Genomic DNA, 57,671 nt, shown 5'->3' with positions numbered 1-57,671 from the left:
ATTTAGTTTTAAAAGATATTTATGGCGAGCGTAAACTTATAAAAAATGGCATTATACCACCGGAAGTCATTTATGCACACCGTGGATTTTTAAGACAATGCGACCAAATTCAATACAAAACAGCAAAGAATTTATTAATACATTCGGCAGATTTAGCTCGTGGTCCAGACGGCCAGCTTTGGGTGGTTAATGATAGGGCTCAGGCTCCTTCCGGAATGGGTTATGCCCTAGAAAATCGATTTTCAATAGGTAGGATATTGCCTGATATTTTTAAGGACATTAATGTTAAACAACCTTCAAATTTCTTTTTCGATTTTAACCAAATGCTGGTTGAAGCGGCTCCTCAAAACAAAGAAAATCCTAACATCGTAATTCTTACTCCGGGACCACTAAACGAAACCTATTTTGAACATGCTTATATGTCATCTTTCTTAGGCTACCCGTTGGTTACTGGTAACGACTTGGTTGTGAGAAGCGGTAAAATTTGGATGAAATCCCTTAAAGAACTAAAACAGGTTGATGTTATTTACAGACGGGTTGACGACGTATTTATGGACCCCTTAGAACTGCGTGAAGACTCCTATTTGGGTGTAGCAGGTTTGTTAGATGTTGTTCGTGAGCAAAACGTTACCATAGTAAACCCAATTGGTAGCGGTGTTATAGAAAACTCAGGTTTAATACCTTTTATGAATGCTATTTGTAAATACTTTTTTAATGAAGAGTTAATTTTACCGCAAATTGCATCTTGGTGGTGTGGACAAGAAAAAGAACGTAATTACGTTCTAAACAATTTACCTAATTTAGTAGTAAAACGTATTGATAGATCAAATAGAGAAAATATCTTTTTCTGTGAATTTTTGAAACCTGATCAACTTGAAAAGTTAAAAAATGAAATTTTATCTAATCCGTTTGTTTTTGTTGCACAAGACCGTATAACGTTTTCAACAGCCCCCGATTTTGTTAATGGTAAATTAGAGCCAAGAAAAGTGCTATGTCGCATTTTCTCAGTAGCTAAAAAAAATAGCTATGAGGTAATGCCGGGTGGCTTAGTGCGTGTGGCAGCAGAGCGCGAAAACTTATTTGTTTCTAACCAGCGTGGAGGTGTAAGTAAAGATTTTTGGGTGGTTAGTGATGAACCCCAAACCAGTATTCAAAATTATGCATGGGATAATACCACAAAAAATTCAATTTCCGGAATCAACGACTTACCAAGTAATACTGCTGAAAACTTATATTGGTCTGGTAGGTATTTGGGTAGAGCTTTAGTTACGGCTCGTTTTTTAAGGACGGTTCTTAATAAAATGAGTACCGAACAGTATAATCAAAAAAAGCCGCAATCCGAAAGTTTACTACTTTTGTTGCAATCTGTAACTAATATTACTTCTACCTTTCCAGGATTTGTTGGAAAAGAAGCCGAAATTGCTTTAAATAATCCTCTTCAGGAAATTGTATCTTTAATGTTAGATAAGGATAGATCGGGTGGTTTTGCTCAAACATTATCTAGTTTTAATAATTCATATTACACACTCCGAAATTTATGGTCCAAAGATATGTGGCGTGTATTTGATGGTATTCAAAAAATATGGAAACGTTTTGAAGAAGATGATGATAAAACCTCCATTCCAGCACTTACTAAAGTATTAGATCGGATTATAACAAGACTCATCGCTTTTATGGGGCTTATTGAAGAAAGTATATTGGTAGAGCAAGGATTACTATTGTATTTTATAGGTTTACAAACCGAACAAGCCATGATGAACATTGCAAAATGCCGTTCACTTCTGGTTGTAAATTACAAACAACAGCCTCAATATGAAATATTAGAATCCTTATTAACCAGCCATGAAAGTTTAAATATTTACCGTTACAGTTATCGTTCATATTTAAGTATTGAAAATGTTATTCACCTGATACTATTAGATACGGAATATCCAAAATCGTTAACTTATCAACTTCGTCGCATACAAAAAGATATTGATAGACTACCGCATTCCGAAATTAATGGTAAGGCTACACTTTGTCAAAAATTCATTTCAGTAGCTAATACCAAAATTAGAAGTTTAAATATTGAATCGCTTTTGGAATTAGATAATGATGATATTTTAAGACAAAATTTAGATGATGAACTCGCTGAATTGAGTGATTTACTACATGAAACTTCATTAGCTATTTCCGATACCTATTTTAACCATTCGTATCAACAAAAACAGTTGGTGAATCAAAATTTCCCGTTATAATTATGGATTTTAAAGTATCACATACAACACATTATTATTACGAAAGTGGGGTAACCTTTTGCCATAATATTGCTACCTTAAAGCCTAAAAACATGGTAGGGCAAACTTTATTGGAGTATGACTTAGAAATTAGCCCAGAACCTGCAGAAATTACCGAACGATTGGATTTTTTTGGAAACACTATAACCAGATTTTCTATTCAAAAACACCATACCGAATTAATTGTAACAGCAAAAAGTAAAATAGCTCGAGATTATACATTGCAACCAGATATTGAAAATTCAGAAACTGGAAAAGCGATAACTTTAAAAGAGGCTCTAGCTATTTTAAAAACAAATACCGCAGAAACAATTGAAGTGAAGCAATACATTTTGGAATCTATATTCATTGCTAAAATTTCAGATGAAATTAAAAATTATGCGGAAAAATCTTTTAAACCAAATCGGTCTATTTTTGAAGCATCGTATGAGTTGATGCAACGAATTTATACTGAGTTTGATTTCGATTCAGAATTTAGTACCATTGCAACACCAATCCAAGAAGTTATAAAAGAGAAAAAAGGTGTTTGCCAAGATTTTGCGCAAATAGCTATTGCCTGTGTACGTTCTATGGGACTACCTGCACGGTACGTAAGCGGATATATTGAAACTTTACCGCCTCCAGGAAAAGAAAAACTTATTGGTACTGATGCATCCCATGCATGGTTTTCGGTTTATATCCCTACGTTTGGTTGGGTGGATTTTGACCCCACAAACAATCAAATTCCGAAAAACCAACATATAACAGTATCTTGGGGTCGCGACTATTATGATGTACCTCCTCTGAAAGGTGTTATTTATAGTGCAGGAAAAAATAAAATGAGCGTAGCAGTTGATATTAGGCCTGCAGTTTAACATGCTTCTAATTTTAGTCTTTTTTTAAGATAATACGTAACAATTGTACTTTCTAAAATTATTAATTTCGCTATATTCTAAAATAGTAAATCAATAAAATTCATTCAAAAATAGTATATGAAAACTTTACAAAATAAAAAAGCACTTATAACCGGTGGCAGCAGAGGTTTAGGAAAGGCAACAGCTATAGCATTTGCAAAAGAAGGTATTGATGTGGCTATAACTGGGAGAAATGAGGCCAACTTAAAAGAAACAGTTGCTGAATTGGAAGCATTTGGTATTACTGCCACTTACGCCGCATTTGATGTAGCGAATTATAACGAGGTTAAAACAGGTATTAACAATATCATACAATCATTTAACACCATTGATATTTTAGTAAACAATGCTGGAATTGCCGCTTTTGGAACTTTAAACGATATGGACGTAAACTTGTGGAGTAATATAATTCAAACCAACCTTATGGGAATGTATTATGTAACTAAAGAGGTGTTACCGTATATGATTAAGCAAAATGAGGGGGATATTATAAATGTATCATCTACAGCAGGTTTAAGTGGTAATGCAACAACATCGGCTTATTCTGCATCTAAATTTGCAGTAATAGGTATGTCGGAATCATTAATGAAAGAAGTTCGTAAAAACAACATTCGCGTGTGCACTTTAACGCCTAGTACCATTGCCTCAGATATGTCTATTGAACTAGGTATTGCAACAAAAGATTCAGAGGATAGTGTTTTACAACCAGAAGATTTCGCAGAATTAATTGTAGCCGGATTGAAATTACCACGAAGAGCAATGCTTAAAGGAGCTTCTTTATGGTCAACAAACCCATAAAGTTAATTCTTTTCAAAAAAAAAAATTAAAAACAGCTAGTTAAATTAATCTTAGGATAGTTTCTGGCTGTTTTTTTGTATTCTATAACAAAGGAATTTTATAACAGATAATACGTTTTTATTGTTTTTTAAAGTTTAGTCATTTACTCCGTTAATATCTTTATTTTGGATTTTACATCTTTAATAGTACTCATATTATTTTCAATGTTCTTCATTGCGATTTCGATAAAACCTAAATGCGTATCACAATAAAAGTTGTGACCAGGTTCATTCTTTTTTTCTTCTAAATGTAATTCCGATTTTTCTAGATAATCTTTATAAATCCAAAATGGACCATTACTCTGTATAAATTCAATTGATTTATAAACATCAACTAAATCTGCTAATTTTTTATTGAATATTAAGTGAAGTTCATTTTTCGGAACACTTTGATAAATATCTAATTGTAAAGTATGAAACACACTTGAAGTAAATTGGTAGGCTTCTCTTTGTTTGAATAATTCTTGTAATTCAAGATGCTTTTCGGATAGCAAATCAAGAGTTTTATTTTGGTTATTCAAGTCATTAACAATCATTTGTTTTTTTCTCGACAAATCAATTTTTTGCTTTATCCAACTAACTAGTAAAATTAAAGTTTGTCCAATCAATGCACCAATCAATGCAATCAAAAGTGTTTTCTGAAAAGAAAAAGGTTCTTGGCTTAACAATATTCCCATTGAATAGTTTTAAATTATTTATAACCTATAATAAGCTAACCCTTATTAATCATACCATACAAAATGGTTTGGAAATCACGACTTTCGGTTCTCCATTAACCTATAAATATAAATTAATTATGTAAATAAATTCATGAATTAAATTAAAAAAAATATTACTAAATAATTTCTTGTTTTCCGGTAGAACCAGATAAATTAGGAATTAATTTATAAATAAAACTTGGGTTTAAACCAGCTTCTTTTCTGTGAGACACATACAAAATAGCAGTATCCGTTTCATTAGCTATTTTATTAATAAGTTCGGAGAATAATTGAGCGTCAAAATCGTCGAGTCCATTAGTAGGTTCATCCAAAATAAGTAATGGTGGATGTTTAACCATGGCTCTTGCAATTAATACTAACCGCTGATGACCTTTTGATAATTCTAAAAAGTTTTGTTTTCGAATATCATACATTTTTAAAACATGTAACCATTGCTCGGTGATTTTAATTTGCTCCTTAGTAGGTTCCTTATAAAGTCCGACAGAATCAAAAAAACCAGAAACAATCATATTCCCAATAGCATCTAATCGTTTAAACCCACGTAACATCTCTGATGAAAAATAACCAATTTTCTTTTTAAGATCCCAAACACTTTCACCACTCCCCTTTTTCACCCCAAAAAGGGTAATATCTTGTCCATAAGCTTTGGGGTTATCTCCATAAATCATACTTAATATGGTACTTTTCCCAGAACCATTTGCTCCAATTAGTTGCCAAAATTCACCTCGTTTAATTTCCCAAGAAATATTGTTTAAAATAGGACGATCGTTATACTTTACAGATACATTATTGAACTTTACTAAAGGGTTTATGTTTTCTGAAAAGGAACGATATGGTTGTGGTAAAGCCTCCACAAAACTTGATGAGCGCTTTTCGTGGTTTAATTCTTCTATATTATATACCACAAGTGTTTCCCCTTCTAGTTTATATGTGTTCTTTATAAATGGTAAAATTTCTTCTTTTCTATTGGTAATTTGAATAATGAGGGTTTCATAACTTAATTCAGTGAAGGTTTGTTCGATAATACCTTGTTTTTCAATATCTAAATTTCCGAAAATATTGTCTGCTATAATACAATCAGGATTTTGGGAAATAATATGATTCAATAATGCCTTTTTACGTTCGCCTTCCGACGAATTCAACAAACTATTTTTTGTATCGGTTACCACATTATATTGACCATGCAAAATTTCCTCTTCAATAAATTTGTTTAAAGTGATTTCTGAAAAAAGCGCATGTTTTAACAGACTTAATTCTTCAAAAATAAGACCTAAACAAATGTCATTAATAAGCTTAGGTTTATCATCAGTATTGGAAATATAAATGGCTCTATGTGTTTTCAAGTCTATTTTAATTAGGTAACCTAAACTAATTAATTATTTTTTAAATTGGTTATATATTAAAAAAGACCTCACTGATTAAAAAAATCGGCGAGGTCTTTTCTATTACATAAAAACTTTAGCTTATAAAGTTAATGTATGTAAAGGCTATTGTAAGCTTTTAGTATGAAATGCTACCAACCCTTCAATAGGTCTGCGTTCAAAATTACCTACGGTAAAGCCCATTTCTTCTGCTACTTCTCTAATTTGGTCTTGCGCAAAGTATGCTACCGATCCTGCAAAATGTACGGGAACTGTTTTAAGTTCTTCTTTATATTGCATGATATAATTAGAAACAAAAATGCGGATTCCCTTTTTTATTAGGTTTATTATGTATTCTGAATCTTTGTTTAAAAACATAAACTCTGCAAAATTTGCTAAATAAGCATTAGGATTCGGTTGTTTGTAAATGTTATACTTTACATAATCGGCTTCCATATTGTATTTACTACCAAAAGCTATTTTAATGTTTTCTGGCATTAAATTGAAATAATAATCTCTTATTAATTCTTTTCCATAATAATTTCCAGAAGCATCATCCATTAAAATATATCCTAAGGATTGTACTTTTTGGTGTAATTTGGTACCATCAAAATAACTACAGTTAGAACCTGTTCCCAAAATACATACCACTGCGGCTTCTGTATCGTGACTAATAGTTCCATAAACAGCAGCCAAAGTATCTTCTTCTACTTTAACAACGGCATTTGGAAAAAATTCCACCAAAGCAGTATTCACAATTTCTTTACCACGGTCTGTGCCACAGCCAGCTCCATAAAAAAACACGTGAGTTACTTCCTTACGGTGGGCTTTTAATTCTGGGTTCTTTTTAATTAGTTTTTTTAGTTTATCTCCTTTTAAAATTTCAGGATTCAGTCCTTTTGTACGTAACTTCTCTAAAAGTTGTTTGCCTGTATTATCTACTGCAATCCAATCACTTTTTGTAGAGCCACTATCAACAATTAAAATCATGTGCTTTTAAATAAAAAAACTCCACAGACTTTGTACTAATACAATAAATCTGTGGAGTTCATATTAATATTATTTTCTTAAATTATACTTTACTAATGTATTGAGCAAGATCAACTAATTTAGTTGAATAACCAAATTCATTATCGTACCAAGATACTAATTTAAAGAAGTTATCATTAAGTGCTATACTTGCATCAGCATCAAATACACTTGTCATAGATTCTGAAACGAAATCTTGAGAAACAACCGCTTCTTCTGTATATCCTAAAACACCTTTTAAATCACCTGATTCAGACGCTTTTTTGATAACTGCTTTAACTTCATCCCAAGATGCCGCTTTTTCAGTTCTTACAGTTAAATCAACTACAGATACGTCTGGAGTTGGTACTCTGAAAGCCATACCAGTAAGTTTACCATTTAATTCAGGAATTACTTTTCCTACTGCTTTTGCAGCTCCAGTTGAAGAAGGAATGATATTAGCTAAAGCACTACGACCACCTCTCCAGTCTTTCTTAGAAGGACCATCAACAGTTAACTGTGTAGCAGTTGTAGCGTGAACTGTAGTCATTAAACCTTCAATGATTCCGAAGTTATCATTAATAACTTTAGCGATAGGCGCTAAACAGTTTGTTGTACAAGATGCGTTAGATACAATAGTATCTTTAGCAGTAATTTTACTGTTGTTTACACCCATTACAAACATTGGTGCATCAGCAGAAGGAGCAGAAATAGCTACTTTCTTAGCACCTGCTGTAATGTGTTTTCCAGCACCTTCTAAAGTTGTAAAAATACCAGTACAATCTAATACCACTTCAGCACCTACAGCATCCCATTTTAAATCTTCAGGGTTACGTTCTGCTGTAATTCTAATTTCTTTACCGTTTACAACTAAGTTACCATCTTTAACTTCTACAGTTCCGTTAAAACGACCGTGTACTGAGTCATATTTTAATAAATAAGCTAAATGTTCTACATCTAGTAAGTCGTTAATTCCTACGATTTCAATTTCTGGTCTGCTTGCAGCAACTCTGAAAGCAATTCTACCTATTCTACCAAATCCGTTAATTCCTAATTTTAATTTTGACATGTTCTTGTTTATAAATGTTAAGTGCTCATGATTTCTGAGACACGCAATAATTCTAAATTTATTTTCGTTTTTCCTTTAATGGCGCGATCTAATGGTGTTAATTCCATATTACCATTTAGTAAACCTACCATATAGTTAGTTTTACCTTCTAGTAAAGATTCCACGGCTTTTACACCCATTCTACTTGCTAATACACGATCAAAACACGATGGCGCACCACCACGTTGCATATGACCAAGTACTGACACTCGCACATCATAACCTTCTAAGTTTTCATCAACAAAATCTTTAAGTTCAAAAATATTCTTACCTATTTTATCCCCTTCTGCAACAACTACGATACTAGAAGATTTACCTGATATTCTACTTTTATTTAAAGATTCTACAAGACGCTCCATTCCTAAATCTTCTTCAGGAATTAAAATCTCTTCTGCTCCACCAGCAATACCAGCGTTTAAGGCTATATGACCAACGTCTCTACCCATAACTTCCACAAAGAAAAGTCGGTTGTGTGAACTTGCTGTATCTCTAATTTTATCAATGGCATCCACTACCGTGTTTAAGGCAGTATCAAATCCTAAAGTATGAGAGGTTCCAAAAATATCATTATCAATAGTTCCTGGTATTCCAATTACTGGAAATCCGAATTCCTGATTAAATATCATGGCTCCTGTAAAGGTACCGTCTCCACCAATAGCTACTAAACCATCAATTTCAGCTTCTTGTAATTTTTGAAAGGCTTTTTTTCTACCTTCTTCTGTTCTAAAGTTTTTTGAACGTGCAGATTTTAAAAATGTACCACCTTTATTTATTATTCCACGTACGCTTCTTGCATCCATCGATTCAAAGTCACCGTCAATTAATCCTTCATAACCACGATAAACCCCGAAGCATTCTATATTATGATAAGCACAAGCTCTGACTACAGCACGTATGGCTGCATTCATTCCAGGAGAATCTCCTCCTGAAGTTAAAACTGCTAATTTTTTTATTGTTTTTGGCATTAATTCTTCTATTTTTCAAAGGTAAAATTAGTAAACAAAAACCACATATTAATAGAATTTCACTATTAAAATTCGACTTATTACACTATAACGTTTTAGTTAAGGACAATAATAGTAGTCAACTTTTGGTTTGTATAACTTTACTAAAATAAGTAATTTTTTATTATCCGTAGTGGACTTTATTTTAATAAATTAGGGAATTATATTTTTGCTATTATTATCTTCATTTTCTATTGTGATTTCTTCTTCTTTTTTAGCACTTTTAAATAAGTTATAAAGTAATTCTTTAAAAGTATCAAAATCTACATTATAAGACAAACCAATACCTTGTGTATAACCAACAGCCTCCCCAAAATTTCGGATGGAGTTCTCTCGGTTAAAAACATTGGCTGTTAACGTACCTTCATCATTCAATAGAAAGTTTATTTCCACATCACCAGCAATTACTGTTTCACTTGCTCCTGCACCACCAACGGGCACCCCAACCTTACCATTTATAAGTACACGGTCGCTTATTTGGGTTTGTAACGTAAAGCCGAACCTATCATCCGTTTGGTAATCTGGACGGTTTTCCCCAGCCTCGTAATTTAAACCAATATTAAGTTTACTATCGGTAGTTGTAAAAATTCCATTAATTATCCCATTAAGACGTTCTGCAATGGTGCCTGAAAAATTCAATTCACTTAAACCCCTCGAAAAAGAACCCGTTGATAATAAATAAAGTGCCTGATTTTCTCTATCGGCTTCAGATTCTAAGCGATATTGAAGCTCCGATTTAATAGTTGAATTTACTGTTGGAAACTTAAAATCATAAATAGGTGTCGGGCGTTCTAAATTACCAGTTAAACTGATATCCAACTCCACTGGAATACTCCTATTAATAGGATTATCTAGTAAAGGAGAAGGGTTGGCTTGTGTTTTGTAGATGGCGCGCATGTTTAATAAAGCATCCAGCGGATCGCCTTCCCATGCAATAGTTCCACCGGGTTGTACTGTAAATTCTTTTTGAATTAAACCGGCATAGGCATAATTGTATACGCCTTCAAATACCGAGAAATCTCCCCACATATTGAATTTTCCGTTGGTGTTAATTTCAACTAATAAACCACCACGTCCTCGTCCCTTTAAAGAATGTCCTGAATTTTTATCAATTATAATTTCAACCTCGGCATCTTCCGTAATATCTAAATCAAAATCTAACTCTAATCCTTTTATTTCATTATAAACTACTTCCTTTCCTTGTTTTCTAGCTAATTTTTCTTCCTTAGTAATGAAGTTTATATAACTATTATCGCCAAAAGATTCGGTATCACTTAAAGGAATTTTAAAAACCGTTCCCGGTCTTGTTTCGCCAACCACGCTAATAACCAATTGTTCCGTTGGTCCTTTGATACTTGCCCTACCACCAACAAAACCTGTACCATAATACAATTGATCTTCTGCTTCTTTCGTATCTAAAACCAAAAGCTTAGAAGTATTTAAATTTAAATCTAATCCCCAGTTAGAGAAATTCGTATGATGTAAAGCGCCATTTAATTGAGCTTTCGTTTTGTATTTTGTATCGGTTATTTGAATTTTATTAAAAATGAAACTCTGATTTTCCAAGGTTACTGAAGCGTTGTTAGCAAATTGGTAATCTACGTTTAGATAAGGTACCCCTAACCCACCATTATCAAGAATTAAATCGCCATTCATTCTAGGTTTTTTTAAATTACCTATAACATTAACCTTACCTGTGGCAAGACCTCGAATGTTTGAAAGAACGTCTTCTAAAAAGGGATTTAATGGTGCTAAATTAAAGGTATTAAAATCTAAATCCACATCAATACTTGCTAGTTTTCCTAACACACTAATGTCGCCTAAGGCTCTAAATGTTTTATTAACATCGTCTTTTATACTTATATCCACATTATAATTGGTAAGGTTTTGGTTTCCTTTTATATTGGCATCAAAAGAGCCAAAATTGAAACTATTTACCTTTAAGTCGTTTACCACAATACTAGAGCTTGGTAAATAATTACCATTTTTTTGAAGCAAATCTAATTTTCCATTAACGCGCCCTTCTAACGTTAGACTTTCAATTTCGGGTACAATTTTGGATAAATCGACATTCTTAAAATTAAGTTTTATATCTTTTTGTGTAGAATCTTTTAAGAATCCTGATAATTTTATTTCTTCATTTTCATGATTAATTTCTAAATTATTAATATTAAACCTCGAAAGGTTTTTAGTGAAAGAAATTTTATTAAAGTTATCTTTCTTGTTGTTTATATACCAAATATGATCTTTTACAGTAAAATCCGATTTCTTGAATCCTATTACCGATTCTTTTAAATCATTAATAGTGTGATAAAAACTTAAGTTGAAGATATCGCTATTTCTCTTACCTCCTTTAAACTCCGAGCGCATAAACAAAGTATCATTTACCGTTACATTAATTAAACTAAATTTTGATACGTTGTAATACTTGGTATTGATACTATCAACCTCGATATAGGTATTAAAAAGTGGATTACTATTATCAACTTGTAATTCTATATTATCAGCAAAATAATCTAAGAATTTTATTTGAGGTGATTTAAAAGTAAGTTTAAACTGTTTTTCATCAGTTTCAACCCGACCTCTTATAAACGTATTTTTGGCCAATTCTACTTCTGGATAAAAAACTTCAATAATTTTATTATAAATCTTGAAATTAAAATCGATGCTTTGGTTAGACTTTAACTTATGAGGCGTATAATTTGTATAAATATGACCTATGGAGTTTTCGAATAGTTTCTTTAAATCATTAAATACAAAACGTCCTTTTAATTCGCCATCAATAATATCGGGCGATTTAATTTCAATAAAACGAATATCTTCTTCAAATCTGGATGTTAAATCTAATTTTTCAAAATAATAGCTATCATTTTGATTTTGATATAAAGTATTTGTAAATGATATTTTCCCGTAGGCATCGTCCAGGTTACTGCTATTCACATTCATCCTCACATGACTTTCAAAAATGGAAATTGAATCCTTTTTAATAAAATTAAGCGCGTTTAAATTGGCATAATCTACTTTAGCCTCAAAATCATATTTATTTACCTTCTCAGAAAAATCTATTAAACCTAAAAAGTTTAATCTTAAATTTTTGTCGTTAGCAATTAAACTACCATCAAAAATTTTATTTCTAACATTACCAACTACTTTTATACCTGTGTAATTGTATTTATTGAATTGCAGTTCAAAAACTTCACCAGTTACTTTAGTGTTTAGGTTTGCTGCGGTAAAGCCATACCCATTAACATCAAAATTTAAAGATGCCGTTCCTACATTTGGATTGTTTAAAAATGTACCAAAATCGAATCCTTCAAAAGCGACTTTGCCTTTGTAGGACGCATTATCAATATCATTAATTTTTGAAATGAATAAATCGGAATCTACATAGCCTAATTCCGTATCTATTTGAATATTTGCATTTACGGTAGATGCTGTTACCTGTGAATTCCCTACAATAGTGAATTGCCCTAATTTATCGAAGCTCGTTGGAATGGATTGTCCTAATATATTAGGAAGTAAGGCTTTTAAATCTTGATAGGTTGATGTTAAATTTCTAAAATTACCATTCATATAAAAGTTGTTAGCTTCTTTATTGAATAGGTTTTTAAATACAAAATCGCCGTTTATTTCCGAATTTCGGCTAGTAGTTAAATTTAAACTGGTAGCTTTTAAATCGTTTAAAGTTCCTGAAAGATCTACGTTTAAATACGCAATTTGATCTTTTCCAAATTCATTATAGAAAACATTAATTTCATCAAGATAAACGTTAGAATCTTTAAAATTAGCTTTAAGAGAAACCTTATCGGTAAAATATTGTAAATCTTCACGTTTATATTCAAATTTGAGATTTCCTTTTAATTCGGAATGTTGGGTAACGATATCTAAATCCGCAAAAGACATACTTGATGGCGTATAGGCAAAATTGGTCATCATATTCTTCATAACCAAACCTCTGCTGTCATTAAATGCCAAGGTGTTTATTCTAGCGCTTACATCGCTACCATTAATCAAGAAATTGGTGGCATTTATATTTAATTTAGTAAACTCCAGCAGTTTTTTAGTTTCTGTGTTTTCATCAAGCAATCTGAATATACCATTATAAATAGACACATCACTAGAAGATAAGAGAAATTTACTGGTAGATTTTCTTGGATTATCATCTTCAAACTTATTTACAAAAACATCTAAATTAGTTTCATTCTCATCCTTATACTTTTTAATATTAAAAGTTAAATCTTCAATATCTATATCACCAAAGGTCAATTTCCCATTAATCAAATTATTTATACTAATAATAGATGTATTTAATTCGTTAATATTAATAAGAGTGTCCTTTTTATAGTCTTCAATATAAATATTTTTAAGCTCCACATCGCCATTAAATTGCAGACTAACCTTACTAATGTTTATATTGGTTTTAAACTCATCATTAAGGCGTTTAGTAGCATATTTTCCCAAACTGGTTTGAACTGCCGGAATAGAAAGAATAAGCACCAAAATGATGAACAACAGCACTATAATACCTGCTATCTTATATGTTATTTTAAATATTTTTTTGATACTTAATTCCGATTTTAAAAAATGAAAAAGGATAAACCCAATTAAACTACATAAACTGTTTTTTTAACTTCCATTAAAAAATTTAATTAAGTAGTTTTGCAATTACGAATAAAAGTACTCTTTTAGACTTTAATTCTGTTTCAAAATTAACAATTATTATGCCCAATTTTTACTAATGGCTTCACAAAATATTTATATTCTAGGAATTGAGTCTTCTTGCGACGATACCGCAGCTTCTGTAATGCACAACGGACGTATTTTAAGCAATATTATTGCCAACCAAAAAATTCATGAAGAATACGGTGGTGTAGTTCCCGAACTTGCATCCAGAGCCCACCAGCAAAACATTGTACCTGTTGTGTCACAAGCACTTAAAAAAGCCAACATTACTAAAGATCAACTTCATGCCATCGCCTTTACCAGAGGACCCGGGCTTATGGGGTCTTTGTTAGTAGGCACTTCGTTTGCAAAATCATTAGCCTATGGATTAGACATTCCGCTAATTGATGTAAACCATATGCAAGGGCATATTCTGGCTCATTTTATTGATGAAGATGGTTTTAACAAACCGCCTTTTCCTTTTTTAGCCATGACCATTTCCGGAGGTCACACCCAAATTGTTAGGGTTGACAATTATTTTGATATGACTGTAATTGGTGAAACCATAGACGATGCTGTTGGAGAAGCCTTTGATAAAAGTGGAAAAATTCTTGGTTTGGGATATCCTGCAGGCCCTGAAATTGATAAACGTGCCAAATTAGGAAACCCTAAAGCTTTCAAATTTACAAAACCAAAGGTAGATGGTTTAAACTTTAGCTTTTCTGGTTTAAAAACAGCAATATTGTATTTTATTCAAAATGAAACAAAAAGTAATCCGAATTTTATTGAAGAAAATCTAAATGATATTTGCGCTTCCATTCAATATACAATCATTGGAATTTTAATTGATAAATTGAAATTGGCATCAAAAGAAACGGGTATTAAACACATTGCTATCGGTGGCGGTGTTTCGGCAAATTCCGGAATCCGCCAAGCTTTAAAAGATGGTGAACAAAAATTTGGATGGACAACCTACGTGCCCAAATTTGAATTTACTACCGATAATGCTGCTATGATTGCCATTGTTGGGTATTTAAAATATTTGGATGGTGATTTTGCGGAACAAAATGTGGCTGCATCAGCCCGACTAAAGATTTAGTGGGTTGTAAACAATCCATTCTTAAAAACTTATAATTTCATTTCTACAAATTTTAAATAATAAGTTTAAATTTGAATTGAATTAAAACCCAAATCATGATAAAAAACCTACTTTTTGCAGTAATCCTTAGTGGTTCTGCCTTATTAAATGCCCAAACTTCTACCGAAAAGGAATTAGAGCAAATTGAAACCCCCGAGCAAATTGAAAAGTATCTAGAATTAAAAAAATCGAGAGATAATAAATTGATTACCTTTAATGAGGAAAAACATAAATCAATACTGGCTAATGAACTTTTCACACTCTCTAAAGGAGGTATAAAAACTATTAAAACGGACTTTGAAAAAACCATTTACAAAGTTGTTGAAAAAACAAAAACCACGTATTACAGAGCTTCTTACATTTATTTAGATGGAAGCAAATATAATATGTCCGATTTAAATACTTTAAGAACAAACCTGATTAACGAGTACAAAAATGGGGCGCCATTCGATTATTTAGCAAATCGCTACTCTATGGATGAAAATGCTAATAAAGGAGGGGATTTAGGTTGGTTTACCCAAGGTGATTTATATCCCTCCTTCGAAAATGAAATTATAAATAGTAATCATGGTATAAATACTATATTTACTGTAGATGTTCCTGAGAAAAACTGGTATTATGTTGTTTTAAAAACACATGAACCTAAAGATATTTCAGAAATTAAAGTCTTAAAAATTGTTGAAACGATTAATTAATGCAGCTTTTTTATAATCCAGATATAACAGAAAGCAATACTCAATTTTCTTTTGAAAAAGAAGAAAGCAGGCATATTGTAAAAGTACTTCGAAAAGTGGCTGGCGATACCTTGCATATTACCAATGGATGCGGTTGGCTGTTTACTGCCGAAGTAACTATTGCCAATATTAACAAATGCGTGGTTACTATAATTTCCAAAACGAAGCAATTAAAACACGATTATAATTTGCACTTAGCGGTGGCACCCACAAAAATGAACGATCGGTATGAATGGTTTTTAGAAAAAGCAACCGAAATAGGCATTGATAGCATCACTCCTATTATTTGCGACCATAGCGAAAGGAAAATAATAAAACCTGAACGCTTCGAAAAGATTTTACAAGCAGCCATGAAACAGTCGTTAAGTTGCTATATGCCAAAACTAAATGATACAATTTCTTTTAAAGATTTCGTTAATCAGGAATTTACCGATACGTTATTTATTGCACATTGCGAAGAGTACGATAGAAAATCGCTAAAACAGGAGTTAAAACCAAAACAAAACTTAACTATTCTAATTGGTCCAGAAGGTGATTTTAGCACGAAAGAGATTGAACTGGCCATAAAAAACAAGTTTATTCCTATTACTTTGGGAAACACTAGATTACGTACAGAAACAGCTGCCATTGTAGCATGTCACAGCGTTGCCTTTACAAATGAAGTATTATGAAAAACGTTATTTTACTTTTTGCTTTTAACCTAATTATTTTAACAATATCTGCTCAAGAAATTGCACTAATTAAATACAAAGGTGGCGGTGATTGGTATGCAAACCCTACGGCCTTGCGTAACTTAATTTCATTTTGCAATAATAATATAAACACTAAAATAAATCCTAAACCCCAAGAAGTTGAAGTTGGCAGCACCGATTTATTTCAGTACCCATTTGTACACATGACGGGGCATGGAAATGTTTTTTTCAGTGATAATGATGCCGAAAACCTTCGTAATTATTTAATAGCTGGCGGATTTTTACATATCGATGACAACTATGGTTTTGAACCCTATATCACTAGAGAACTTAAAAAGGTATTTCCTAACAAAACATTGGTAGAACTTCCTGCAAATCATGCTATTTTTAATACTGCGTTTAAATTTCCAAACGGATTGCCAAAAATTCATGAACATGATAGTAAACGCCCGCAAGCTTTTGGGATGTTTCATGAAAATAGATTATTGCTTGTTTTTACTTTTGAAAGCGATTTAGGCGATGGTTGGGAAGATCCCGAAGTTCACAACGATCCTGCCGACGTAAGAGAAAAAGCCCTAAAAATGGGAGCTAACATTATTAAATACGCCTTTGAAAACTAAAATAATTAGAAACAAAAACACAACAAGTTACCTCAAATATTAACAACTTACACTCTTGCAACTCACTCATTACAATACAAATTTTCCAAAGCGAACCTTCCCTATAATTTTGGTTTGCGATAATGTTACTAACGCTCCCAATTTAGGTAGTTTGTTTAGAATTGCGGATGCCTTTGGTATTGAAAAACTGTTTCTTTGTGGTGAAAATATTTCAATAGGTCGCAAATTAACCAAAACGTCTAGAGCTACTGAAAAAGTAGTTAATTTTGAAATTTGTGAAGATGTTTCAAAAGTAGTGACCGAACTAAAAACTAAAGGTCACCAAATTATTTCACTAGAAATTACTTCTACCAGTCAACCAATTCATAAGTTAAAATTTACTTCAGAAAAACCTATTGTTTTAGTAATTGGCGATGAAAACTTTGGGGTTTCTGAAACTATTTTAAACGATTCTGATGCTATTATACATATTGATATGTACGGACAAAACAGCAGCATGAACGTGGTACAGGCTACAAATATTGCATTATACGAAATGACGAAGCAACTTTTGTAACCGATTTTATATATTTACTAAATGAATTCAAAAATAATTGCTAACGGTATATTAAGAGCTGTAGCTGTGCTCGTTGGAGTGGCTATCTTATTGCTTTTTTTATACAATATTAAATCTGTTATTGGTTACATAGCAATTGCCTCGGTTATTTCATTAATTGGCAGACCGATTGTATTATTTTTAGAAAAACGATTAAAATTTAAAAACACCTTGGCGGTAATTGTTTCTATGGCATTGCTTCTTGGGTTATTTGTGGGATTGGTTTTATTGTTTGTGCCACTTATTTTAAAACAAGGTCATAATTTATCATTATTAGATATTGAATTATTACAAAGTAACATTGAAGATTTATATATAGAAATTGTTAGCTATTTTAACTTACACCAAATTGATATTGAGCAAACTTTTAAACAATCAAACTTATTATCTAGAATAGATTATTCACTCATTCCGGATTTATTAAACGCTGTAATTAGCGGATTTGGCAGTTTTAGTATCGGGTTGTTTTCCGTATTATTCATATCGTTTTTCTTTTTAAAAGACAGTCGTTTGTTCGAAAGTGGCGTACTTACATTTATTCCAGTTAATAAAGAAGAGCGCTGGCAAAATTCTTTCGTAAAAATTAAAGATTTGCTATCCCGATATTTTGTTGGTCTTATTTTTCAAATTCTAATTTTATTCATTATTTACACCATAGGCTTATTAATTCTGAACGTTGAAAATGCAATTGTGATAGCATTCTTATGTGCATTATTAAATTTGGTTCCATATGTAGGGCCGCTAATTGGTGGGTTTTTAATGCTCACATTAACCATGACAAATAACTTAGGAAATAGCTTTAGCGAGGTTATTTTACCTAATGCCATGTGGGTACTTGTAGTAATAACTATCGGACAATTAATAGATAACTTTTTTAGTCAACCTATAATATTTTCAAAAAGTGTAAAATCCCATCCACTGGAAATATTTCTACTTATTTTAATAGCTGGTATTTTATTTGGTGTAATTGGTTTAATTGTAGCAGTACCTGCATACACCGCTATAAAGGTAATTTTAAAAGAGTTTTTATCCGAAAACAAAATTGTAAAAAAACTAACAAAAAACTTATAATTTTGATTTGAATAAAGCTATTTTAAATAATGATATTCAAGAATTTATAAATAATAATTTAAATTCAGACGTTACCTCGTTATTATTGAAAGGAACCTCTTTTGCTTCCATAGAAACTAAAGATATTATTGAGCAAATTGAAGCTAAAAAACGCTGTGAAAAGAAGCTACCTACTTGGTTTAATTGCAACTATATTTATTATCCAAATAAGTTAAATATTGAACAGACCTCCTCCGAAATAACTGCAGAATACAAATCCAATTTAATCTCAGGTGAATCTCTCATCGATTTAACTGGTGGTTTTGGAGTAGACTGTTATTATTTTTCTAAAACCTTTAAAACGGTTGAACATTGTGAAATAAACAAAGAACTCTCCCTGATTGTAAATCATAATTACAAGCAATTACAAGTCAAATCTATTACAACCCACAGTAATGACGGGATTTCGCACTTAAAAACCAGCAATAAGCATTACGATTGGATATATATTGACCCATCCAGACGACATGACAGTAAAGGGAAAGTCTTTTTTTTAAATGATTGTTTACCCAACGTTCCGTTACATCTCGAATTACTTTTTAAGCATTCCAAAAATATACTAATAAAAACATCGCCCCTACTCGATTTTTCAATAGGTATTAACGAATTAAAACACGTTAAAACCATTCATGTAATAGCTATAAACAACGAAGTAAAAGAGCTACTATGGGTTTTACAAAATGGCTTTGATGAAGAAATTACCATTGAAACAGTAAACATAAAAAAGACCGACAATGAGACTTTTAATTTTTCATTTGAAACAGAAAAAGCCTTAGAATCTAAATACGAAGAACCCCTTACCTATTTATACGAACCTAATAGTGCTATTTTAAAATCGGGTGGATTCCATTCTATTACCAACACATTAGAAGTTTTTAAACTGCACAAACACTCCCATCTATATACTAGCAAGCGTTTAATTGATTTCCCTGGCAGAAGTTTTAAAATTGAAGCAACACAGGTTTACAACAAAAAAACCTTTAAAAAATTGGGAATTACTAAGGCTAATATAACGACTCGTAATTTTCCTGAAACTGTAGAACAATTGCGAAAAAAACTAAATATTAAAGATGGTGGAGATACTTTCTTATTTTTTACTACAGATTTAAATGATACTAAAATTGTAATTTTAGCATCAAAAGTGGATAAGCCTTAATTTCAAAATTCAATTGTCTGAAAACAAATACTTTCAGTAAATCTCCTATGTAATTATATTTAAGAAGTTTTTATACAACCTATACCATTTCCTATTACAATTATTTGGATTAAAAACCTCCTTATTAACATCACAAGCAGCACATTCTAATGGTTACATCCTGAAAACGCTTCAGAATTTTAACTTTACTAAAAATTAGCATCCATAAATTTTCAATACATTTGCTTTCATTCAAAAAAAACAATAAAATTATCCCTTTGGGGACATCAAAAACCAAACATTTCTAATGAAAAATACAGCTTTAACAAAAACTCACGAAGCACTTGGAGCAAAAATGGTTCCTTTTGCAGGATTCAACATGCCCGTTCAATATGAAGGTGTTTCCATAGAACACGAAACCGTAAGAAACGCCGTTGGGGTTTTTGATGTATCTCATATGGGTGAGTTTTTAATTGAAGGTGAACAAGCATTGGCTTTGATACAAAAAGTAACTAGTAATGATGCTTCAAAATTAACCATTGGAAAAGCACAGTATAGTTGCTTGCCTAACGATGAGGGCGGAATTGTGGACGATTTAATTGTGTATCGTATTAAAGAAGACACTTATTTACTAGTTGTAAACGCTAGTAATATTGAAAAAGATTGGGATTGGATTAGCTCTAAAAATACGATGAATGCTACTATGCGAAATTTAAGCGATGCTTATTCGCTACTTGCAATCCAAGGCCCAAAAGCAATTGAAGCAATGCAAAGTTTAACTAGTCACGATTTATCAGCCATTAATTTTTACAATTTTGTTGTAGGCGATTTTGCTGGTATCGAGCATGTAATTATATCTGCAACTGGTTATACTGGTAGTGGTGGTTTCGAAATTTATTGTAAAAACAACGAAGTACAACAAATTTGGGATAAGGTTTTTGAGGCAGGAAAAGATTTTGGTATCAAACCTATAGGATTGGCTGCACGGGACACATTACGTTTAGAAATGGGGTACTGCTTGTATGGAAATGATATTGACGATACCACCTCGCCTCTAGAAGCTGGTTTAGGTTGGATTACCAAGTTTACAAAAGACTTTACAAATTCCGAAGCCTTAAAAAAAGAAAAAGAACAAGGATCTAAACGCAAATTAGTTGCTTTTGAATTGGACGAACGCGGAATACCACGTCATGGTTATGATATTGTAGATAATAATGGCACTAAAATTGGCGAAGTAACCTCTGGAACAATGTCTCCATCTTTAGGAAAAGGTATTGGTTTAGGCTATGTGCCTACCATTTTTTCGGGAGTTGGAAGCAAAATAAACATTCAAATTCGTAAAAATGCCATACCTGCAACTGTTGTAAAACTTCCGTTTTATAAAAGTTAATATGCAAAATTTTAAGGCTATTTTAGATGACATATGTGAAACAGCAAAAAATGCGAAAGAAAAAGGCACCGTAGCGTCTTACATTCCCGAATTAGCAGCTGTAGATAAAAATAATTTTGGCATTCATCTAAGAACTTTAGATGGTTTGGATTATGGCGCTGGCAATTTTGAAACGCCCTTTTCAATACAAAGTATTTCAAAGGTTTTAGCTTTATCCAAAGCAATGGCATTAATTGGTGAATCGGTTTGGAAACGTGTAGATGTAGAACCTTCTGGTCACCCATTTAATCAATTAGCCTTATTAGAAATTGAAAATGGCATTCCAAGAAATCCGTTAATAAATTCTGGAGCTATCGTAATTGCAGATATTCTTCTTTCCCATTTAAAAAATCCGAAAGAAGATTTTTTAAACTATGTTAGAGAGTTAGCCAACGACACTAATATAAATTACAACACAGCTGTTGCTAATTCCGAAAAAAATACGGGTTTCAAAAATTATGCAGCGGCAAATCTTTTAAAATCTTTCAATAATTTAGAAAATCCTGTTGATGCTGTTTTAGACTTCTATTTTCATCAATGTTCTATAGAAATGAGCTGTAGTCAAGTTTCTAAAGCCTTTTTCTTTTTATCAAATAAAGGTGGCGACTTAAAAAAAATAGCGCAATTAACCGAATCTCAGGCAAAACGTATTAACGCCATAATGCTAACTTGTGGTTTTTACGATGAAGCTGGCGAGTTTGCTTTTGAAGTTGGTTTACCCGGAAAAAGTGGCGTTGGTGGTGGTATCGTTGCACTTTTGCCAGACCATTATATCATTACAACCTGGTCTCCCGGACTTAACAAAAAAGGGAACTCTTTATTAGGAATGCTTGCTCTAGAACAATTTACGACTAAAACAAAACTATCCATTTTCTAAAAAAAAATGGCTCATGGATAAAAAGGAACATAAACATAGAATTTTAATTTTGGGTGCTAGTGGCTTTTTAGGTAATGCCATTTACAAAGAACTCTGCTCCTATTTTAAAACTTTTGGAACCTATAATACATCCAATATCCAATTAGAAAAAAATAATCATTTCTTTCAGTATAATATAGAAGAAGATGATGTATATGAAATTCTAGAAATCGTAAAACCCACCATCATTATTTCAGCATTGCGTGGTGATTTTTCTAAGCAGGTCATCGTGCATCAACACCTTGCAGAATATGTCTTTTCAAAAAAAGTGAAATTAATTTTTCTGTCGTCAGCTAATGTTTTTGATGCTTACAGTAAATACCCAAGTTACGAACAAGACAAAACCCTAAGCAACAGTATTTACGGGCATTTTAAAATTAAAATTGAAAATATGCTGCTTCGCTTACCAAAAAATCAGGTAGCTATTTTACGATTACCAATGGTATTTGGGGCTAAATCACCACGAATTCAAGAAATCCTGCAGCTTGTAAAAGACAAAGAACCAATTGAAGTGTTCCCTAATTTAATAATGAATGTAACCACAGATAACAAACTAACTCAACAAATACATTACATCATCAACCGCAATAAATCGGGCATTTTCCATTTAGGAAGCAGCGATTTGGTACATCACGACGATTTTTTTAAAGACATCATAACAACACTAGGCATTAAAAATGCCCTTTACAAACAAGTTTACACAACCAACGACGATCGCTATTTAGCAGTATTACCAAAGTACAATTTACTACCAAAAAACCTGCAATTAATAAGTCAGGAAATATTAACCGAGCTAGAAATATAGTTTTATTTAGCGTTCCCTTATCAGGTCGGGTTTTCCCCTTCAAGTCCTCGCTCCTGCGTCGCTGTGGGCTTTCCAGTACAACCCCTAACGCGGGCATACTTGCCACTTAGTGCAAAACCCTTAAGATCCACTCAATTTAATAGCAATATTTCCTTCTTATCGTTATTTTGATGGCGTAGTTAATTTAAAAAATAGCAAAACACCACAATAATTCTTTCATAAAAAACAGTCTTAACTCAAAATTGTAGCTAATTAAAATAAAAAAAATCAAAGGTAATTGACTCTAATAAAGTATTAAATACACACCTTTTTCATTTTGAAATTAGTAATTTTACAATCAACAAAACACAAAATCATGAATAAACTTTCAATAGCAGAAATAGAAAAAAATTTAGCAAATTTACCAGAATGGGAATATTACGATGACGCCATTCACGCTGAATTTGAGTTCGACAACTTCAAGGATTGCTTCAGTGCCATGAGCCGTATTGCATTTGAGTGCGAAGCTTTAAATCATCATCCAGATTGGTCCAATACCTACAACGTATTAACAATTTCTTTATCTACACATAGTGCAAATGGAGTAACTGAAAAAGATTTCAAATTAGCACAAGCGATAGAAGCAATTGTAGAGCCTGAAGACGAAGATTAAATCAATATTTCCCTATACACAAAACGATTCATTCTTTAATATTTTAGAACAAATATCATTATTTCAATTCACAGATTTTTTTAAATTTGCGAGAATTAAAAAAATACACTTTTTAACATTAAACTTAAATTATGGGAAGAGCTTTTGAATTTAGAAAAGCGCGTAAAATGAAACGTTGGTCAGCCATGAGTAAAGCATTTACTCGTATTGGTAAAGACATTGTAATGGCAGTTAAAGAAGGTGGTCCAGATCCAGGAAGTAATGCACGTTTAAGAGCTGTTATGCAAAATGCAAAAGCTGTGAACATGCCAAAAGATACTGTAGAACGTGCTATTAAAAAAGCAACCGAAAAAGGTCAGGGCGATTATAAAGAAGTTATTTTTGAAGGCTATGCACCTCACGGTATCGCTATTTTAGTGGAAACCGCCACCGATAATAATACCAGAACCGTAGCTAATGTACGTAGCTATTTCAATAAATGCGATGGAAGTTTAGGCACTTCGGGCTCTGTAGTTTTTATGTTTGATCATACTTGTAATTTCAGAATAAATGCAGAAGGTTTAGACCCTGAAGAAGTAGAATTAGAATTCATTGATTATGGAGCTGAAGAAGTTTTTGCCGACGAAGATGGCATTTTAATTTACGCACCTTTTGAAAGTTTCGGAGCCATTCAAGCTGCTTTAGAGGAAAAAGGTATAGAAATATTGTCCTCTGGATTTGAAAGAATTCCACAGGTAACGAAAGCCTTAACTCCTGAACAAGCTGCAGACGTTGAAAAACTTTTAGAAAAACTTGATGATGATGATGATGTACAAAACGTATATCACACCATGGAAGAAAGTGAAAACTAAATTTCAATAATAACTCATATTCAAACAAAGGCTATCATAAAAAGGATAGCCTTGTTTATTTCAGAACTAAATGAAGTGTCAAATTAAATAGTTCATTTAGGTGATTTATATACAATCATTAAACAAAAGCATATTAAAAAATGACAAATAATAAAGTTATCAAATGGGGAATTATAGGTTGTGGAAACGTAACCGAAGTTAAAAGCGGACCTGCCTATAAAAATACCTTAGGTTTTGAAATTGCCGCCGTAATGCGACGCAATGAAGAAAAAGCCAAGGATTATGCTGAACGACATGGTATTGAAAAATACTACTCCAATGCAGACGCTATAATTAATGACGAATCTATTGATGCTTTATATATTGCTACGCCTCCAGATACTCATAAACTATACGCTTTAAAAGTTGCTGAGGCAGGCAAAATTTGCTGTATTGAAAAACCCCTAACACCTAACTATACTGCAAGTCTGGCCATTGTAAACACTTTTAAAGAAAAAAACATCCCCCTGTTTGTGGCATATTACAGACGCTCCTTACCTCGTTTTAACAAAGTTAAAGACTGGTTAAAAGATAAGGCTATAGGAGAACTGCGTCATATAAATTGGCACTTTAGCAAACCTGCAAGCGATCTAGATAAATCGGGTGAGTATAATTGGAGAACCGATGTAAACATTGCTCCAGCTGGGTATTTTGATGATTTAGCGAGTCATGGTTTAGATTTGTTTAATTATCTATTAGGAGATATCAAAGAAGCACATGGTATTAGCCTTAACCAACAAAAAAACTATACTTCAAAAGATGCGATAACGGCTTGTTGGCTTCATGAAAACAATATTACGGGGTCTGGCACATGGAATTTCGATTGTAAAGATTCTTTAGATTTAGTAACTATTTATGGTAGTAAAGGCCAAATAAGGTTTTCGGTATTTCATGAAAACCCAATCGTGTTAGAAAGTACCACTACAAAAGAGGAATTATTTATTGAGAACCCGAAACATATTCAAATACATCATGTGGAGGGTATGCGAGATATGCTTATAAATAAAATCTATGAACATCCTTCTACAGGAAAAACAGCATTGCATGCCAATTGGGTTATGGATAAAATTTTAGGAGTTATTTAAATTATTAGCATTTCATATTCAGATTATTAACATGTTTTAACAGTATAATAGTAATAAAAGAAGTTCTTTTATATTATTTTTAACCAGACTAATTCACAAAATAATCATAGGATAATTTCCTTTTAAATCGTTAAAAAGTATTATGAAACAAAAACAACCAAGGTTTATCAATCTTATTTGTGTGGCTTTTACAGCGCTTCTAGTTATATCTGTACAAGATATACAGGCACAAGACAAGAAAAAGAAAAGTAAAAAAGGTAATACCACAGAAGCGCCTGCTCCTGCTCCAAGCAAAAAAGAAAAAACGATAGCCGAACTTGTAAAAACAAGTAAAAAAATTGATGGCTTATTCCCAATTTATCAAGACACCATCAATGGAACACTACAAATGATTATTTCTGACAATCAAATAGATAAAGAATTCATATACTTTAGTCAGATTTCAAATGGCGTAATGGATGCCGGTAGAATTAATAGAGGTGCTTACATGGGTTCTAAAGTTGTAAAAATTGAAAAATATTTTGACAAAATTGAATTCGTTGCTCAAAACACATCCTTCTATTTTGATCCTGAAAATCCGCTTTCAAAATCAAAAGATGCAAATGTTACAAATGGTAATTTAGCAAGCTTACAGATTGAAGCATACGATAAAAAAAAGGGACTTTATTTAATTAAGGCCGATGAACTTTTTTTAAATGAAACATTTAATCAGGTAAAAAGACCAAGTTCGCCTGGAGAATCTCCTACCTCCTTCAAACTTGGTAGTTTAAATAAATCGAAAACAAAAATAAATGCCATCAAAAACTACTCAGAAAACACAAATCTGGAAGTAGAATATGTTTATTCATCACCATCCGTCTTTAATAATGGCTCCAATGCTGTAGCAGATGGTAGAAATGTTAGTATTAAAGTGTTTCAAAGTTTAATAAGCATGCCAGAAAACAACTATGAAGCGAGATACGACGATCCAAGAGTTGGTTATTTTACTACCGAAGTTGATGACAAAACAACCACCAAAAGCATTCCATATAAAGATCTAATTCATAGATGGCATTTAGAAAAGAAAGATCCAGCTGCAGCGATTTCTGAACCGGTTGAACCTATTACTTGGTGGATTGAAAACTCAACACCTTTAGAATGGCGGGAAACAATAGCCAATGCTGTTTTACAATGGAACGTTGCTTTCGAAAAAGCTGGATTTAAAAACGCAATGGTTGTAAAAGTACAACCTGATGATGCCGATTGGGATGCTGGTGATATAAAATATAATGTATTACGCTGGACCTCTTCGCCTCAACCTCCATTTGGTGGTTATGGGCCTAGTTTTGTTAACCCAAGAACAGGACAAATTATGGGTGCTGATATAATGCTTGAATTTGCCCATTTTACAAATAGAGTGTTTTACGATAAAATTTACAGTTTAGCGTCTTTAGAAGTACCTTTTGATGCCTCGGAAAGTCACGAAACAGACTACACATATTGTTCTTTTGGCCACAAACTACAAGAAGACGTTATGTTTGCAAATGCTACAGCATCCGCCTATGCTAATTCCGATTTTGAAATGGCTCGTATCAAAAAAGAATCGATGACCGCATTAATTATGCATGAAGTTGGGCATACTTTAGGTTTGAACCACAATATGAAGGCTAGCCAGTTATATTCACCTACGCAATTAAATGATCCTGAATTTATAGAAGGAAAATGTTTAACAGCTTCAGTAATGGATTATGCCGCATTAAATATTACAAGAGATAGAAGTAAACAAGGCCAATATGATGATGTGGCTGTAGGTCCTTATGATATTTGGGCTATTCAATTAGGATACAAACCTTTTCAATCGGAAGATGAAAGACAAGCACTTTTAAATGAATCTACCAAGCCAGAACACATTTTTGGAAATGATGCCGATGATATGCGCGCTCCTGGAAAAGCTATTGACCCAAGAGTAAATGTATCGGACCAATCAAACGATCAAATTACTTGGGCAATTGATCGTCTTGAGCTTTCAAACGATTTAATGAAAAACGCTAAAACGAAGTTCACAAAATCGGGTGAATCTTATGAAGAATTACGTCGCGTTTACTATTTACTAAGTTCACAAAAAGCAACATCGGGAAATATTATATCAAGATTTATTGGAGGTGTTTATATAGATCGTGCTATGGCAGGACAAACAGGCGGTACTCAACCTTATACTCCAGTTAGTTTAAAAGACCAAAAGCGTGCTATGGCAGCATTAAGCAAATACGTATTTGCTCCTGATGCTTTTGATGCTCCTAATGAATTATACAATTATTTAGCAATCCAAAGACGAGGGTTTAATTTTAGGAGTCCAGAAGACCCTAAAATCCATAATCAGGTACTTACATACCAAAAAAATGTATTATACCATATTTTGCATTATAATACTTTACAACGACTTTCTGATTCTGAATTATATGGTAATGAATATAAATTATCTGCATTTATGACAGATTTAAATAATGCTATTTTTAAAGCTGATATTTATGGCAGTGTAAATTCATTCAGGCAAAATCTGCAATTGGAATATACTAACATGCTAATTGGTATGCTTACGGGAAAACAGGCAACAAGCTATTCCAATAATGCGAAATCTATGGCTTTATACAATTTAAAAAACATAAAAGCAATGGCCGGTACAACTGGAGATATTGCTTCCATTGCGCATAAACAACATTTAAAAACGCTAATTGATAATGCTTTAGAAGAAGTGAAATAAACACATGTTTTATCTATAATACAACAAAAGCTATTTCAGATTGAAATAGCTTTTGTTTTTGTAGGTTAGTGATGTTTCTTTTTAGGAACAAATAAAATTGTTTACTTTATGTTTCATTCGCTAACACGTCAAATATAATTCAATTTTTATGCCATTTTAATATTTAATCTAAATAAATAAAAGGATTGTTTTATGTCTTATTTGTGTTTCAATACTGCCTTATTAGCCATTAAAATATCATTAAATTAGTTACTTATTTTCAACTTATAAGGTTTTATTGATTGTTTTCTTCTTAATAGATAATAATATTCCAACTAATAACCCAATTGAAAAACTACCTAAAATCACCAAAACTCTAGATATAGAAAGCTTCCAAAATAAAAATTTCACATCAATAACTTCTGCATTTTGCAAAGAAAATATTACTATAATTGCAACAAAGATGAGGCCTACTATGGTTCTAAATTTCATATTGTATTGTTTTATTTTTATTTTCTTTCCTGTAATTCAATTATCTACTGATATTAAAAAAACATTCCAAAAAGTAATCATTAGAAATGATTATAGAGTCGTTCATTAAAGATAATCATAAAAAAACAACTATAAAAAAGACTGTATTAAATTTTTAGGAGTATTCAGGAATTTTTCCATTTACACCTTCATAAAACTTATGCATAAATTTAAAATCGGATTCTATATCATCCGTAGTAAAAAATGGCTCTGAAATTCTATTTTGCTTATTTTCAAAATCGAGGGTAAACATGATTATGGGTACCTGAGCTTTTTTAGCTATATGGTAAAATCCAGTTTTCCAAATTTTTACTTTTTTCCTAGTGCCTTCAGGTGATAAGGCTATTCTGAACTCTTCCTTGCCTTTAAAAAGATTAGCTATCGTTTCTACTTTATTTTCACTAGTATTTCTATCTATAGGTACGCCTCCTATAGATTTAAAAAACAGTCCGAAAGGAAAGACAAACAATTCTTTTTTGGCTATAAAATGCGCTTTCATATTTAGTACAGAACGCAGTAAAACGCCTATATAAAAGTCGTGCCAACTAGTGTGTGGTGCAGCTATAATAACTGCTTTTTTTATGGAATCTTTTGAAAAATTTGTATTACCAACAACTTGCCACCCTAAAATTTTATAATAGATAAGTTTAGACAACCATCTCATGTTACATTTTTTGATAAAGTTCCTTTAACTTTTGCGGTGTAATTATACTTTTCCAGCTTTTACCTAGAGCATTTTCCCAAAGCGGTTCTAAATTTAAAGTGATAGTTATCATTTTATCAAAATCTGCATCGGTTAAATCAGCACAAATTCCCTGTGGTAACACAATATTATGTTTCTGTTTCATAGCTTTAAAAACCTTAACGCCTTCTGGGTAGAATTCTTCTAAATGATCAAAAACAATACAATTTCCAATACCATGTTTTACACCCAGCAAAAAGGCTAAAGCATAGCTCATGGCGTGTGCTACACCAACTTGAGAATAAGCAATACTCATACCACCATGCCATGAGGCCATCATCAACTTTTCCTGTGACTCAATTTGGGATAAATTATTATCTAAAAACACCTCTTTACACAACTCTAAAGCCATGTTCCCATACGTTTCACTAAAAGTATTTAGGTACGTTCCTGTTAAAGATTCAACGCAATGAATGTAGCAATCCATACCAGTGTAAAACCACTGTTCGGTTGGCACATCCTTAGTAAGTTCTGAGTCTAAGATAACTTGATCGAAAGGTGTAAAATCAGAATTCATTCCCAATTTTTTTTCAGGCCCAATTAGTACTGTGGTTCTGGAAACTTCGGCACCAGTACCGGAAATAGTAGGAATACCAACGTGATAAATCGCAGGATTTTTAACTAAATCCCAACCTTGATAATCTTTCGCTTCTCCCTCATTGGTTAGCATTATGGATACAGCCTTTGCCAAGTCTAGAACTGAACCTCCTCCAATACCTAAAATTCCCGAAGGCAAAGCTTTTGTGGTTAAAATAATATCTTCCACCAATGCATCTACTTGGGTTGTTGTAGGTTCTTTTTCTGTTGAAACAAAAATTATTCTATCTTCATAGGCTAATGGAATTCTGGAGGTTAACCACGGGTTTCCTTTAAATACATCATCTACCAAATAAATAAAAGGTGCATTTATTCCTGAACGTTTTGGGGCCAAAATTTCACTTAATTGATTGAAACTACCTCTGCCAAAAATAACCCTTGGCACCATTGGAAAGTTTTTATAACTCATTTAAAATGTTTCTTTTCTTTTGAGTAAAAATAATACTATTAAATTTACTTGTTTAAATATTCTTGAAATTTTTCAGAAAATTCTCCAATATGATAACCATCCACTAATGCATGATTCACACTAATTGCAACATTCATAATTAACTTCGATTCCGATTCTAACACCTTGCTAAAGGCAATCTTTGGTACCGAATCCAAAACTCCTGAAACCGGTTCTTTTTGTGATGAAAAATGTACCCATGGTAATGCCGAACAATGAATACAATTTAAACCATTTTTGGGAGGATATAAATCTGGTGTTGATTTGATACGCTCCTTTTCGGCTTCCAGGTTCTTAATAAATTCATTTAAATCTTCATTAAAATCAATAAATGAAAACCCATACGTATTATTTGGTCGCATTAATGTTGCTGAAGCATGAATAACATCGTGCTCCACTACTAAATCATTTTCTATTCTATATTTGAAATTTTCAACAGCATTAATCGCTTTCATGCAATCATGAAGGTATTTTCCAAAAAAACTAATATTATTTTCTTTTGAAAACTTATAAGCTTTAGTAACATCAAAAGGAATAGTTAATGAAAAATACGGGTCTTTTAACGCTATAAAGTGCTTATAATGAAGCTTTCTATTCCATGTATTTAAATCAATTACCTTCAATTTATTCTAAAATTTTTAATAAGTCCCTTAAACTATTTATTGTTTTATAGTTCTTACCATTTGTTTCTTGTTCTGTAACTTGTTCATGAACCCAAGTTGTGTGAAATGGTACATGGATGGCATGTGCCTTAATATTTACAAGAGGTAACACATCAGACTTTAAAGAATTTCCAATCATTAAAAATTCAGATGGTTTAATATCCAAATGGTTTAATAATTTAGAATAATTAGCTTCCTTCTTATCACTTAAAACCTCGATATGATGGAAATATTTTGTTAAACCAGATTTTTCTAATTTACGTTCTTGGTCCAATAAATCGCCTTTGGTTGCTAATATAATTCGGTATTTTTGAGATAAGACTTTAAGCACGTCTTCTACGCCATCCAACAATTCAACCGGTTTATTAAGCATGTCTTTGCCTATGTTTAAAATGGCTTCAATGGATTTTGTAGAAATAGAGTAATTGGATTGTTCCAAGGCACTTTCAACCATAGATAAAACGAAGGCTTTTACGCCATAACCATACATTGGCAAATTATCCATTTCCTTTTTAAAAAGTTCCTGATCGATGGTGTTTAACGTTTCATATTCCGATAACAGCTTTCCGAATTCCAATTCAGCTTCACGAAAATAAGTTTCATTAACCCATAGGGTATCATCGGCATCAAACCCTATAACTTTAATATTTTGGTAGTTTACTTCCATATTCTTTTTGCACGTTCTAAATCTTCAGGAGTGTCGATTTCAACTCCTTGAACATCTGTTTCAACCATTTTAATACGTTTACCATATTCTAAGTAACGTAATTGCTCTAGTTTTTCAGAAGCTTCTAAGCTTAACATTGGTAATCGATAAAAATCCAACAATGCTTCTTTCCTAAATGCATAAACCCCCTTGTGTTTAAAATATTTGGCACCAGCATTTTTATCTCTAGGGTATGGAATTGGGCTTCTGGAGAAATACAAAGCGAAATTAAAAGTATCAATTACTACTTTAACAGTATTTGGGTTATTAATTTCATCTTCATCAGTAATATGAACCATTAACGAGGCCAAATCGATATTTTTATCATGGTCGTCTTTAAATACTGCTACCAGTTTTTCTAAAGACCCTTTGTCTGTAAACGGCTCGTCGCCCTGAACATTAATTACAACATCTATATCCATGAATTCGATAGCTTCTGCAATTCGGTCGCTGCCACATTCATGCTCTTTTTTGCTCATTATCACTTTTCCACCGTTTTTTATAATTTCATCATAAATTATAGTACTATCGGTAACAACAAAAACATCATCAAACAGATTGGTATTTACTGTAGCTTCGTAGGTGCGAACAATAACGGATTTACCTCCGAGATCTTGCATTAATTTCCCAGGAAAGCGTGATGCACTATAACGTGCGGGTATCATTGAAATTATTTTCATCTGAATAAAACATTTGATAAATTAAAAAAAAGCTTGTTTTGTTTGGGTATATTAAGCAAGTTTAAAATGGATATTGAGCAGTTCATCTTCTTAAAATTTCTCTGTCAAAAATAATATAAATAAAAGTGGTTTTTTACTTAAGACTACATAAACTTTTTTAAACCCTATTGTTGAAATGAATAAAAATCTTCAGTCTAGCTGTTAATCCATATTGAAAAAACATAGTGTTGTGAAGAACCATTGTACCTCTTTATAACTTTAAGCTATGCTTCAAAAAAATCATCTTTAAAACCAATCAGATATAACTTTTCTTTAGCTCTGGTAACTGCAGTATACAACCAACGTAAATACTCTTTATCTATGCCATTCGGTAAATAAGGCTGTTCTACAAACACTGTATTCCACTGTCCACCTTGGGATTTATGACAGGTTATGGCATATGAGAATTTTACTTGCAAAGCATTAAAATGTTTGTTCTCTTTTACTTTTAAAAACTTTTTGTATTTGCTGGTTTCGTTTTCAAAATCTTTCATTACTTCTTGGTACAAGCGATTTGAATCTTCATAAGTTAAAGACGGTGTTTCAGCTTCAATTGTATCCAATAATAATACGGTTTCTATGGGAGCCATTTTAGGGTAATCAACCATTCGAATTTTAACTTCAGCAAATCGAAAACCGTATAATTCTTGAATCTTAAAAATTTCTAAAACCTCTATGATGTCTCCATTAGCTATAAATCCCGCTTCACTGGTAGGTTTAACCCAAAAATAATTGTTTTTTACAACCATTAAATAATCGCCCGCCGATAATTCACTTTCATTAAATAATATCCGATTACGAATTTGTTGGTTATACAAATTAGCACGCTTGTTACTCCTAACAATAATAGCCGTTTCTTCATTACCTAAACTACTATAAGCATCGTTTATGGCATCCATTATTTCATAACCATCGGTAAGCCTAACAATATCCTTAAACCCTGCTAAATCGAATTTAAATGAATCATTTACATTATTAGAGAGGGCTTCTCTTAAAACCGTTGCATTAACCAAAATACCAGAATCCTGTTCTTGCCTAACAACTTCGTCTAGCTCCATGCGGGTAACCTCTTTATTATAGTTTAGGGCTAACATATTTTCATCTAATGCAGGACTCAAATCTAATTTTACGGGTGGTAATTGCGCTGTATCACCAATTAACAATAGCTTGCATTGGTGTCCGGAATACACATATTGCATTAAATCATCTAGCAAAGACCCGGAATCGACCATTTTACCATCACTTGGAGTATCTGGTATCATTGACGCCTCATCCACAATAAAAATAGTGTTCTTATGTTTGTTAGGTTGCAACACAAATGAAACGCCTCCACCCTTCTCTTTCTTAGGGAAATATATTTTTTTATGTATTGTAAATGCCTCTTTACCAGAGTAATTAGAAATAACTTTAGCTGCTCTACCTGTTGGTGCTAGTAATACAGAACTCTTTTTTGCTTTCCATAAATTAGCAACAATACTACCCACAATTGTAGTTTTACCTGTACCAGCATAACCTTTAAGTACGTATAGTGTGTTTGGAGTATTGCTTATTATGAATTCAGAAAGTTGTTGTAATACAATATTTTGTTTTATGGTAGGTTGAAATGGAAACTGCTGTTTTATAAGGGAATAGAATTGGGAAGCGGTCATTAAGGAAATTAAATTAAAAATTATTCAAAGATAGTAATGATTTTTAGTGTGAATTGATTTTAACGATTAAAAAAAAATTGTAGATTTGCGAAACACCTTTGATAAACTATTAAAATTATAAAACCATTATGTTAAAATTCATTCTTATTGCTGTTGCAGCTATTCTGCTTACAATTGGCTTGGTTAAGCTAATTGATAAATTTATACCTTCAAAATTTAAACCTGTAATAAGTATAGGCCTTTGGGTATTAATTGGTTTTTTAGCATACCAAACCTATATGTCTATTTACACTCCCATTTTATTTAACCAAGAAAGAAATAGACGATATACAAAAGTAATTAAGAATTTAATTGACATAAGAGATTCTCAATTGGCTTATAAACAAGTAAATGGTAAATTTACAGACAATTTTGATTCTTTAGTGAAATTCATTGAAAACGGAAAGTATACTATCATCCAAAGAAGAGATGCTAGCGTTATCGACGAAGAGCTTTCAAGACGTTTTGGAGTAGATACTTATAAAGATATTGTTATTATAGATACACTAGGTTTTGTATCTGTGAAAGATTCATTATTCAAAAAATCGAATCGTTATAAAACAATGATGAATGTTCCTGCTGGAAAAGAAGGTGAGAAATTCCAATTGGAAGCAGGATTCATTAAACAAAATGACATGAATATTCCTGTATTTGAAGCTTCGGTTAAAAAAGAAGTTATTTTATTTGACCAAGATAGAGATATGATAATTCAAGAAAATCAAGTAGTTTCAGTGGATGGTGTTAATGGAGATGCCTTAAAAGTAGGTTCTATGAACGAAGTAAATACCAACGGAAACTGGCCTAAAACTTATGGCTCTGCTGAGTAATAATTATAACAAACTAACTAATCTAGAATTGTCCATTCAAATAAGTTTGAGTGGACTTTCTTTTTGTACTTTACAAAGAGAAACCAATACCATTACGAAGTTAAAGGACATCAGTTTTGATAAAAAGCTTAATCCGCTAGAAGTTTTGGATAAATTAAAAGCCTTATTTGCTTCTGAAAAGGTTACAGAGTATGATTATGGGGCTATTACCATTTTACACGAAAACGACCTTTCTACCTTAGTACCGAAGCCGCTATTTAACGAAGACTGTATTGCTGATTATTTAAAATTTAACTCTAAAATTCTTAAATCCGATTTTATCGCCTTTGATGAAATCTTGATAAATGATAGTGTTAATGTTTATGTACCCTACATAAATATTAATAACTTTATTTACGATCAGTTTGGAGCGTTTACCTTTAAACACACTTCTACCGTACTGGTTGAAGAAATTTTATTAGTTGAAAAAAACACCAGCATACCTAAGGTTTATGTAAATGTAAGCAAAAATCATTTTGAGGTGATTGTTATTGATAATACCAAATTAAGGCTCTATAATACCTTTGAATATCATTCTCCTGAAGATTTTATCTATTATATTCTTTTTACCATAGAACAGCTAAAATTAAATCCGGAAACTTGCCATTTGGTGTTTATTGGAAATATATCCAAAGAAGACACGTTATATAGTATTGCCTATAAATACATAAGGAATATCACTTTTGGTAGTCGAAATGAAACCTATAAGTATCTAGAGGAACCGAAATCCAACCATTCTAATTTTACATTAATAAAAAGTTTATAATGCGTATTGTTTCAGGAATTTATAAAAGTCGAAAGATAATAGCTCCAAAAAATTTACCTGTTCGCCCTACTACCGATATGGCAAAGGAGTCCTTATTCAACATAATAAATAACAACTTTTATTTTGATGAATTAATCGTTTTAGATTTATTTGCGGGTACCGGAAATATAAGTTACGAATTTGCTTCTAGAGGCACTGAAAACATTACGTGTGTTGATCAGGATTACGGATGTATCAAATTTATAAACGAAACGGCCGAAGGATTTAAAATGCCAATTCAAACCATTAAAAGTGATGTGTTTAAATATTTGGAAAAAACAACGCAACAAGCCAATATCATTTTTGCAGATCCTCCATACAATTTCTCTGATGCCGATTTTGCGAAAATCCCAGAATTAGTTTTTCAAAACGATTTGTTGTTGGAAGATGGGCTACTTATTGTTGAACATTCCAAACACACCAATCTATCTCAATTAAAAAATTACAGTTATTCAAAAAGTTATGGTGGCAATGTGTTTAGCTTTTTTGAAAATCCTGAAATCTAAGGTTTTTTTTAAAATTAAACCAAGCATCAAAATTCACATAAAAAACAAAGCTCTTTGACAGTATCAAAGAGCTTGTTTATTTAAGTAGATCTATAAGCCGAATTCTGTACCCTAAAAGAGCCCTTATCATTTATCTGAGTGCCTTGTTACCAATGCACTTTAGCTGCTTACCCTCCAGCATCAAGCGTGCAGCCTTCAAACGCTGGTTTACATAGCATTGCACCATATAGAGTTTACCTGGTTTCACTACAGCATTACCTGTACATACTTTCTGTTGCACTTGTCCTAGCCTCACGACTGGTGGCCATTAACCACTATATTGCACTACGGTGTTCGGACTTTCCTCCCAAGCACGGAGCCTGAGCGATAAGGCGATTTACTTAAACACAAAGGTACAATTAACAAATTCTAAAATCCAATTTCTTTTAAATTAAAAAATATGGAGATGTCACAAAGGAGAACACTTTCCAGTGACATCTTTGAAATCATTAAAACACTTCCAAATTAGTAATTTTTATATCATCTATGATTTTAAACGAAATGTATCAATTTCATTATTAAAAAAATGTTTGCGTAAATTTACACAAAGCTCTATAGCAAGGTTATGGGATATAATCTAAAGGCAGTAGTTCTGAAATTCGTTTTTTAGCCATCTCTCCTTTTAAATTAATGGCTTCCGGCGGATCGTGATGTCCGGAATAATCAATAGTAAATTCACCTTTTGCAAATAGAATGGATTGATTATAGAATTTGTATCTAATTAGAATATCATCAACAAGTATTTTTACCTGTTTCATGTTTTCGTAATTTGAAATACCGAAATATTTATAAGAGGGAACCTGAGTCCATTTATAGTAAATCCTGAAATTATTTTCATCGAGTTTTTCCGAATAAAGCGATCTCATAAAATGCAAAATTGATCCGAGGTAGCTTTTCTTTCTGTTTTTTAAAATTTTCCCTGAAACCACATTATTTAATGGTTCAAAAAAACTATATCCATGGTAATTAACTGCTATAGGAATCGTGGAATCTTTTTTAATAACCCCAAACTTTACCTGAAAATCCCTTAAGTTATATTTTAAATTATACCCTAAATATTTGTTCTCTATAATTAAGGGTTCGTGGGCATTTGCAATCAGAGTGTTTGCAGATGCAATATATCTCAACTTTATTGAGTCTTCATTAATAATTTCACATAAATCTGCATATTTGTGAGTTCCTAAAAATTCTCTTTTAAATAGTTCTAATTTTCTGGCCCTACTCCAAGTATCAGTTTCTAAATAAACAGTTTCTAAAGTTTCCGATTTCTCGGAAAGATAAACGGTAAGCAAATTATCTGAATTTCGAATATGCTGAGGATTAATTAAAACGGTTTCGTAACCAATAGAACTAATTATAAGTGAGGCATTGCTTTTCTCAAATACCATTTTAAAGAAACCTTCTTCATTTGTAGAAGCACCTATACTCGTTCCATCAAAATATATTGATGCACCATAAATGCCTGTTGAATCTTTAGCACTAAACACCTGTCCTCTTAATTGGTTTTGCGAAAAACAAATTTGAAATTGAAAAAAGACTATTACGCTGAATATAAACCAAATTAAGTTTCGACAATTATCTTTATATATTTTCATTTAATTAGGTTTCATAAAAATTGAAAAGCTACAACTATGTTTATGTTTTAGTGAATCAAAATTTCGTTTTTTTTTGATTTATTATCTATCAACAATCTTGCCATCATCTAACTCTATTATGCGTTCTGTTTTATGTGCAAAATCTAAATCGTGTGTTACCACCAACAAGGTTTTATTATAAGTTTCTGTAAGCTCTTTAAAAATATTGAATACGATTTCTGAATTTTTGTTGTCCAAATTTCCGGTAGGTTCATCGCACATAATTATTAAAGGGTCATTTATCATAGCACGAGCAATGGCAACGCGTTGTTTTTCGCCACCAGACAACTGATAAGCCATTTTGTGAGCTAATCCATCAATACCCAAATTCTTCAATAGCTTAAATGCATTATGTTCCAATTCTTCTTCACTTACTTTATTTAATTTATATCCAGGCAACATCACGTTCTTCAAGGCTGTAAATTCATTCAATAAATAATGAAATTGAAAAACAAAACCAATCTGTTCATTTCTTATGTCTGCTAATTCCATATCCGATTTGTTTTTAACATCCACACCATTAATTAAAAGAGTACCTGAAAATTCAGTATCCATAGTAGATAGAATATAAAGCAAAGTAGATTTTCCACTACCCGATTTACCAATGATGGAGGCATAATCCCCGCGTGATAGTTTAAAGGATACATCCTTTAGCACATCCACCTTTACAGGATTATAAAAGGATTTACAGATAGACCGTGCTTCTAAAATGATTTGTTTTTCCATCTACTTACCTCTAATAATGATTACTGGATCTACCATACTTGCTTTTCTTGCAGGAAACCAACCTGCCAAATACGTGGTTCCTATGGCAAATAAAGCTGCTATAATATAATATTGAATGCCATAATCTATGGGATAGGTTGTAACCGTAGGTAAAGAAGTAGTATTAAAGGGAATGGCATCGATTACTAACGATAATAGAAAACCTAAAATTAATCCTGCTAAGGCCCCTGCAATTCCGATACTCAAAGAAATGGTAATAAAAATTTTTTTAACATCGGCACCAGCAAACCCCGTAGCTTTCAAAATAGCAATGGTATCCATCTTTTCATAAATTAACATGTTCAGAATATTGTAAATCCCAAATCCCGATACAATAAGCAAAGTAATACCAACAGCATAGGAAATAATAGAACGCACATTACTTCCTGTTTCAAATTGTGCGTTAGCAGTTTGTATGTCTTCCGCATCTACTTTAAAATAGGTTCTATACTCTTCGGCCATTGCAGGAGCTTGTTTTATATCTTTCAATTTTATTTGAATATCGCTTATATAATTACTGTTTTCTCCAAGTATTTTTTGGGTTGTTGCCAAACTTGCAAAACTTTGTACCTTATCTATTTCAGCTATTCCCGATTGGAAAAAACCAACTATTTTGAGGTTAAATTGTTCTCCCTCGGTGGAAGTAACGGTAATAATATCACCAAGCTTTGCACGCATGATATCTGCAGCCCCGCTACCTAGAATAATACTATTTGAAACAATTTTAAGATCTTGTGCATTACCTCCAACAACATAATCACTAAAAGAAAATAATTTAGACTCCTTTTCTGTATCTACGCCATTTATGATGCCATTCAAGTCAATATTACCAAGATTATAAAATACCTGGGTAGTTATCTTTGGAGCCACTCCTAACACCCGTTGGTCTTTGTTCAATGTGTTTATAATCTGTTGTACATTGTATAATTCTTTACGTGTATTGGTTGGTTTAACCGAACTTATGAAATTATGATGGTTTTTGAAATCCTTACTAATATCTATAGGTTGTATTTTAGATGGTAGAATGTCATTATAAAGTCGGATGTGAGGCGTTCTATTTAAAACTAGCCCATCTAACAACTGATTTAAACCTTCCATAAAACCAAGCAAAGCAATAAATAAACCGATACTAAACATAACACCAACAGCGGCCACAAGGGTTTGTCGCCATCTTGCCCGCATCAGGGCTCCAGATATTTCTGTTATGTGCTTAACTTTCATTATTCGGGTAATTCTAGAAGAGTAGTTTTGGTAATACCGCTTATTATTTCAACTAAATCATCATCCATTAAGCCTGTTGCTACTTTTTGAAACTTTCCACCTTTCAGTCTTACAGTAGAATCGTTTACCAAATAATTTCTTGGAATGGTTAAGGCATCTGCTTTTGTATTAATTAAAATATTGGCTTCTACAGTGAGGTTTGGAAAAAGTTCTTTAGGTTTCTTAGTGAATTCGGCTTCTGCTTGAAAAGAACGTGTTCTTAGGTTCATTAGCCTATCAATAGCTACAATTTTGGCTTCAAATACCTGAGATTTATAACTATCCATTCTAATGAATACCTGCTGACCTGATTTAATTTTTACAATATCAAATTCGTCTATATCCAATTCTATAATAAAATCACTTGTGCCTATTACCACTGCAGGTTCCGAGCCATTTATAAGCTCCCCTTTTTCTTTGTTAATGCTGTAAACAACACCATCTACCTCACTTCTTATAATTAAATCGTCTTCCAATATCTTAGCTATTTCTAAATTATTTTTACTTTGATCTGATACCAGTTTTAATTCGCGTTTCAAATTCTCATAATTAGTATGCGCCATGGATAAGGCCATTTTTGAATTCTCAAAATTTAACGCTCTTTGCTCAAAATCAACCTTACTACCAATACTCTGACTCCAAAGCCTTTTTTGCCTTTGAAACAATAAAGAATCATTTGTAAACTTCTTATAAGCAAGCGTAATGGCTTTTTGCGCATCCTTTATTTTTGATAAATTAGCAGCATAATCGGAGGCTGTTGAAGCTAATCTTGCATTTTCTGTAGCCAGCTTTAGGTTTTTATTGTCTAATTTTAATATAGGATCACCTTTTTTCACCTGCATGCCTTCTATTACAAAAAGTTCTTCAATAACACCATTCATTTTTCCTAATACATTGTATTGTCCTTTACTTTTAATGATACCCGAGGCATAAACACTTTCTGAAACATTCCTTACTTCCGGCGTTATATAATTTTTTTCACCGTTACATGAACAGCTGATAAACAGCATTATAGATAAGAAGCTAAGAGTGTATGGATTCATCGATCACAGTTTTAGTTTCATAAACCTAACAATCAATGGGTTAAAAGCTTCTTATTTTAAATTAGGAAGTCTAATTGTTATGACATGAAATTAATTATATTACTCAGTTTTTGAAGTCAATCTAATTTAGGTATTTTTTCGCACGAAGTCAAGAAAAATGCTGTTTAATAAATGTAAAACCTAAGCTCTTTGGTAGCCAACATTTAAAGACTTAACCCGTTTGTTTTTTTTATAAAAACAGCTTTTGACTGTTATAAAACTTAAAACAAAAATTTTATAACATAATTGAAAACTAAGAGATTATCTTCCTTCTTCATGATTTTATATCCATTTACTGTCATTTATGGTAAGTTTTATAAACTAATTCAAGTCTCTTAACCCTACTAACTGTAAAGTTGTATTAAATAATTTCGTAAATACTAATAGATGCATATCTTTGCGCTAACATTTATAATTTAAACCACTTAAATATGAAAAAACCAACGATCGGGTTTATTGGACTCGGCCTTATGGGCGCTAATATGGTTGAAAACTTACAAAAAAGAGGTTATCAGCTAACAGTAATGGACCTTAATAAAGATGCTGTTGATACTGTTATCGCTCGCGGTAATGCTACTGCTGCAGCAACACCAAAAGAATTAGCTGAGAAAAGTGACATCGTAATGCTTTGTCTAACCACCTCTGCTGTTGTAGAAAAGGTAGTTTATGGCGACGAAGGTATCTTGGCCGGTATAAAAGAAGGTGCTGTTTTAATTGATTTCGGAACATCAATTCCTGCATCTACCCGTAAAATTGGTAAAGATCTTGCTGAAAAAGGTGCTGGAATGATTGATGCACCTCTAGGACGTACACCTGCACATGCAAAAGACGGATTGCTTAATATTATGGCTGCTGGAGATAAAGCTACATTCGAAAAAGTAAAACCAGTTTTAGATGAGCAAGGTGAAAACGTATTCTATTTGGGTGCGCTTGGAGCTGGCCATACTACAAAACTAATTAACAATTTCATGGGAATGACTACGGTATGTGCTATGTCTCAAGCCTTTGCAGTTGCAAAACTAGCTGGTGTAGACGGACAACAATTGTTTGACATTATGTCTGCCGGTCCATCGAATTCACCATTCATGAAATTCTGTAAAAACTACGCTGTAGATAATGTAAGCGATTTAGGATTCTCTATTGCCAATGCTAATAAAGATTTAGGTTACTTCGTTCAAATGATGAAAGATCTTGGATCTGTATCTCAAATAGCTGAAGCAACTTCTGCTAACCTACAAGCTGCTATGGCTGCTGATATGGGTAACGGAAATGTTCCTGAAATTTTTGATTATTTCACGGCTCTTAAAAAATAATTTCAGAAATTATTTTAATAAAATAAAAAAAGACATCTTACATTATTCTAAATGTGGTGTCTTTTTTCTTTTTAGGTAGTAGTATTATAATAAGTTTTACAACTTTTTTACTTTCATTTTACTAATAGCTAATTTAACAACATTTGCAACGGAATTCTTCTGAATATTCTTTCTTTTACAATAATCACTTTCAAGCCAATTTACCAAAAGCTTTGCTCCTTTACTTGCATTACACGATAAACAGCAAAGTGCAATATTTTCAACATTGTTTATTCTAATATCATTAATTATATGTTCCCAAGTTGGTTTATCCTTTCTTGAACTATTATTAATATCGAACTTTACTCCACAATAAATACATTCAGTATCTCTTTGTTTTACTAAAATTTCCACTTCTTTCGGAATCCCCCATTTATTTGACATAAAAATTTTAATAATTTATTAGTCCTCAAAAAAATCATTATCCAATACTTTTGCTTCATAAACCCTTTTAACTTGAATACCTACGTTGAACTGATACATTAAATCAACAAGTTTCAATCCGTCAATTAAAATAATAGAATGGTGAGCTTCATGTGCTTTTTTAATGGCTCCAACATCGAATGTGGATGTTGTAACAAACACGCCTTTTTGCGTATCTCCGCTCATGGCTCCTATAAAATTTCTAATATCCTTTTCTCGTACTTTATTTTCATCATATCGTTTTGCTTGTATATATATTTTATCCAAACCCAATTTATCTTCGTTTATAATCCCGTCGATACCTCCATCTCCAGTTTTTGATGTTTCAATAAAATCCCCATACCCCATTCTTTTAAGAAGAATTAAAATAACCCTTTCAAAGTAAAAAGGGTCAATAGATTTTAATTTTTCAAGAAGTTCGTCTTTTATTTGTACTTCAATCAAATTAAACCCCTCATCAATAAGATCCTGAGGTGATGCATTTTCAATTTTTGAAAGTGTAGTTTCGCTTTTCTGGTTTTCTTCATTATAAAACTCCAAAAAGTTCTCGGAACTTTCAACTTGTTTTAAAGTGAGTTTAGTGGAACAATGCTGTTTTCCTTTTTCTGTAATTTGAACAAACCCACGTTTAGGAAACTCAATATATCCTCCTTTTTTAAGGTAAGATTTACCCCAGGCAATTCTGTTTATTATTAAAGTATCTCCACTTTTTGTAGTTTCTTCAAGCTGTTCTTTAGATAAATTGGAATAAAATTGCTTAATAACCTTCCTATACAATTCTCTTGCTTGTAATACATCTCCATTTTCAAGCACCTTCAAAATAGGAATAAATGTTTCGTGAAATTTTGGAATTTCCATTTAAAATGATATTTAAGTATATAATAATTTCATTATGAAATATGAATTCTAAATCACATATCAGCACCAAACTAATTACGCTATTTTTTCTTACGAATACAACGGTAAATTCACATTCTTTCAAACTATTTTTTGTTAATAACTAATTCATATTTCCCCTATCCTAATTCCTAAATTAAAATTGAATTTTTAACTTTGTTACTTTAAGAAATTCAATGGAACACTTTGTAGTATCGGCTAGAAAATACCGTCCTCAAACGTTTAAAGACGTTGTGGGTCAGCAGGCTATTACAAATACCTTACTTAACGCCATTGAAAATAATCATTTAGCACAAGCCTTACTTTTTACTGGTCCTCGTGGTGTTGGGAAAACAACCTGCGCCCGTATTTTGGCTAAAATGATTAACAGTGATGGTAAAGCAACGGGCGAAGAAGATTTTGCTTTTAACATTTTTGAGCTCGATGCAGCGTCAAACAACTCGGTTGATGACATTAGAAGCTTAACCGACCAAGTACGAATACCACCACAAGTTGGAAAGTACAAAGTATATATTATTGATGAGGTGCACATGCTTTCTCAAGCTGCATTTAATGCCTTTTTAAAAACCTTAGAAGAGCCACCAAAACATTGTATTTTTATTCTTGCAACTACTGAAAAGCACAAAATTATTCCTACTATTTTATCGCGTTGCCAGATTTTTGACTTCAAACGTATTACGGTTCGTGATGCTAAGGAATATTTAAAATATATTGCCGAAGAACAAAATATTACTGCCGATGATGATGCTTTGCACATTATAGCACAAAAAGCTGATGGCGCTATGCGTGATGCGTTATCTATTTTTGATCGTGTAGTTAGTTTTTCAGGTAAGGATTTAACAAGACAAGCTGTAACCGAGAATTTGAATGTTCTGGATTACGAAACTTATTTTGAAAGTACCGACCTTATTCTAGAAAATAAAATACCTGAATTATTACTTCAATTTAATAATACCCTTTCCAAAGGTTTTGATGGGCAGCATTATATTGCTGGATTGGCATCTCATTTTAGAGATTTGCTTGTTAGTAAAACGCCTGAAACTATAGAACTCCTTGAAGTGGGCGACGAAACTAAAAAGAAGTATTTAGAACAGTCTCAGAAGTCCTCGCAAGACTTCTTAATACAAGGTATAAATATCGCTAACGATTGCGATTTAAAATATAAGAGCAGTAAAAATCAACGCTTACTAATTGAACTTTGCCTTATGCAGCTTGCCTCTATCACTTTTGATGGAGAAAAAAAAAATTCTAGGAACTTCATAATACCTGCATCCTTTTTTAAAAAGAAAGGCATAAAACCAATTACCGTTTCCATTCCTAAAAAAGATGAAGCCAAAGTTGAGCCCGTTCAACAGAAACCTTCTGAAGTACAAAAAACTCCTGTAACTGAAAATACTACTTCGAATTTTAAAAATAATGATACGCCAAAAATTGAATTAAAATCCAACCTAAAACGTACTTCAGGATTATCTTTAAAAAGTATAAAAGTAAAGAAAGACCATGAAATTAATAAAATAGACGTTGTTGTTGATGAGCAAAATTTGCCAAAAGAACCATTTACGGAGGCTGAATTAATTAAAACATGGAATGAGTATATAGATATATTGGTAAATGAAGGCAAACATAATTTAGCATCTATTTTATCTATTGATACACCGAAAGTAAAAGGAACAGTTATCAATTTGGAGTATCCAAATGCAACGAACAAGGTTGAATTAGAACGCAATCAATACGATCTAATGCTGTACATTAGGAAAAATTTGAACAATTTTGATATTAGTTTATCCATTACCATCAATGAAGAAATGGAAAAACAATACGCATACACAACGCTTGAAAAGTTTGAAAAATTGAAAGAGAAAAACCCAAGCATCGACATTTTAAGAAAGACATTCGATTTAGATATATAATCTTCTGCCATCTAAAATACCATTCATTACATAATTAATTATTTTTTCCTAATTTAGGAATATATAAATCCTAACTATTGCAATAATACAGGAACATATTTTATTTAAAAAGCAGAAACAAAATAACAATAATCATGCTAGGACTTAAATTACCAACCGACCCAAGATGGGTAAACATTGTTGAGAAAAATATTGAAGAAATACTTACGGATCATGCCTTTTGTGAACAAAAAGCAACCAGTACAGCCATTTCTCTTATTGTAAGTTTCCCGGAATACACAGAATTGGTACAAGAAATGGTGGCTTTAGTAAAAGAAGAAATTAGCCATTTTAAAATGGTACACGATATTATTTTAAAACGCGGTTGGACACTTGGCAGAGATCGGCGAGACGATTATGTAATTGAGTTAGTTAAATTTTTTCCTAAAGGAGGTAGCAGAACCACGCAATTAGTACATCGGTTACTTTATGCCGCATTAATTGAAGCCAGAAGTTGTGAACGTTTTCGGTTACTTTCAGAAGAATTAGAAGATAAAGAATTAGCTACTTTTTACAGAAATTTAATGGTAAGTGAAGCCAACCATTACACCATGTTTTTAGGTTTTGCTAGAAAATATGGTGAAAAAAAAGAAGTTGACGCCAAATGGCAACAACTTCTGGAATATGAGAGTAAGATAATAGCAAACTTAGGCACTTCTGAAGCCATTCATGGTTAGAATTTATACCCAACACCAATTTGAATGTTGGTGTTTTTAGCTTCATATGGCAAATAGTCGTCAAACACATTGGTCATACCGTAAGTATATCGTAAATCGGCAAAAAGCATGTGTGTTAATTTGAAATCTATTCCGGCAATTCCAGAATAGGCCATGTTTTTTGCATCATCATCTACTTTATTTATCTTTAATCCTACTTGCGGACCAAGACCAAAACGTAATTTTTCGCTTAAACGAAATTTAAAAATAATAGGAGCTTGAATATAATCTAGGTGCAGCGTTTCTTCGTTAGCACCTTCAGCACCAAATTGAAGTTCTGGTACTATCGCTAAGGTTTTTGATAGGCGAACATCGCCAAAAAAACCTATATAAAAACTGTTTCTGTGTTGATTATCAGTAGGTGCGGTACCTTCAAAATCTAAATTTGAAATACTGTAACCTCCTCTTACACCATACTTTACCTCTTGAGAGAATCCTATAGAAGCAAAACTAAGTAGCAAAACTAGTAATAAATTTTTCATAAGTTATATAGGTTTGGGTTTTTAAATTTTTAGAAAATCTAATTCTTACGAATATAAATTATAAAACAGTTATACTACAATTTAAAAAGGTGAAGTGCAGAATTTTACTGTGTATTGCTTGAAACCGTTTGAAAATAGATACTTTTTATTATACCATCTGCCAATCCAATTTTTGGAACATAAATATTTTTAGCCCCACTCCATTTCATTGAAGATAAATAAATGCGCATCGCTGGGATAATAACGTCTGCCCTATCCTGATTTAGATCCAGTTCAGTAATACGTTCTTCATATGAATAACTTTGAAGCAAGTTGTAATAAGTCGTTAAATAAAAATAAGTTAAAGGTTTCCCGAGTGCTTTATTAGATATTTTGAATATTTTATTAATGTTTCCACCCGACCCTAACACAGATATTTTATCGTATTCTTTAGTATTTGCTTTAATCCATTGTTCCAATTCGGCCCAAGCTTCTTTTGAAACCATATCGTTTAACAAACGTACGGTTCCTATTTTAAAAGATCTTGAAGCTATTTGTTTACCTTCGTGAATAATAGTAAACTCGGTACTACCACCACCCACATCTACATACAAGTAGGTTTTACTAGCATCTATAAATGAATTTAAATCGGTTGCAGCAATAATGGCAGCTTCTTCTTCTCCTTCAATAATATCAATACTTATTTCGGAATTCTTCAAAATTAAATCAACTACTTGCTTTCCATTAGTAGATTCGCGCATGGCCGAAGTTGCACAGGCTTTATATTTAACCACTTTATGCGATTTCATCAATAATTTAAAAGCCAACATGGTATCAAGTAAGCGCTGCGTATTTTCTTTGGAAATTTTATTATTAACAAAAACATCGGCTCCCAAACGAATAGGCACACGCACTAAGGAGTTTTTTTTAAATTGAACGGGTTTCCCTTTTTGTTCTATAATGTTAGAAATAAGCAACCTTACGGCATTGGAACCTATATCAATTGCAGCATATTTTTTTATTGAAAGCATACTAATCTTGTAGTTTTTTTAAGTAATAATTGTAAGTAGCAAATTGCGAACGTACGGGTTCTTCATCATTAACTTTATATTCATTTTGCTGAGCGGCATTTAAGATACGTGCTTTAACATTATCGCTCCAACAAATATTAAAGTTTTCCATAATTTCTTGTTTTATATCTTCATCGTAAATTGGGCAACTCACTTCTACTCTATTCTCTATATTTCTGGTCATCCAATCGGCGGACGAAATATATACTTTAGGATCGCCATCATTACCAAAAATATAAATTCTAGTATGTTCTAAAAACTTATCTACGATGCTAATAACTTCTATATTTTCACTCATCCCTTTAATGCCAGGAATTAAACAACAAATGCCTCTTACAATCATTTGTATTTTCACCCCTGCATTACTTGCTTCATATAACTTATCCACCATATTATAGCTGGAAATACTATTCATTTTTAAGCGAATTAAACCTTCCTTACCATTTTTAACATTATCAATTTCTTTGTCAATTAATTTGAAAATTGCCTTTTTTGTGTAATGAGGCGAAGTAATTAAATGTTTATATCTGAATATTTTGTAATTGGTTTCAAAGAAATTAAATATTTTTGAAACATCTTTTAAAATACGCTGATCTGCTGTAAACAAAGTATAATCGGTATATATTTTAGCGGTAGATTCGTTAAAATTTCCGGTACTTATAAAACCATAACGTTTTAATTTTTTACCTTCTTCACGTTCTATAACACACATTTTACTGTGTACTTTTAACCCTTTTACACCAAATACCAAATTAACGCCTTCTTCTTCCATTTGATGTGCATAAGCAATATTAGCTTGTTCATCAAACCTTGCTTGAAGTTCGATAGAAACCGTAACCGATTTCCCGTTTATTGCCGCATTTATTAAAGAACTAGCAATGTGTGAAATTTGCGCTAACCGATAAATAGTAATCTTTAAAGTTTTTACTTGCGGATCTAATGCTGCCTCTCTTAAAAACTTAACGATATAAGAAAAAGTTTGGTAAGGGGCATGCAGCAAATAATCTTTCCCATCTATAGCCTTAAATATACTAGTTTCTAAGCTTAACCCTTTAATTGGTAAAGGTTCAATTTTATCATAAAGTAAATCGGTTCGCCCTAAACTAGGAAAACTCATATAATCACGTCTGTTATGATACCTTCCACCTGGAATGATACTATCGGTATTATCAATACCCATTTTAGTTAATAAAAACTCCAAGGTATCGGCCTCAATTGTTTTATCATAAACGAAACGAACGGGATCGCTAATTTGACGGTGTTTTACACTATCGGATATTTTTTCAATAAAACTTTTGCTTAAATCACTTTCAAAATCCAACTCGGCATCGCGGGTTATTTTAATCATGTGAGCTGAAATACTTTTATAATCGAAAATATTAAAAATATAACCCAAACAATGACGCAATAAATCATCTATCATGATGATATAACTTTTATTACCTTGTTTTGGTAATTCTACAAAACGGTTAATCGTTTTTGGTATTTCAATAAGTGCAAATTGTTTTTTATCATCGTGCATTACCATTTTAACGGTTAAGTATGCTGCACTGTCTTTTAAGTTTGGAAGTACTACTAAATCGTTTAAAATGATTGTAACCAATGCCGGACTTACCTTCCGAATGAAATATTTCTTTAAGAAGTCGTGTTGCGAACTATCAATTTGGTTTTCATCAATAACATAAATATCTTCGGCCTCCAACATTTTGTGAATACCATCTAAAACCTCCAAACTTTCTGTTTGTTGTTTTATAACTATCTGCGTTATTATTTCTAATAATTCATCAGATTTTATACCACCCAACTCACTTTTACCTCCTTTACCAGCATCAACAATACGTTTTACGGTGGCATATCTAACTTTAAAAAATTCATCTAAATTATTAGAAAAAATACCCAAAAAACGTAATCTTTCAATTAAAGGTACACGGTCATCCGATGCTTCTTGCAGAACTCTGGCATTAAATTGTAACCAACTTATTTCTCTGTTTATATAGCTATTGTTGTGAATTTCTTGTTTAATCATACTTGCAGTTATGTAACGCGCTTTTCTACAAATATATTCTATTTAGCATAAATAATAGACGAAAGATTGATTGATAACGAAACCTTTTACTTAAAAATAACATACACTATTTAGTATGTATTTGGTTAAAGCAAACAACAACTACTTTAAATCTCTTGGAAATAAGGTACTTACTGTTTTTCCTTTGTTTAAATCTTGCCAATTGTCAATATCAAATTCAATTATTGTAACACCACATGTAGGTACATTATCAATGGATTTATTACCAAATGTGTTTACAAACGATGTTATAGCGTGATTATGACCGAATACCATTAAGTTGTTTACCGAATTCTTACAGTTTTGAATAACCTGAATAAGATTAGTTCCTGCAAAATCATATAAATCATGACTAAATTCAATACGTATTTTTTCCCAATTTAAGTTTGAAATAAAAATAGTTGCTGTTGAAGTGGTTCTTACAGCATCGCTGCATAATATTAAATCTACTTCTAAATTTGAAGCTTTTAACTCCTTTGATACTGTATTTGCGTCGGATACACCGCGTTCATTTAAAGGTCTTTCATGGTCTATCACATTATGTTCCCATGAGGATTTTGCGTGTCTTACTAAAATTAATTTTTTCATATTACTCGATGAAATGTAAATATTATCGTTAAAACGTTGTGTATGTGGGTGAAATTGGTTTTATTTGTTTTTTAAATTAATGAAAAATGAAAAAAAATTAATCAAAATTTACATAAAAAGCCATTAATCAATTAATTACATTTTTAAATAATCGATAAACGCACACCTATATACGCTGAAACGACAATTAAATTAATTGAAAAATTGCCTTTTATCGTCAATTTAAAAACTTAAATATTTAGTTTCTAATTAATAATTAAAATTATGACCCCAAATCTAATTAATTATCCATTAGCATTATTAAAAATGCACTTCCCTCAAACCATTTTATTTGCAGTAAACACTCGTGTTTTAAAAACATGAATTTGTTATAACGCTATATAAAATTTTATTGAATTTAATTTTCGCGAGGCGAAAGCACGTATAATCACGCTATTATAAAATATCGTTATGGATAAAAATTACCCGCTATTGCAACAACGCAAGATGTATTTATCACTTAATAATGTTGCTGACTTGTTTTTTTTAAAATCGAAAAAAAACAGATTTCAATTATCTAACTATCTAACTATAGCGTTAATAGCGTTTTTATATTTAGGTTTTAATGATATCCATGCCCAAACCATTTCCCTTAAAACTAGCAAAGAACTATATGTGGATAAAGACTGGGATAATTCTCCTCCTGGCAATTTAGGGCCACACGCCACGTACATTGCTTACGAATTTTGTAATAATACAGGAAGTGTAACAGCCAATTTAACAGCAACTGTAACCGTTTCCGGCACAGGATATAGTTTAGCTGGTGGACAAGCTGCCACTCAAACCATTGGTAATTTAGGTGTTGGAAAATGTGTGACCCTCTACTGGTTTGTAGGCTATCCGCATTTAATCAATCAAAACGCCACCGTTTCTGTAAGTTTAGTAGAAAATGGTTCCTCCATAATCGGAACAGTTTCCGATGTTATAACAACAAAAGAGGCTTCTCCAGATTCTAAAGCAGGACTATTAAATACTAAAACACTTTCTTCGGATAACGGAATTGGGCAAGTCACAAATTTTGATGTTGAATACGTTTTTGGAGATGTAAAAGAAGAAGAAAAAATTACCTTTCAGCCCGCTGGAAATATAGACTTTGAAGCAGGTTGTTTTCAACTTATTGGAACCGAAATTTTAACCTCTGTTTACGCTTGTATTCCTGTAGGCTCAAAAAACAGATTAAACTACACAATAACTGAAGACTGTGACAGAAGTGGTTCAAATAACAAAATAAAGGTTCGTTATTATTTCTTAAACAAATGTATAGGAGCTACTTCGGCCATACAACCATATTCAGGAAGACATAAAGAGGATGGTAAATATGAATATTCTAAAAATTTTGATACCAATCAGGATGCAAATGGTAACCCTTTACCCACTATTGTTTTTGCTGAAACTCAAAACCATTTTACGGTTACAAAAACAGCATTACCTGCAAATATTACATCGCTTCCAGCCCAGGTAACCTATACCGTTTCGATTACCAATAATTCTGAAACTTCAGCAAATATTGATGGTATTGACGATTTATTAAGTTTACCCCTATCATTTAACGCAATACATGGTTCAAGTGAAATAAACACTGGAAACGCCACCAGTTTGCCAACATTAGGTGCTACGGGGCATTTACGTTTTATAGGAGGTTCTTCAGCAACCTCTTACCCATTTAAAGAATTCGCTTTTGAACCAAATCAAACTATAAACTTAGTTTACACCGTTAATCTAGCTAAAAACACACCCAACGCAGTGTATTCAAATATAACGAAAATATTTGTTGGTGAATATGAATCGGAAGGTGTTAACGTAGATATTACCGTGTCTGATGGTGAACCTGTAGCCGTAAATGACACTTGTGGTACGAATGAAGATACTGCAACTACCACCACCAATGTACTATTAAATGATACAGTTATAGATTATGCAACGATAACCAATTATACAACCACAAGTACAAAAGGAGGTACGGTACTCTATAATAACGATGGTACTTTTAAATATACGCCGTTAGCTAATTTTAATGGTACAGATACTTTTACCTATACCCTTTGTGATGACGACAGTACTCCTAATTGTTCAACAGCCACAGTAACCATTACGGTAAGCCCTGTAAATGATTTGCCAATATCGGTAAATGATACAGCTGCCAATATTTTAGAAGATAGCGGTTTAATAAACATTAAGGTATTAGTCAATGATTCATTTGGAGGAGATGGACCGAGCACTGGTTCAATAATTGTAACACCAATAGCTTCAACAATAGGTACAGCGGTATTACAAAATAATGACACACCAAATAATCCTACAGACGATTCCATAGACTTTACACCTGCACTAAATTACCATGGCCCGGTTTCTATAAACTATACTATTTATGATTTAGATGGCGATGCATCATCTGCTACAGTAACTTTTAATGTAACAAGCGTTAACGATTTACCTGTGGCAAAAGCAGATATTGAATCGATGTTCGAAAATACAACTTTAAATAAAAATGTGTTTGGAAATGACACTTTAAGTGGTGATGGTGGTAACATTTTTGCACTAGTCTCTGGTGTTAGTAATGGGACGTTGACCTTTAATAATGATGGAACCTATTCCTATTCACCAAACTTAAATTACAACGGAAATGATTCATTTCAATACAAAATCACAGATGTAGATGGCGACACTTCCACAACAACTGTTTCGATAACAATTACAGATTCTGGAAACCCAATTGCTAAACCAGATACCTATAACACCCCTGAAGACACCAACTTTATAACAGGGAACGTACTTTCCAACGACGAAGTTTTAGATGGTGCAACAATTACAAATTTTGATGCAACCACAACCAAAGGCGGAACAGTTTCTTATAATGGAAATGGTACATTTAACTATGCTCCCGCTCTAAACTTTTATGGAACTGATACATTCACCTATTCCTTATGTGATAAAGATGTACCAACACCGAGTTGTTCAACTGCTACAGTAACAATAAATGTAGCTTCAGTTAATGATGCTCCAACCGCTGTTAACGATTCTAAAACCGGAAATGAAGACACTATTATCACATTAAATGTAACCACGAATGACTCTGATTTAGATGGTAGCATTAATGTAGCTACTGTAGATTTAAATACTTCTTTAGCAGGAATTCAAAACACCATAACTATTTCAGGGAAAGGTACTTTTACTGTAAACCCCTCAGGTTTAGTAACTTTTACACCGGTAGCGAATTATTATGGTGTGGTAACTACTAATTATAATGTTCAAGATAATAACGGTGCCACTTCAAATAATGCCACCATTACCATTACGGTAACATCTGTGAATGATGTACCTGTGGCTGCAAATGACACAAATTCAACAAACGAAGACACTTCCAAGACTGGAAATGTAGCAACAAATGATACACCAAGCGGAGATGGCGGCAATGTCTGGAGTTTGGTTGGTTCGAATGGTGGTGCTTCAAATGGCACTGTAACCATGACAACTGCTGGAAATTACACTTACACACCTAATTTAAGCTTTAGTGGTATTGATTCATTTACATATCAAATTAAAGATGTGGACGGTGATATTACAACAGCTACAGTTACAATGACTGTAATAGACAGAGGAAACCCCGTAGCTGTTAATGATTTGGTTGAAGTTACAGAAAACAAAACTATCACTACTCAAAATGTCTTAACAAACGATAGCATGATTGATGGCGCTACCTTTTCTAGTTTTGAATATACTGGTGGTAATGGTGCAACAATATCCTATAACAACAATGGTACTTTTACTTATACACCTTCATCTAATTTTTACGGAATAGATACTTTTACATATACTATTTGCGATAACGACCCAACACCAAGTTGTTCAACAACCACGGTTTTAGTAACTGTGTTGATAGATTCTGATGACGACGGTTTAGCCGATATTCATGATTTTGATGATGATAATGATGGCATACTAGATACAGTTGAAAGTGCCATCGACTGTGATTTCTATCCTACATTATCTTTCGTTAACCCAGTACTAATTTCTGGAACTACTCGCCAAGTTGGGGCCGTTTATAGGTTTTCAAACGTAACCGTATCGGGAAACACAAATCTAGACTGTTTTGTTACTATTGCATCTTCAACAGGAACAGGAAATGTAGTAGATAATTTTGATGTTACTTCAACCGACCCCGTGGTTAATGCTAGATTTCAACCCATTTTAAGAGCTAATGTAGCTCAGGTAAATTTCAATTTTAAATTTGTTGTTTCAGGCACTACAACTCCTTTCAATATTCCGCAGTTTTATGCTACTGGAATTGATATTGATGGAAATGAAACTCAAGAGTACGATATTGTAGGAAGTAATAATTATGCTGTTGATAGTCCAACAAACATAATCATCACCTCAACTACTTCAAGCACTAAATTCAAAGGTCCATCGGCTTCTTACGTTTCTGGTGCTAATGGAATTGATGATTCTGTTACCATTGTTATGGCAACTGTAAAATATCAGGAGAGATCCGAAATGAATTTGAATATTGGCTCAAGTCCAACAGCCACCAATGCAAGACAATTTGCTATAAGCTTTGACCCATGTTTCTATTTTATTTATAAAAATTCAACTAAAGTATCTGAAGATTTATTTTATAGTGATTTAGACACAGATGGTGATGGCATCCCTAATAGGTTAGATTTAGACAGTGATAATGATGGTTGTAGCGATGCACTTGAAGCCGGTTCAACAACAGATACCACTGTTAATTACAAATTCCCAACATCACCAGTAGGAACTGATGGGGTTCCGGACGCCGTTCAAGTAAATAATGGTTCTAACAGTAGATTAGTGGACTATACCGTTATCAAAACCATACCAACAGGAAAATTTGACTTTTTAGATGCTAGCGTTAATGTGGGTTGTAAAGCAGATTTAAGTGTCACTAAAACCGTAAATAATACCTCGCCTGAAATTGGAGATACAGTATTATTTAGCATTGTTCTTCACAACGCTGGGCCGTATAGTACAGATGGCATTAAAGTAAAAGATATTTTACCTACTTCCCTAACTTATAATTCAAGTAATTCTGTAATTCCTGCAGGAACTACCTTTGATAATGCAACTGGTATTTGGGACTTAAGTGGCTATACTATGGAGGTTAACAGTTCTATTGAATTAAAAATAGCTGCCACGGTGCTTTCTACATGTAGTTTAGTCACAAATACTGCTGAAATAATAACTAGTGAAAAAACAGACCCTGATTCTACACCAAACAACAATGTATCAACAGAAGATGATTATAGTGAAGCATCATTAACCGTGGTAGACACTACACCTCCAGCTTTTAACAGCCCTTTACCTGCTGATGTAACTGTTGAATGCAGCGCTATACCTGTTGCTCCAACGTTAACGGCAACCGACAATTGTGGTTCCGCTACCGTTAATTTAAACACTACTTCTACTAAAACAAATAATGGAAGTTGTAATGATTCTTCATACACCATAACACGAACTTGGACCGCAACTGATTGCTGTGGAATTAATACTATAACTCATACCCAAACTATCACTGTACAAGATACAACAGCACCTATTATAAGTGCAGCACCTGCCGATGCGAGTTACCAATGTTTAGCTGAAGTACCTGCTGCAGGTAATTTAACTGCTACCGATAATTGCACAAGTGAATTTAGTGTGGCTGGTGTAGACAATATTAACAATGATAATCCTAACGAAACCATTATAACACGTACTTGGACAGCAAGTGATTTATGTAATAATACAAGCTCGGTATCGCAAAAAATCACTATTCGGGACACTATTAACCCAACCATTGTTTGTCCTGACAATATAACAGTTAATGTAGATGGGGATGCATGTGGTACAGATGCTTCTAATGTAATTCTAGGTACTCCTATTTATAACGATAATTGTTCGGTTGCAACCATAGATAACGATGCGCCTTCGTCATTCCCTATTGGAAACACAACCGTAACCTGGACTGTAAGAGATGCCGCTGGAAATACTGCAACTTGTGAACAAACAGTAACGGTTGTTGATAACATTAAACCTGTTATTACGGAATGTCCTGCTACAGTTTCTGTTACTGTAGATGCTGATGCTTGTGAAGTCCTAGCTTCTAATGTTACTTTAGGAACGCCAACTTTTACCGATAACTGTCCAAATACAACTATTACTAATGATGCTCCTACCTCATTCCCAATAGGTGATACTACAGTAACATGGACCGTAACGGATGCCGCTGGAAATGAAGCAACTTGTATACAAACTGTTACTGTAACTGATAACATTAAACCTGTTATTACGGAATGTCCTGCTACAGTTTCTGTTTCTGTAGATGCTGATGCCTGTGAAGTCCTAGCTTCTAATGTTACTTTAGGAACGCCAACTTTTACTGATAACTGCCCAAATACAACTATTACTAACGACGCTCCTACCTCATTTCCAATAGGTGATACTACAGTAACATGGACTGTAACTGATGCCGCTGGAAATACTGCAACTTGTGAACAAACAGTAACGGTTGTGGATAACATTAAACCTATTATTACGGAATGTCCTGCTACAGTATCTATTCCTGTAGATGCTGATGCTTGTGAAGTCCTAGCTTCTAATGTTACTTTAGGAACGCCAACTTTTACTGATAACTGCCCAAATACAACTATTACTAACGACGCTCCTACCTCATT

At 32.5% G+C, this 57,671-nt stretch carries 47 protein-coding genes and 1 other RNA gene (1 of these 48 running past the window's edge); 24 read left to right on the top strand and 24 right to left on the bottom strand.

The features are described 5' to 3' along the window. The 3 genes from ABYI63_RS07695 to ABYI63_RS07685 form a co-directional block, all read left to right on the top strand. Positions 1 to 2,237, top strand: partial view of a circularly permuted type 2 ATP-grasp protein gene (locus tag ABYI63_RS07695; RefSeq protein ID WP_372755144.1) — the 3' portion only. It extends 322 nt beyond the left edge of the window; the window shows 2,237 of its 2,559 coding nt (coding positions 323-2,559); its start codon lies beyond the left edge, outside the window; the stop codon is at positions 2,235 to 2,237. Between the two features lie 2 nt (positions 2,238 to 2,239). Further along, complete coding sequence (locus ABYI63_RS07690) at positions 2,240 to 3,130, top strand: transglutaminase N-terminal domain-containing protein (protein WP_372755142.1); 891 nt, start codon at positions 2,240 to 2,242, stop codon at positions 3,128 to 3,130. Positions 3,131 to 3,247: 117 nt separating this feature from the next. Further along, the gene (locus ABYI63_RS07685) at positions 3,248 to 3,967 is read left to right on the top strand and encodes a 3-ketoacyl-ACP reductase (RefSeq protein WP_372755140.1); all 720 of its coding nucleotides are present in this window, start codon (positions 3,248 to 3,250) and stop codon (positions 3,965 to 3,967) included. Positions 3,968 to 4,109: 142 nt separating this feature from the next. Here ABYI63_RS07685 and ABYI63_RS07680 read toward each other — a convergent pair whose 3' ends face one another. From ABYI63_RS07680 to ABYI63_RS07655, 6 genes are all read right to left on the bottom strand, one after another. Next, the gene (locus ABYI63_RS07680) at positions 4,110 to 4,682 is read right to left on the bottom strand and encodes a hypothetical protein (RefSeq protein ID WP_372755138.1); all 573 of its coding nucleotides are present in this window, start codon (positions 4,680 to 4,682) and stop codon (positions 4,110 to 4,112) included. A 158-nt stretch (positions 4,683 to 4,840) separates the two neighbouring features. Continuing rightward, the gene (locus ABYI63_RS07675) at positions 4,841 to 6,067 is read right to left on the bottom strand and encodes an ABC transporter ATP-binding protein (RefSeq protein ID WP_372755136.1); all 1,227 of its coding nucleotides are present in this window, start codon (positions 6,065 to 6,067) and stop codon (positions 4,841 to 4,843) included. A gap of 144 nt (positions 6,068 to 6,211) precedes the next feature. After that, the gene (locus tag ABYI63_RS07670; RefSeq protein WP_372755134.1) at positions 6,212 to 7,075 is read right to left on the bottom strand and encodes an N-acetylglucosamine kinase; all 864 of its coding nucleotides are present in this window, start codon (positions 7,073 to 7,075) and stop codon (positions 6,212 to 6,214) included. An 82-nt stretch (positions 7,076 to 7,157) separates the two neighbouring features. After that, a complete protein-coding gene (gene gap, locus ABYI63_RS07665) occupies positions 7,158 to 8,162 on the bottom strand; it encodes a type I glyceraldehyde-3-phosphate dehydrogenase (RefSeq protein WP_372755132.1) in 1,005 nt (334 codons plus the stop codon). Between the two features lie 17 nt (positions 8,163 to 8,179). Further along, positions 8,180 to 9,166, bottom strand: a complete 987-nt coding sequence (pfkA, locus tag ABYI63_RS07660) for a 6-phosphofructokinase (protein WP_372755130.1) — start codon at positions 9,164 to 9,166, stop codon at positions 8,180 to 8,182. Between the two features lie 192 nt (positions 9,167 to 9,358). Continuing rightward, positions 9,359 to 13,723 carry a translocation/assembly module TamB domain-containing protein gene (locus ABYI63_RS07655; protein ID WP_372755128.1) on the bottom strand — a complete coding sequence of 1,455 codons (4,365 nt, stop codon included), beginning with the start codon at positions 13,721 to 13,723 and terminating at the stop codon, positions 9,359 to 9,361. 220 nt (positions 13,724 to 13,943) lie between these two features. Between ABYI63_RS07655 and tsaD the strand changes: the two genes are divergently transcribed. The 14 genes from tsaD to ABYI63_RS07585 all read left to right on the top strand — a co-directional run bounded on the left by tsaD (position 13,944) and on the right by ABYI63_RS07585 (position 28,408). Next, positions 13,944 to 14,966, top strand: coding sequence for a tRNA (adenosine(37)-N6)-threonylcarbamoyltransferase complex transferase subunit TsaD (gene tsaD / locus ABYI63_RS07650; RefSeq protein ID WP_372755126.1), 1,023 nt, complete (start codon positions 13,944 to 13,946; stop codon positions 14,964 to 14,966). A gap of 95 nt (positions 14,967 to 15,061) precedes the next feature. Then, the gene (locus ABYI63_RS07645) at positions 15,062 to 15,700 is read left to right on the top strand and encodes a peptidylprolyl isomerase (protein WP_372755124.1); all 639 of its coding nucleotides are present in this window, start codon (positions 15,062 to 15,064) and stop codon (positions 15,698 to 15,700) included. After that, a complete protein-coding gene (locus tag ABYI63_RS07640; RefSeq protein ID WP_372755122.1) occupies positions 15,700 to 16,410 on the top strand; it encodes a 16S rRNA (uracil(1498)-N(3))-methyltransferase in 711 nt (236 codons plus the stop codon). The genes ABYI63_RS07645 and ABYI63_RS07640 overlap by 1 nt, the downstream gene beginning before the upstream one ends. Next, complete coding sequence (locus ABYI63_RS07635) at positions 16,407 to 17,051, top strand: DUF4159 domain-containing protein (RefSeq protein ID WP_372755120.1); 645 nt, start codon at positions 16,407 to 16,409, stop codon at positions 17,049 to 17,051. The genes ABYI63_RS07640 and ABYI63_RS07635 overlap by 4 nt, the downstream gene beginning before the upstream one ends. Before the next feature lie 55 nt (positions 17,052 to 17,106). Then, positions 17,107 to 17,607, top strand: a complete 501-nt coding sequence (locus ABYI63_RS07630; protein WP_372755118.1) for a TrmH family RNA methyltransferase — start codon at positions 17,107 to 17,109, stop codon at positions 17,605 to 17,607. A gap of 21 nt (positions 17,608 to 17,628) precedes the next feature. Further along, complete coding sequence (locus ABYI63_RS07625) at positions 17,629 to 18,717, top strand: AI-2E family transporter (RefSeq protein WP_372755116.1); 1,089 nt, start codon at positions 17,629 to 17,631, stop codon at positions 18,715 to 18,717. A gap of 7 nt (positions 18,718 to 18,724) precedes the next feature. Further along, a complete protein-coding gene (locus ABYI63_RS07620; RefSeq protein ID WP_372755114.1) occupies positions 18,725 to 19,912 on the top strand; it encodes a class I SAM-dependent methyltransferase in 1,188 nt (395 codons plus the stop codon). Between the two features lie 286 nt (positions 19,913 to 20,198). Beyond that, the gene (gene gcvT, locus ABYI63_RS07615) at positions 20,199 to 21,281 is read left to right on the top strand and encodes a glycine cleavage system aminomethyltransferase GcvT (RefSeq protein WP_372755112.1); all 1,083 of its coding nucleotides are present in this window, start codon (positions 20,199 to 20,201) and stop codon (positions 21,279 to 21,281) included. A 1-nt stretch (position 21,282) separates the two neighbouring features. Beyond that, a complete protein-coding gene (locus tag ABYI63_RS07610) occupies positions 21,283 to 22,197 on the top strand; it encodes a glutaminase (RefSeq protein WP_372755110.1) in 915 nt (304 codons plus the stop codon). A 13-nt stretch (positions 22,198 to 22,210) separates the two neighbouring features. Continuing rightward, positions 22,211 to 23,041 (top strand): sugar nucleotide-binding protein, encoded by an 831-nt coding sequence (locus ABYI63_RS07605; RefSeq protein ID WP_372755108.1) that lies wholly within the window; start codon positions 22,211 to 22,213, stop codon positions 23,039 to 23,041. 355 nt (positions 23,042 to 23,396) lie between these two features. Then, complete coding sequence (locus ABYI63_RS07600) at positions 23,397 to 23,693, top strand: 4a-hydroxytetrahydrobiopterin dehydratase (protein ID WP_372755106.1); 297 nt, start codon at positions 23,397 to 23,399, stop codon at positions 23,691 to 23,693. Between the two features lie 131 nt (positions 23,694 to 23,824). After that, complete coding sequence (locus tag ABYI63_RS07595) at positions 23,825 to 24,544, top strand: YebC/PmpR family DNA-binding transcriptional regulator (RefSeq protein WP_372755104.1); 720 nt, start codon at positions 23,825 to 23,827, stop codon at positions 24,542 to 24,544. Positions 24,545 to 24,684: 140 nt separating this feature from the next. Then, complete coding sequence (locus tag ABYI63_RS07590; protein ID WP_372755102.1) at positions 24,685 to 25,668, top strand: Gfo/Idh/MocA family protein; 984 nt, start codon at positions 24,685 to 24,687, stop codon at positions 25,666 to 25,668. A 142-nt stretch (positions 25,669 to 25,810) separates the two neighbouring features. Then, on the top strand, positions 25,811 to 28,408 hold the full coding sequence (locus ABYI63_RS07585) for a zinc-dependent metalloprotease (RefSeq protein WP_372755100.1): 2,598 nt from the start codon (positions 25,811 to 25,813) through the stop codon (positions 28,406 to 28,408). Between the two features lie 264 nt (positions 28,409 to 28,672). On the opposite strand, the gene ABYI63_RS07580 is transcribed toward ABYI63_RS07585, so the two are convergent. From ABYI63_RS07580 to ABYI63_RS07550, 7 genes are all read right to left on the bottom strand, one after another. After that, entirely contained in the window at positions 28,673 to 28,879 is a 207-nt protein-coding gene (locus tag ABYI63_RS07580; protein ID WP_372755098.1) for a lipopolysaccharide assembly protein LapA domain-containing protein, read from the bottom strand. 154 nt (positions 28,880 to 29,033) lie between these two features. Next, complete coding sequence (locus ABYI63_RS07575; RefSeq protein ID WP_372755096.1) at positions 29,034 to 29,582, bottom strand: 1-acyl-sn-glycerol-3-phosphate acyltransferase; 549 nt, start codon at positions 29,580 to 29,582, stop codon at positions 29,034 to 29,036. Between the two features lies 1 nt (position 29,583). Next, positions 29,584 to 30,666 carry an iron-containing alcohol dehydrogenase family protein gene (locus ABYI63_RS07570; RefSeq protein ID WP_372755094.1) on the bottom strand — a complete coding sequence of 361 codons (1,083 nt, stop codon included), beginning with the start codon at positions 30,664 to 30,666 and terminating at the stop codon, positions 29,584 to 29,586. A gap of 44 nt (positions 30,667 to 30,710) precedes the next feature. After that, positions 30,711 to 31,328, bottom strand: coding sequence for a CatA-like O-acetyltransferase (locus ABYI63_RS07565; RefSeq protein ID WP_372755092.1), 618 nt, complete (start codon positions 31,326 to 31,328; stop codon positions 30,711 to 30,713). 1 nt (position 31,329) lies between these two features. Then, positions 31,330 to 32,034, bottom strand: coding sequence for an HAD family hydrolase (locus ABYI63_RS07560; protein ID WP_372755090.1), 705 nt, complete (start codon positions 32,032 to 32,034; stop codon positions 31,330 to 31,332). Continuing rightward, on the bottom strand, positions 32,025 to 32,753 hold the full coding sequence (gene kdsB, locus ABYI63_RS07555; RefSeq protein WP_372755088.1) for a 3-deoxy-manno-octulosonate cytidylyltransferase: 729 nt from the start codon (positions 32,751 to 32,753) through the stop codon (positions 32,025 to 32,027). Before kdsB ends, ABYI63_RS07560 begins: the two co-directional genes overlap by 10 nt. Positions 32,754 to 33,016: 263 nt before the next feature. Further along, entirely contained in the window at positions 33,017 to 34,441 is a 1,425-nt protein-coding gene (locus tag ABYI63_RS07550) for an ATP-dependent RecD-like DNA helicase (protein WP_372755086.1), read from the bottom strand. A 128-nt stretch (positions 34,442 to 34,569) separates the two neighbouring features. On the opposite strand from ABYI63_RS07550, the gene ABYI63_RS07545 reads away from it, so the two are divergent. The 3 genes from ABYI63_RS07545 to rsmD are packed head-to-tail and all read left to right on the top strand — an operon-like array spanning position 34,570 to position 36,657. Next, a complete protein-coding gene (locus tag ABYI63_RS07545; RefSeq protein WP_372755084.1) occupies positions 34,570 to 35,307 on the top strand; it encodes a hypothetical protein in 738 nt (245 codons plus the stop codon). After that, the gene (locus tag ABYI63_RS07540) at positions 35,291 to 36,112 is read left to right on the top strand and encodes a DUF3822 family protein (RefSeq protein ID WP_372755082.1); all 822 of its coding nucleotides are present in this window, start codon (positions 35,291 to 35,293) and stop codon (positions 36,110 to 36,112) included. Before ABYI63_RS07545 ends, ABYI63_RS07540 begins: the two co-directional genes overlap by 17 nt. Next, positions 36,112 to 36,657, top strand: coding sequence for a 16S rRNA (guanine(966)-N(2))-methyltransferase RsmD (gene rsmD, locus ABYI63_RS07535; protein WP_372755080.1), 546 nt, complete (start codon positions 36,112 to 36,114; stop codon positions 36,655 to 36,657). Before ABYI63_RS07540 ends, rsmD begins: the two co-directional genes overlap by 1 nt. 77 nt (positions 36,658 to 36,734) lie before the next feature. Here the strand turns inward: rsmD and rnpB are convergent. The 5 genes from rnpB to ABYI63_RS07510 form a co-directional block, all read right to left on the bottom strand. Then, an RNA gene (rnpB, locus tag ABYI63_RS07530) (RNase P RNA component class A) lies at positions 36,735 to 37,040 on the bottom strand. 219 nt (positions 37,041 to 37,259) lie between these two features. Continuing rightward, entirely contained in the window at positions 37,260 to 38,291 is a 1,032-nt protein-coding gene (locus ABYI63_RS07525) for a carboxypeptidase-like regulatory domain-containing protein (protein ID WP_372755078.1), read from the bottom strand. Between the two features lie 81 nt (positions 38,292 to 38,372). Further along, positions 38,373 to 39,056 carry an ABC transporter ATP-binding protein gene (locus tag ABYI63_RS07520; protein ID WP_372755076.1) on the bottom strand — a complete coding sequence of 228 codons (684 nt, stop codon included), beginning with the start codon at positions 39,054 to 39,056 and terminating at the stop codon, positions 38,373 to 38,375. Further along, positions 39,057 to 40,316: an ABC transporter permease gene (locus ABYI63_RS07515; RefSeq protein WP_372755074.1), complete on the bottom strand. Its 1,260-nt coding sequence runs from the start codon at positions 40,314 to 40,316 to the stop codon at positions 39,057 to 39,059. Then, entirely contained in the window at positions 40,316 to 41,398 is a 1,083-nt protein-coding gene (locus ABYI63_RS07510; RefSeq protein ID WP_372755072.1) for an efflux RND transporter periplasmic adaptor subunit, read from the bottom strand. The genes ABYI63_RS07515 and ABYI63_RS07510 overlap by 1 nt, the downstream gene beginning before the upstream one ends. A 470-nt stretch (positions 41,399 to 41,868) precedes the next feature. On the opposite strand from ABYI63_RS07510, the gene ABYI63_RS07505 reads away from it, so the two are divergent. Next, positions 41,869 to 42,750 (top strand): NAD(P)-dependent oxidoreductase, encoded by an 882-nt coding sequence (locus tag ABYI63_RS07505; RefSeq protein ID WP_372755070.1) that lies wholly within the window; start codon positions 41,869 to 41,871, stop codon positions 42,748 to 42,750. 96 nt (positions 42,751 to 42,846) lie between these two features. Here the strand turns inward: ABYI63_RS07505 and ABYI63_RS07500 are convergent, their stop codons facing one another. After that, positions 42,847 to 43,173: an HNH endonuclease gene (locus ABYI63_RS07500; RefSeq protein WP_372755068.1), complete on the bottom strand. Its 327-nt coding sequence runs from the start codon at positions 43,171 to 43,173 to the stop codon at positions 42,847 to 42,849. Between the two features lie 18 nt (positions 43,174 to 43,191). Beyond that, on the bottom strand, positions 43,192 to 44,070 hold the full coding sequence (locus ABYI63_RS07495; RefSeq protein WP_372755066.1) for a restriction endonuclease: 879 nt from the start codon (positions 44,068 to 44,070) through the stop codon (positions 43,192 to 43,194). A 215-nt stretch (positions 44,071 to 44,285) separates the two neighbouring features. On the opposite strand from ABYI63_RS07495, the gene dnaX reads away from it, so the two are divergent. After that, positions 44,286 to 46,019: a DNA polymerase III subunit gamma/tau gene (gene dnaX / locus ABYI63_RS07490; RefSeq protein ID WP_372755064.1), complete on the top strand. Its 1,734-nt coding sequence runs from the start codon at positions 44,286 to 44,288 to the stop codon at positions 46,017 to 46,019. 134 nt (positions 46,020 to 46,153) lie between these two features. Continuing rightward, entirely contained in the window at positions 46,154 to 46,735 is a 582-nt protein-coding gene (locus ABYI63_RS07485; RefSeq protein ID WP_372755062.1) for a tRNA-(ms[2]io[6]A)-hydroxylase, read from the top strand. Here ABYI63_RS07485 and ABYI63_RS07480 read toward each other — a convergent pair. The 4 genes from ABYI63_RS07480 to ABYI63_RS07465 all read right to left on the bottom strand — a co-directional run bounded on the left by ABYI63_RS07480 (position 46,732) and on the right by ABYI63_RS07465 (position 50,958). Further along, the gene (locus ABYI63_RS07480; protein WP_372755060.1) at positions 46,732 to 47,256 is read right to left on the bottom strand and encodes a porin family protein; all 525 of its coding nucleotides are present in this window, start codon (positions 47,254 to 47,256) and stop codon (positions 46,732 to 46,734) included. The genes ABYI63_RS07485 and ABYI63_RS07480 overlap by 4 nt on opposite strands. Positions 47,257 to 47,360: 104 nt before the next feature. Further along, a complete protein-coding gene (locus ABYI63_RS07475) occupies positions 47,361 to 48,266 on the bottom strand; it encodes a Ppx/GppA phosphatase family protein (RefSeq protein WP_372755058.1) in 906 nt (301 codons plus the stop codon). Position 48,267: 1 nt separating this feature from the next. Beyond that, complete coding sequence (gene ppk1 / locus ABYI63_RS07470) at positions 48,268 to 50,331, bottom strand: polyphosphate kinase 1 (RefSeq protein ID WP_372755056.1); 2,064 nt, start codon at positions 50,329 to 50,331, stop codon at positions 48,268 to 48,270. 141 nt (positions 50,332 to 50,472) lie between these two features. Beyond that, entirely contained in the window at positions 50,473 to 50,958 is a 486-nt protein-coding gene (locus tag ABYI63_RS07465) for a histidine phosphatase family protein (protein ID WP_372755054.1), read from the bottom strand. Positions 50,959 to 51,408: 450 nt separating this feature from the next. On the opposite strand from ABYI63_RS07465, the gene ABYI63_RS07460 reads away from it, so the two are divergent. Then, on the top strand, positions 51,409 to 57,671 hold a 6,263-nt coding region (locus tag ABYI63_RS07460), incomplete at its 3' end, for a tandem-95 repeat protein (RefSeq protein WP_372755052.1).

The organism is Mariniflexile sp. (assembly GCF_041583155.1).
Lineage (GTDB): Bacteria > Bacteroidota > Bacteroidia > Flavobacteriales > Flavobacteriaceae > Mariniflexile.
This window is presented reverse-complemented; position numbering and strand designations above follow the sequence as displayed.

Excerpts from the sequence above, each read along its gene's own strand:
- ABYI63_RS07600 (WP_372755106.1), top strand. The coding sequence starts at position 23,397 with ATGAATAAACTTTCAATAGCAGAAATAGAAAAAAATTTAGCAAATTTA.
- ABYI63_RS07610 (WP_372755110.1), top strand. The coding sequence starts at position 21,283 with ATGCAAAATTTTAAGGCTATTTTAGATGACATATGTGAAACAGCAAAA.
- ABYI63_RS07540 (WP_372755082.1), top strand. The coding sequence starts at position 35,291 with ATGGCTCTGCTGAGTAATAATTATAACAAACTAACTAATCTAGAATTG.
- ABYI63_RS07605 (WP_372755108.1), top strand. The coding sequence starts at position 22,211 with ATGGATAAAAAGGAACATAAACATAGAATTTTAATTTTGGGTGCTAGT.
- ABYI63_RS07510 (WP_372755072.1), bottom strand. The coding sequence starts at position 41,398 with ATGAATCCATACACTCTTAGCTTCTTATCTATAATGCTGTTTATCAGC.
- ABYI63_RS07590 (WP_372755102.1), top strand. The coding sequence starts at position 24,685 with ATGACAAATAATAAAGTTATCAAATGGGGAATTATAGGTTGTGGAAAC.
- ABYI63_RS07545 (WP_372755084.1), top strand. The coding sequence starts at position 34,570 with ATGTTAAAATTCATTCTTATTGCTGTTGCAGCTATTCTGCTTACAATT.
- ABYI63_RS07570 (WP_372755094.1), bottom strand. The coding sequence starts at position 30,666 with ATGAGTTATAAAAACTTTCCAATGGTGCCAAGGGTTATTTTTGGCAGA.
- dnaX (WP_372755064.1), top strand. The coding sequence starts at position 44,286 with ATGGAACACTTTGTAGTATCGGCTAGAAAATACCGTCCTCAAACGTTT.
- ABYI63_RS07505 (WP_372755070.1), top strand. The coding sequence starts at position 41,869 with ATGAAAAAACCAACGATCGGGTTTATTGGACTCGGCCTTATGGGCGCT.
- rsmD (WP_372755080.1), top strand. The coding sequence starts at position 36,112 with ATGCGTATTGTTTCAGGAATTTATAAAAGTCGAAAGATAATAGCTCCA.
- ABYI63_RS07465 (WP_372755054.1), bottom strand. The coding sequence starts at position 50,958 with ATGAAAAAATTAATTTTAGTAAGACACGCAAAATCCTCATGGGAACAT.
- ABYI63_RS07595 (WP_372755104.1), top strand. The coding sequence starts at position 23,825 with ATGGGAAGAGCTTTTGAATTTAGAAAAGCGCGTAAAATGAAACGTTGG.
- pfkA (WP_372755130.1), bottom strand. The coding sequence starts at position 9,166 with ATGCCAAAAACAATAAAAAAATTAGCAGTTTTAACTTCAGGAGGAGAT.
- ABYI63_RS07500 (WP_372755068.1), bottom strand. The coding sequence starts at position 43,173 with ATGTCAAATAAATGGGGGATTCCGAAAGAAGTGGAAATTTTAGTAAAA.
- ABYI63_RS07670 (WP_372755134.1), bottom strand. The coding sequence starts at position 7,075 with ATGATTTTAATTGTTGATAGTGGCTCTACAAAAAGTGATTGGATTGCA.
- ABYI63_RS07585 (WP_372755100.1), top strand. The coding sequence starts at position 25,811 with ATGAAACAAAAACAACCAAGGTTTATCAATCTTATTTGTGTGGCTTTT.
- ABYI63_RS07640 (WP_372755122.1), top strand. The coding sequence starts at position 15,700 with ATGCAGCTTTTTTATAATCCAGATATAACAGAAAGCAATACTCAATTT.
- ABYI63_RS07515 (WP_372755074.1), bottom strand. The coding sequence starts at position 40,316 with ATGAAAGTTAAGCACATAACAGAAATATCTGGAGCCCTGATGCGGGCA.
- ABYI63_RS07575 (WP_372755096.1), bottom strand. The coding sequence starts at position 29,582 with ATGAGATGGTTGTCTAAACTTATCTATTATAAAATTTTAGGGTGGCAA.
- ABYI63_RS07580 (WP_372755098.1), bottom strand. The coding sequence starts at position 28,879 with ATGAAATTTAGAACCATAGTAGGCCTCATCTTTGTTGCAATTATAGTA.
- ABYI63_RS07690 (WP_372755142.1), top strand. The coding sequence starts at position 2,240 with ATGGATTTTAAAGTATCACATACAACACATTATTATTACGAAAGTGGG.
- ABYI63_RS07685 (WP_372755140.1), top strand. The coding sequence starts at position 3,248 with ATGAAAACTTTACAAAATAAAAAAGCACTTATAACCGGTGGCAGCAGA.
- ABYI63_RS07560 (WP_372755090.1), bottom strand. The coding sequence starts at position 32,034 with ATGGAAGTAAACTACCAAAATATTAAAGTTATAGGGTTTGATGCCGAT.
- ABYI63_RS07495 (WP_372755066.1), bottom strand. The coding sequence starts at position 44,070 with ATGGAAATTCCAAAATTTCACGAAACATTTATTCCTATTTTGAAGGTG.
- ABYI63_RS07485 (WP_372755062.1), top strand. The coding sequence starts at position 46,154 with ATGCTAGGACTTAAATTACCAACCGACCCAAGATGGGTAAACATTGTT.
- ABYI63_RS07635 (WP_372755120.1), top strand. The coding sequence starts at position 16,407 with ATGAAAAACGTTATTTTACTTTTTGCTTTTAACCTAATTATTTTAACA.
- gcvT (WP_372755112.1), top strand. The coding sequence starts at position 20,199 with ATGAAAAATACAGCTTTAACAAAAACTCACGAAGCACTTGGAGCAAAA.
- ABYI63_RS07475 (WP_372755058.1), bottom strand. The coding sequence starts at position 48,266 with ATGCTTTCAATAAAAAAATATGCTGCAATTGATATAGGTTCCAATGCC.
- ABYI63_RS07480 (WP_372755060.1), bottom strand. The coding sequence starts at position 47,256 with ATGAAAAATTTATTACTAGTTTTGCTACTTAGTTTTGCTTCTATAGGA.
- tsaD (WP_372755126.1), top strand. The coding sequence starts at position 13,944 with ATGGCTTCACAAAATATTTATATTCTAGGAATTGAGTCTTCTTGCGAC.
- ABYI63_RS07625 (WP_372755116.1), top strand. The coding sequence starts at position 17,629 with ATGAATTCAAAAATAATTGCTAACGGTATATTAAGAGCTGTAGCTGTG.
- gap (WP_372755132.1), bottom strand. The coding sequence starts at position 8,162 with ATGTCAAAATTAAAATTAGGAATTAACGGATTTGGTAGAATAGGTAGA.
- ppk1 (WP_372755056.1), bottom strand. The coding sequence starts at position 50,331 with ATGATTAAACAAGAAATTCACAACAATAGCTATATAAACAGAGAAATA.
- ABYI63_RS07520 (WP_372755076.1), bottom strand. The coding sequence starts at position 39,056 with ATGGAAAAACAAATCATTTTAGAAGCACGGTCTATCTGTAAATCCTTT.
- ABYI63_RS07525 (WP_372755078.1), bottom strand. The coding sequence starts at position 38,291 with ATGAAAATATATAAAGATAATTGTCGAAACTTAATTTGGTTTATATTC.
- ABYI63_RS07550 (WP_372755086.1), bottom strand. The coding sequence starts at position 34,441 with ATGACCGCTTCCCAATTCTATTCCCTTATAAAACAGCAGTTTCCATTT.
- ABYI63_RS07680 (WP_372755138.1), bottom strand. The coding sequence starts at position 4,682 with ATGGGAATATTGTTAAGCCAAGAACCTTTTTCTTTTCAGAAAACACTT.
- kdsB (WP_372755088.1), bottom strand. The coding sequence starts at position 32,753 with ATGAAAATAATTTCAATGATACCCGCACGTTATAGTGCATCACGCTTT.
- ABYI63_RS07645 (WP_372755124.1), top strand. The coding sequence starts at position 15,062 with ATGATAAAAAACCTACTTTTTGCAGTAATCCTTAGTGGTTCTGCCTTA.